47 protein-coding genes, 1 tRNA gene and 3 pseudogenes (2 of these 51 running past the window's edge) are annotated in these 56624 nt (G+C 72.9%); 24 read left to right on the plus strand and 27 right to left on the minus strand.

What is annotated here, in order from left to right:
* Positions 1 to 240, minus strand: partial view of an AMP-binding protein gene (locus ABZ934_RS01105; RefSeq protein ID WP_361307181.1) — the start only. The gene continues 1776 nt to the left of window position 1, outside the view; only the first 240 of its 2016 coding nucleotides appear in the window; it begins with the start codon at positions 238 to 240; the stop codon falls past the left edge of the window.
* 139 nt (positions 241 to 379) lie between these two features.
* On the opposite strand from ABZ934_RS01105, the gene ABZ934_RS01110 reads away from it, so the two are divergent.
* Positions 380 to 2290: an ABC transporter ATP-binding protein gene (locus tag ABZ934_RS01110; protein ID WP_361307183.1), complete on the plus strand. Its 1911-nt coding sequence runs from the start codon at positions 380 to 382 to the stop codon at positions 2288 to 2290.
* 103 nt (positions 2291 to 2393) lie between these two features.
* Here the strand turns inward: ABZ934_RS01110 and ABZ934_RS01115 are convergent, their stop codons facing one another.
* Positions 2394 to 3104, minus strand: coding sequence for a TetR/AcrR family transcriptional regulator (locus ABZ934_RS01115; RefSeq protein WP_361307185.1), 711 nt, complete (start codon positions 3102 to 3104; stop codon positions 2394 to 2396).
* Positions 3105 to 3212: 108 nt separating this feature from the next.
* Between ABZ934_RS01115 and ABZ934_RS01120 the strand changes: the two genes are divergently transcribed.
* Complete coding sequence (locus tag ABZ934_RS01120; RefSeq protein WP_361307187.1) at positions 3213 to 3905, plus strand: DUF4386 domain-containing protein; 693 nt, start codon at positions 3213 to 3215, stop codon at positions 3903 to 3905.
* A gap of 44 nt (positions 3906 to 3949) precedes the next feature.
* On the opposite strand, the gene ABZ934_RS01125 is transcribed toward ABZ934_RS01120, so the two are convergent.
* From ABZ934_RS01125 to ABZ934_RS01135, 3 genes are all read right to left on the minus strand, one after another.
* Positions 3950 to 4834 carry a geranyl diphosphate 2-C-methyltransferase gene (locus tag ABZ934_RS01125; RefSeq protein ID WP_361307189.1) on the minus strand — a complete coding sequence of 295 codons (885 nt, stop codon included), beginning with the start codon at positions 4832 to 4834 and terminating at the stop codon, positions 3950 to 3952.
* Positions 4835 to 4850: 16 nt separating this feature from the next.
* A complete protein-coding gene (locus ABZ934_RS01130; protein ID WP_361307191.1) occupies positions 4851 to 6233 on the minus strand; it encodes a family 2 encapsulin nanocompartment cargo protein terpene cyclase in 1383 nt (460 codons plus the stop codon).
* 109 nt (positions 6234 to 6342) lie between these two features.
* Positions 6343 to 7755, minus strand: a complete 1413-nt coding sequence (locus ABZ934_RS01135) for a family 2B encapsulin nanocompartment shell protein (protein ID WP_361307193.1) — start codon at positions 7753 to 7755, stop codon at positions 6343 to 6345.
* Positions 7756 to 8109: 354 nt separating this feature from the next.
* On the opposite strand from ABZ934_RS01135, the gene ABZ934_RS01140 reads away from it, so the two are divergent.
* Positions 8110 to 8730, plus strand: coding sequence for a gluconokinase (locus tag ABZ934_RS01140; RefSeq protein WP_361307195.1), 621 nt, complete (start codon positions 8110 to 8112; stop codon positions 8728 to 8730).
* On the opposite strand, the gene ABZ934_RS01145 is transcribed toward ABZ934_RS01140, so the two are convergent.
* The 4 genes from ABZ934_RS01145 to ABZ934_RS01160 form a co-directional block, all read right to left on the minus strand.
* Entirely contained in the window at positions 8727 to 9020 is a 294-nt protein-coding gene (locus tag ABZ934_RS01145; RefSeq protein ID WP_361307197.1) for a hypothetical protein, read from the minus strand. The two genes, ABZ934_RS01140 and ABZ934_RS01145, sit on opposite strands and share 4 nt — an antisense overlap.
* Positions 9021 to 9073: 53 nt before the next feature.
* Positions 9074 to 9799, minus strand: a complete 726-nt coding sequence (locus ABZ934_RS01150) for a hypothetical protein (protein WP_361307199.1) — start codon at positions 9797 to 9799, stop codon at positions 9074 to 9076.
* A 130-nt stretch (positions 9800 to 9929) separates the two neighbouring features.
* Positions 9930 to 11240 carry a cytochrome P450 gene (locus ABZ934_RS01155; protein ID WP_361307201.1) on the minus strand — a complete coding sequence of 437 codons (1311 nt, stop codon included), beginning with the start codon at positions 11238 to 11240 and terminating at the stop codon, positions 9930 to 9932.
* Positions 11241 to 11368: 128 nt separating this feature from the next.
* Positions 11369 to 12154, minus strand: coding sequence for a hypothetical protein (locus ABZ934_RS01160; protein WP_361307203.1), 786 nt, complete (start codon positions 12152 to 12154; stop codon positions 11369 to 11371).
* Positions 12155 to 12283: 129 nt separating this feature from the next.
* Between ABZ934_RS01160 and ABZ934_RS01165 the strand changes: the two genes are divergently transcribed.
* The 3 genes from ABZ934_RS01165 to ABZ934_RS01175 are packed head-to-tail and all read left to right on the plus strand — an operon-like array spanning position 12284 to position 15254.
* Positions 12284 to 13069, plus strand: coding sequence for an ATP-grasp domain-containing protein (locus tag ABZ934_RS01165; protein WP_361307205.1), 786 nt, complete (start codon positions 12284 to 12286; stop codon positions 13067 to 13069).
* A 10-nt stretch (positions 13070 to 13079) separates the two neighbouring features.
* The gene (locus tag ABZ934_RS01170; protein WP_361307207.1) at positions 13080 to 14630 is read left to right on the plus strand and encodes an MFS transporter; all 1551 of its coding nucleotides are present in this window, start codon (positions 13080 to 13082) and stop codon (positions 14628 to 14630) included.
* A gap of 15 nt (positions 14631 to 14645) precedes the next feature.
* Positions 14646 to 15254, plus strand: a complete 609-nt coding sequence (locus tag ABZ934_RS01175; RefSeq protein ID WP_361307209.1) for a DUF6629 family protein — start codon at positions 14646 to 14648, stop codon at positions 15252 to 15254.
* A gap of 48 nt (positions 15255 to 15302) precedes the next feature.
* Here the strand turns inward: ABZ934_RS01175 and ABZ934_RS01180 are convergent, their stop codons facing one another.
* From ABZ934_RS01180 to ABZ934_RS01190, 3 genes are all read right to left on the minus strand, one after another.
* Positions 15303 to 15464 carry a DUF6126 family protein gene (locus ABZ934_RS01180; protein ID WP_361307211.1) on the minus strand — a complete coding sequence of 54 codons (162 nt, stop codon included), beginning with the start codon at positions 15462 to 15464 and terminating at the stop codon, positions 15303 to 15305.
* A gap of 15 nt (positions 15465 to 15479) precedes the next feature.
* Positions 15480 to 16112, minus strand: coding sequence for an XRE family transcriptional regulator (locus tag ABZ934_RS01185; RefSeq protein ID WP_361307213.1), 633 nt, complete (start codon positions 16110 to 16112; stop codon positions 15480 to 15482).
* Between the two features lie 62 nt (positions 16113 to 16174).
* A complete protein-coding gene (locus tag ABZ934_RS01190; RefSeq protein WP_361307216.1) occupies positions 16175 to 17713 on the minus strand; it encodes an ATP-dependent DNA ligase in 1539 nt (512 codons plus the stop codon).
* Between the two features lie 232 nt (positions 17714 to 17945).
* Here ABZ934_RS01190 and ABZ934_RS01195 point away from each other — a divergent pair, with 232 nt between their 5' ends.
* Together ABZ934_RS01195 and ABZ934_RS01200 are read left to right on the plus strand one after the other, a co-directional pair.
* Complete coding sequence (locus tag ABZ934_RS01195) at positions 17946 to 20678, plus strand: alpha/beta fold hydrolase (RefSeq protein WP_361307218.1); 2733 nt, start codon at positions 17946 to 17948, stop codon at positions 20676 to 20678.
* Positions 20675 to 21541, plus strand: coding sequence for an ABC transporter permease (locus tag ABZ934_RS01200; RefSeq protein ID WP_361307220.1), 867 nt, complete (start codon positions 20675 to 20677; stop codon positions 21539 to 21541). The genes ABZ934_RS01195 and ABZ934_RS01200 overlap by 4 nt, the downstream gene beginning before the upstream one ends.
* A gap of 76 nt (positions 21542 to 21617) precedes the next feature.
* Here ABZ934_RS01200 and ABZ934_RS01205 read toward each other — a convergent pair whose 3' ends face one another.
* On the minus strand, positions 21618 to 22553 hold the full coding sequence (locus ABZ934_RS01205; RefSeq protein WP_361307222.1) for an aldo/keto reductase: 936 nt from the start codon (positions 22551 to 22553) through the stop codon (positions 21618 to 21620).
* A gap of 141 nt (positions 22554 to 22694) precedes the next feature.
* Here ABZ934_RS01205 and ABZ934_RS01210 point away from each other — a divergent pair, with 141 nt between their 5' ends.
* Positions 22695 to 23195 carry a hypothetical protein gene (locus ABZ934_RS01210; protein ID WP_361307224.1) on the plus strand — a complete coding sequence of 167 codons (501 nt, stop codon included), beginning with the start codon at positions 22695 to 22697 and terminating at the stop codon, positions 23193 to 23195.
* A 38-nt stretch (positions 23196 to 23233) separates the two neighbouring features.
* Here ABZ934_RS01210 and galK read toward each other — a convergent pair whose 3' ends face one another.
* From galK to ABZ934_RS01225, 3 genes are read right to left on the minus strand one after another with little or no spacing between them, the layout of a single operon-like run.
* A complete protein-coding gene (gene galK / locus ABZ934_RS01215) occupies positions 23234 to 24439 on the minus strand; it encodes a galactokinase (RefSeq protein ID WP_361307226.1) in 1206 nt (401 codons plus the stop codon).
* On the minus strand, positions 24436 to 25485 hold the full coding sequence (gene galT / locus ABZ934_RS01220) for a galactose-1-phosphate uridylyltransferase (protein ID WP_361307228.1): 1050 nt from the start codon (positions 25483 to 25485) through the stop codon (positions 24436 to 24438). Before galT ends, galK begins: the two co-directional genes overlap by 4 nt.
* Positions 25486 to 25499: 14 nt before the next feature.
* Positions 25500 to 27287, minus strand: coding sequence for a beta-galactosidase family protein (locus ABZ934_RS01225; RefSeq protein WP_361307230.1), 1788 nt, complete (start codon positions 27285 to 27287; stop codon positions 25500 to 25502).
* Positions 27288 to 27582: 295 nt separating this feature from the next.
* Here ABZ934_RS01225 and ABZ934_RS01230 point away from each other — a divergent pair, with 295 nt between their 5' ends.
* From ABZ934_RS01230 to ABZ934_RS01250, 5 genes are all read left to right on the plus strand, one after another.
* The gene (locus ABZ934_RS01230; protein WP_361307232.1) at positions 27583 to 28683 is read left to right on the plus strand and encodes a substrate-binding domain-containing protein; all 1101 of its coding nucleotides are present in this window, start codon (positions 27583 to 27585) and stop codon (positions 28681 to 28683) included.
* Positions 28684 to 28880: 197 nt separating this feature from the next.
* The gene (locus tag ABZ934_RS01235) at positions 28881 to 30203 is read left to right on the plus strand and encodes a sugar ABC transporter substrate-binding protein (protein WP_361308651.1); all 1323 of its coding nucleotides are present in this window, start codon (positions 28881 to 28883) and stop codon (positions 30201 to 30203) included.
* A gap of 440 nt (positions 30204 to 30643) precedes the next feature.
* Positions 30644 to 31492, plus strand: coding sequence for a sugar ABC transporter permease (locus ABZ934_RS01240; RefSeq protein ID WP_361308653.1), 849 nt, complete (start codon positions 30644 to 30646; stop codon positions 31490 to 31492).
* A complete protein-coding gene (locus tag ABZ934_RS01245) occupies positions 31489 to 32391 on the plus strand; it encodes a carbohydrate ABC transporter permease (RefSeq protein WP_361307234.1) in 903 nt (300 codons plus the stop codon). Before ABZ934_RS01240 ends, ABZ934_RS01245 begins: the two co-directional genes overlap by 4 nt.
* Positions 32392 to 32438: 47 nt before the next feature.
* On the plus strand, positions 32439 to 33425 hold the full coding sequence (locus ABZ934_RS01250) for a hydroxyacid dehydrogenase (RefSeq protein ID WP_361307236.1): 987 nt from the start codon (positions 32439 to 32441) through the stop codon (positions 33423 to 33425).
* Positions 33426 to 33489: 64 nt separating this feature from the next.
* Here ABZ934_RS01250 and ABZ934_RS01255 read toward each other — a convergent pair.
* A pseudogene (locus tag ABZ934_RS01255) lies at positions 33490 to 34256 on the minus strand (amidase family protein); the annotation flags it as partial.
* Positions 34257 to 34261: 5 nt separating this feature from the next.
* Here ABZ934_RS01255 and ABZ934_RS01260 point away from each other — a divergent pair.
* A pseudogene (locus ABZ934_RS01260) lies at positions 34262 to 34674 on the plus strand (TetR family transcriptional regulator C-terminal domain-containing protein); the annotation flags it as partial.
* Positions 34675 to 34724: 50 nt separating this feature from the next.
* On the opposite strand, the gene ABZ934_RS01265 reads toward ABZ934_RS01260, so the two are convergent.
* Complete coding sequence (locus ABZ934_RS01265; protein ID WP_361307238.1) at positions 34725 to 35603, minus strand: sugar phosphate isomerase/epimerase family protein; 879 nt, start codon at positions 35601 to 35603, stop codon at positions 34725 to 34727.
* Positions 35600 to 36676, minus strand: a complete 1077-nt coding sequence (locus ABZ934_RS01270) for a LacI family DNA-binding transcriptional regulator (RefSeq protein WP_361307240.1) — start codon at positions 36674 to 36676, stop codon at positions 35600 to 35602. The genes ABZ934_RS01265 and ABZ934_RS01270 overlap by 4 nt, the downstream gene beginning before the upstream one ends.
* A gap of 198 nt (positions 36677 to 36874) precedes the next feature.
* Here ABZ934_RS01270 and ABZ934_RS01275 point away from each other — a divergent pair, with 198 nt between their 5' ends.
* From ABZ934_RS01275 to ABZ934_RS01295, 5 genes are all read left to right on the plus strand, one after another.
* Entirely contained in the window at positions 36875 to 38056 is a 1182-nt protein-coding gene (locus tag ABZ934_RS01275) for a Gfo/Idh/MocA family oxidoreductase (RefSeq protein ID WP_361307242.1), read from the plus strand.
* Complete coding sequence (locus tag ABZ934_RS01280; protein WP_361307244.1) at positions 38053 to 39213, plus strand: dihydrodipicolinate synthase family protein; 1161 nt, start codon at positions 38053 to 38055, stop codon at positions 39211 to 39213. Before ABZ934_RS01275 ends, ABZ934_RS01280 begins: the two co-directional genes overlap by 4 nt.
* Complete coding sequence (locus ABZ934_RS01285; protein WP_361307246.1) at positions 39210 to 40049, plus strand: sugar phosphate isomerase/epimerase family protein; 840 nt, start codon at positions 39210 to 39212, stop codon at positions 40047 to 40049. The genes ABZ934_RS01280 and ABZ934_RS01285 overlap by 4 nt, the downstream gene beginning before the upstream one ends.
* Positions 40050 to 40177: 128 nt before the next feature.
* Positions 40178 to 42619 carry a polysaccharide lyase 8 family protein gene (locus tag ABZ934_RS01290; RefSeq protein WP_361307248.1) on the plus strand — a complete coding sequence of 814 codons (2442 nt, stop codon included), beginning with the start codon at positions 40178 to 40180 and terminating at the stop codon, positions 42617 to 42619.
* A gap of 270 nt (positions 42620 to 42889) precedes the next feature.
* The gene (locus tag ABZ934_RS01295) at positions 42890 to 44491 is read left to right on the plus strand and encodes a N,N-dimethylformamidase beta subunit family domain-containing protein (protein ID WP_361307250.1); all 1602 of its coding nucleotides are present in this window, start codon (positions 42890 to 42892) and stop codon (positions 44489 to 44491) included.
* Between the two features lie 124 nt (positions 44492 to 44615).
* Here the strand turns inward: ABZ934_RS01295 and ABZ934_RS01300 are convergent.
* A tRNA-Trp gene (locus ABZ934_RS01300) sits at positions 44616 to 44689 on the minus strand.
* Positions 44690 to 44910: 221 nt separating this feature from the next.
* Between ABZ934_RS01300 and ABZ934_RS01305 the strand changes: the two genes are divergently transcribed.
* Positions 44911 to 46557, plus strand: coding sequence for a GMC oxidoreductase (locus tag ABZ934_RS01305; RefSeq protein ID WP_361307252.1), 1647 nt, complete (start codon positions 44911 to 44913; stop codon positions 46555 to 46557).
* Positions 46558 to 46693: 136 nt separating this feature from the next.
* Here the strand turns inward: ABZ934_RS01305 and ABZ934_RS01310 are convergent, their stop codons facing one another.
* From ABZ934_RS01310 to ABZ934_RS01325, 4 genes and pseudogenes are all read right to left on the minus strand, one after another.
* A complete protein-coding gene (locus ABZ934_RS01310; protein WP_361307254.1) occupies positions 46694 to 47173 on the minus strand; it encodes a carboxymuconolactone decarboxylase family protein in 480 nt (159 codons plus the stop codon).
* A complete protein-coding gene (locus ABZ934_RS01315; protein ID WP_361307256.1) occupies positions 47173 to 48249 on the minus strand; it encodes a dihydrodipicolinate reductase in 1077 nt (358 codons plus the stop codon). The genes ABZ934_RS01310 and ABZ934_RS01315 overlap by 1 nt, the downstream gene beginning before the upstream one ends.
* A gap of 38 nt (positions 48250 to 48287) precedes the next feature.
* A complete protein-coding gene (locus ABZ934_RS01320) occupies positions 48288 to 48641 on the minus strand; it encodes a hypothetical protein (protein WP_361307258.1) in 354 nt (117 codons plus the stop codon).
* A gap of 358 nt (positions 48642 to 48999) precedes the next feature.
* Positions 49000 to 49302, minus strand: a pseudogene (locus ABZ934_RS01325) (hypothetical protein); the annotation flags it as partial.
* Between the two features lie 379 nt (positions 49303 to 49681).
* On the opposite strand from ABZ934_RS01325, the gene ABZ934_RS01330 reads away from it, so the two are divergent.
* Positions 49682 to 51445 carry a sigma-70 family RNA polymerase sigma factor gene (locus ABZ934_RS01330; protein ID WP_361307260.1) on the plus strand — a complete coding sequence of 588 codons (1764 nt, stop codon included), beginning with the start codon at positions 49682 to 49684 and terminating at the stop codon, positions 51443 to 51445.
* A gap of 91 nt (positions 51446 to 51536) precedes the next feature.
* On the opposite strand, the gene ABZ934_RS01335 is transcribed toward ABZ934_RS01330, so the two are convergent.
* On the minus strand, positions 51537 to 52928 hold the full coding sequence (locus ABZ934_RS01335; protein WP_361307262.1) for a glutamate decarboxylase: 1392 nt from the start codon (positions 52926 to 52928) through the stop codon (positions 51537 to 51539).
* Between the two features lie 266 nt (positions 52929 to 53194).
* Here ABZ934_RS01335 and ABZ934_RS01340 point away from each other — a divergent pair, with 266 nt between their 5' ends.
* Positions 53195 to 53575, plus strand: coding sequence for a tyrosinase cofactor (locus ABZ934_RS01340; protein ID WP_361307264.1), 381 nt, complete (start codon positions 53195 to 53197; stop codon positions 53573 to 53575).
* A complete protein-coding gene (locus tag ABZ934_RS01345; RefSeq protein ID WP_361307266.1) occupies positions 53575 to 54420 on the plus strand; it encodes a tyrosinase family protein in 846 nt (281 codons plus the stop codon). The genes ABZ934_RS01340 and ABZ934_RS01345 overlap by 1 nt, the downstream gene beginning before the upstream one ends.
* Here the strand turns inward: ABZ934_RS01345 and ABZ934_RS01350 are convergent.
* Both ABZ934_RS01350 and ABZ934_RS01355 read right to left on the minus strand, forming a co-directional pair.
* Positions 54378 to 55082 (minus strand): response regulator, encoded by a 705-nt coding sequence (locus tag ABZ934_RS01350; protein ID WP_361307268.1) that lies wholly within the window; start codon positions 55080 to 55082, stop codon positions 54378 to 54380. The two genes, ABZ934_RS01345 and ABZ934_RS01350, sit on opposite strands and share 43 nt — an antisense overlap.
* Positions 55079 to 56624, minus strand: partial view of a sensor histidine kinase gene (locus ABZ934_RS01355; protein WP_361307270.1) — the 3' portion only. It continues 161 nt past the right edge of the window; only the last 1546 of its 1707 coding nucleotides appear in the window; its start codon lies off the right edge, out of view — the gene reads right to left on this strand; it ends in the stop codon at positions 55079 to 55081. Before ABZ934_RS01355 ends, ABZ934_RS01350 begins: the two co-directional genes overlap by 4 nt.

A 56624-nucleotide genomic window follows, 5' to 3' on the forward strand; every position in this document is an offset into this window, starting at 1 on the left:
GACGAATTCCGGCCGGCGGGCGGTGGCCACCGCGACGAGGCTCTGGTCGGGCAGCCCGGCGGCGAGGAGGTGGTGGGCCAGTTGGTTGGCGCGGGCATCGAGCTGCCCGTAGGTGAGACCGTCCTGTCCGGCGATGAGCGCGCGGGCCTCGGGGGTTTCGTCCGCCCACTGCTCGAAACGCCCCAGGACACTGCCGAGGGCCTGCCGTCCGGAACGGGTGGTCTCTGATCCGTGCGTCATGGACCGATGATGCCACCGCGTACGGACATCGGTGAGGGGGTGAACAACCCTGCTGTGTAACGGAGTTGCGAGGCTCCGGAAGGCCGGCCCGGCGCCGGGCATTGACCTCAAGTTTAGTTGAGGTCCTACGCTTCGGTGCATGGATATGGAAGTCACCGCTTGGACATCGCTGCACAGCGCCATGAACGCCCGGCAGGACCGCCGGCCCCTCTCCCGGGCGAGCCTGCGCCGGGTCGCCGCTTTCGCCCGCCCGCACCGGCGGGGCCTGACCGCCTTCCTGTTCCTCAGTGTGGTGACCGCGCTGCTGGCCGTGGCGACGCCGCTGCTCGCGAGCCGGGTCGTGGACACGATCGTCGCCGGCGGGAGCAGCGCCACCATCACCCGCCTCGCCCTGCTCATCGCGGTGATCGCGGTGGCCGAAGCCGGCCTCGGCCTGTTGACCCGCAAATTGTCCGCGACCCTCGGTGAGGGGCTGATCCTGGATCTGCGGACCGCGGTCTTCGACCACGTCCAGCGGATGCCGGTCGCCTTCTTCACCCGCACCCGTACCGGCGCACTCGTCAGCCGGCTCAACAACGACGTGATCGGCGCCCAGCGCGCGTTCAGCAACACCCTGTCCGGGGTGGTCTCCAACATCGTCACCCTGCTGCTGACCCTCGCCGTGATGCTGAGCATCTCCTGGCAGATCACCTTGCTGGCGCTGGTCCTGCTGCCGGTCTTCGTGTTGCCGGCGCGACGGATGGGGGCGCGAATGGCCGGCATGCAGCGCGAGGCCGCCGCGCTCAACGCCGCAATGGGCACCCAGATGACGGAACGGTTCTCCGCGCCGGGCGCCACCCTGGTCAAGCTGTTCGGACGCCCGTCGGAGGAGTCCGCCGAGTTCGCGGCGCGGGCTGCCCGGGTCCGCGACATCGGCATCCGCACCGCCATGGCCCAGTCGGCGTTCATCACCGCCCTCACCCTGGTCTCCGCCCTCGCCCTCGCACTGGTCTACGGTCTCGGCGGGTACTACGCCGTGCACGAGAGCCTGGAGGCGGGCTCCGTCGTGGCCCTCGCCCTGCTGCTCACCCGGCTCTACTCGCCGCTGACCGCCCTGGCCGGGGCCCGCGTGGAGGTGATGAGCGCGATGGTGAGCTTCGAACGGGTCTTCGAGATCCTCGACCTCGAACCGCTGATCGCCGAGAAGCCCGACGCGCGCCGGGTGCCGGACGGTCCGGTGACCGTGGAGTTCGACCGGGTCTCCTTCGGCTACCCCTCCCCCGACAAGGTCTCGCTCGCCTCGCTGGAGGAGGTCGCGACCCTCGACGCGCGGGGCGGCACCCGGGTGCTGCACGACGTGTCGTTCCGCGCCGAGCCCGGCCAGATGATCGCGCTGGTGGGTTCCTCCGGCGCGGGCAAGTCGACCATCGCGCAACTCCTGCCGCGCCTGTACGACGCCGACGAGGGCGCGGTCCGGCTCGGCGGCATCGACGTACGGGACCTCACCGCCGACTCGGTCCGCGAGACCCTCGGCATGGTGACCCAGGACGGCCACCTGTTCCACGAGTCGGTACGGGCCAACCTGCTGCTGGCCCGGCCGGAGGCGAGCGAGGAGGACCTCTGGGGGGCCCTGCGCCGCTCGCGCCTGGACGGGGTCATCGCCTCGCTGCCGGACGGACTGGACACCGTCGTCGGTGAACGCGGCTACCGGCTGTCGGGCGGCGAGCGCCAACGGCTGACCATCGCCCGGCTGCTGCTGGCCCGCCAGCGGGTGATGATCCTCGACGAGGCCACCGCCCACCTCGACTCCACCTCCGAGGCGGCCGTTCAGGAGGCTCTCGCGGAGGCCCTGTCGGGCCGAACGGCAGTGGTGATCGCGCACCGGCTGTCGACCGTCCAGGCGGCCGATCTGATCCTGGTGGTGGAGGAGGGTCGGATCGTGGAACGCGGGACGCACTCGGAGCTGTTGGCGGCGGCCGGCCGCTACGAGGAGCTGTACCGGACCCAGTTCGCCCCGGCCGAGACCGGCGGAGCGGCCCCGGACGAGGCGGTGCCGGTCTCGGGCGGATGACCCCGAGGTCGGCGGGGCGGGACCGGTCGACCCGGTCCCGCCCCGCCGACGTATCGGACCCCCGCCGAGGCCGCCCCGGGGCCCGGGTCGTCCCGCTGACGTCCTACGCGCGGCGCGCGCCGCCGGCCGCGTCCGAGGACTTCCATTTCCGGCGGTGCAGCGTCTCGAAACCGTCCAGGAGCAGGTCCAGCGCGAACTCGAACTCGAACTGGTCGTCACAGCCCCCGCCCACCACCGACTCCCGGTCGTGGGCCACCGCCCCGGCCAGCTCCGCGACGTGGGGATACCGCTGCGCGACCACGGCGAGCGCCTCGGCCGACGGACCGGGCTCCGGGGGCGCGGTGTCGAACAGCTCCTGCGTGAAGCCCAGCACCCGGCTGCCCAAGGCGTGCATCACATGGTGCGTGAGGTCGGCGGAGAGGCCGCCGGCGCGGAACGCCCCGATGACCGAGTCGAGGTGCGCGAGCACGGCGGGCGTCGGTCGGGGGCGGGACCGGAGCACCTGCGCCGCCCAGGTGTGCCGGCGGAGCGTGCCGCGCGCCGCGAGGATCAGGCCGCGGACCGCGCCCTTCCAGTCGGTTCCCGCGTGCCGGTGGTCGATGCCGTCGACGACCACGTCCAGCATGCCGTCCAGCAGCTCTTCCTTGTTGGCGACGTGCTTGTAGAGCGCCATCGGCACCACGCCCAGTTCCTGCGCGAGCCTGCGCATGCTCAGGCCCTCGATCCCGGTGTCGTCGGCCAGGGCGACGGCCGTGCGCAGCACCCGGTCGCGGTTCAGCGGGGACCGGCGTGCGGCCCCGGTCGGTTCGGCCATCCCGGTCGCTCCCCTCGAAGTCGGCGCCGGAGACCCGGCTTGACGAGTGTACGCCGTACACCTACTGTGCTCGCCAGGTGTACGCCGTACACCTCCAAGGAGGTCCAGATGAGCTCAACCAGGAGAACGGCCGTCGTCGCGGGCGTCTTGTTCCTCGTCACCGAGGTCGCGGCGATCGGCGGGCTCACGCTCTACGGCCCCGTGCTGGACGGCGCCGCGTACGTCGCCGGTTCCGGCGCGGACAGCCGGGTCTTGCTCGGCGCGCTGTCCGAGCTCGTGCTCGCCCTCGCGGTCATAGGGACGGGCGTCGTCCTGTACCCGGTCGTCAAGAGGCACGGCGAAGGGGCCGCCCTGGGTTATGTCTGCGGGCGCCTGTTGGAGGCGGCCGTCATCGTCGGCGGCATCATCAGCGTGCTGTCGGTCGTCACCCTGCGGAGGGACTCGGCGGGCGTCGGCGCCGGTGATCCCGGCGCTCTCGCCACGGCTGCCGACACCCTGATCGCGGTCCACGACTGGACGTTCCTCTTGGGCCCCGACTTCGTCCTCGGAGCGAACACGCTGGTGCTGGCCTCCCTGATGTACGGCTCGCGCCTGGTGCCGCGCTCCGTCGCCCTTCTGGGGCTGGTCGGCGGGACGATGATCTGCGCGTCGGCCGTCGCGGTGCTGTTCGGCCTCTACCCGCAGGTTTCGGCGCCGGGCTCGCTCGCGGCACTCCCGGTGTTCGCGTGGGAGGTGACACTGGCCGTCCGGCTCATCGCCAAGGGCTTCGATCCGGCGCCGGGGGCCGGGCCCGTCGCGTGACGGACCCGACACCCTCCGGTCGGCGGTCGGCGGCTGGGGGACGATCAGACGCGGTCGGCCGCGATCAGGACGTACTGGAACGAGCCGTCCTTGTAAGAGTTGATGAACGCCTCCTCGATGCCGGTGACCAGGGAAGACGTGGCCCGCAGCTCCCAGTAGGGCAGCGTCTGGGGGGTCAGGTCGATGACCGCCTGCGGGACGAGCCGGTTGTCGGCCATGGCGCGCAGGTACTCCCGGCGGGAGTGGATGTTGCACTCGAAGTGCGCGTTGATCTGGGAGACCCACTTCGAGGGCTGGCCGTAGCGCGGGTTCCAGCAGCCGGTGATGGTCACGTAACGGCCACCGACCGCCAGGACGCGGGAGTGCTCGGCGAAGAGGTCGTCCAGGTCGACGTACATGCTGGACTCGTTGTTCCACGAGGCCGCGGCCCGACCGGTCTCGAAGGGCATGCCCAGCATGTTGCAGACGCGGGCGCGGACGTGGTCGTCGATACCGAGTTCGCGGGCGCGCTGGTTGGCGAATTCGGCCTGCTTCGCCGACAGGGTGACGCCCTCGACCTTGCATCCGAACCGCTGGTGGGCCATGACCATCGAGCCGCCGCGGCCGCAGCCGGCGTCCACGAGCGTGTCGTCGCGCCCGATCCGGCCCACGTGAGCGAGGAGCAGCTCGGCCTGCGCCGACTCCAGGCGGTGGAGCTCGGCGATGAGCTTCTTCTCGTACGCGCTGTCCCCGGGGTCGCCGAGGGCGGCGTGGTCGACGTCGCCGATTCCGTAGTGGTGGTGGTACAGGCCGTCGATGTCGCCGAGACGGAGGTTCACCGGCCTGGCCTCGACATCCCAGTAGCGGGCGATGTCCCCCTGGTAGGGCGTCGCCGGACCGGGGATGAACACGGAGGCGTTGGTGGTCGCGGTGAAATCGGTGCTGGTCACAGAAGGGTCCTATTCCTTACCAGAAGTCGGGCAGGCTGTAGCGGTAGGTGTTGCTCTGGTGCCAGTAGTGGTTGCCGTCGACCCACACGGCCACTCCCCGCAGGAAGCGCGGCACGCTCGGGACGGGGCAGGCGGCGGCCAGGGCGGCGGCTTCGGCTTCGAAGGCGCGCATCAGGTCGTTGTGGACCTCGACCGCCCTCAGGTAGCCCTCGCGGTCCGACACGCCCTCGCGCTCGGCGATCACCACGGGCAGGTTCAGGTGCTTGCCGGGGGCGGCGAGTTCCTTGGTGTACGAGTACAGGTCGTTGACGATGGTGGTGGCGTTCCCGGCGAGCGCGATGACCCGCTGCATGGCGGGCTGTGCGTGCAGGTCGGCCGGCAGCTCGTAGCCGCCGACGGTGTCCGTGATGGTGGGGCAGGGGCGGAAGTTGTTGAACTGCCGCATCGCCAGGTACTCCCACACCTCGGGGACGTGGTCGGTCTGGGTCCACGCGGCTTCGGCGAGGTAACCCAGGTGCAGCCGGGCCATGTCGTGCCGGAACCGGTCGGCCTGGGAGGGCGTGGACTGCCGGTCGAAGTACTCCATGGCGGACCGGTAGGCGCGTCGCGGTGCGTCGGAGTGGAGGGACCGCGCCCACTGCGGCTGGTAATCCTCCGTCGTGTGCAGGGGGTCCAGGGCGGTGTGCGCCAGCAGGAGGCGCCCGCCGAGCCCGATGGGTGAGCCGCCGTGGTCCTCGCAGTAGCAGTCGTCCACCGCGTTCTCCGCGACCATCAGCCGTGTGGCGATCATCAGGTGGTCGATGGTCGGGGCGTCCGGATGGCAGGCGACCATGTAGCGCCCGACGGAGAAGCCGTCGAACTGGTCCTCCCAGTCCTCGGGGTACAGCTCGACCTCGTCCAGGGCCCAGGCCTTGATCCTGCGGCTGACCTCCTCCACCCGCGCGGGATCGGGCTCCGCCACCGGGTGGTGATAGAGGCCGGGGATGGGGCGGCCCGACACCGGTGGCCCGGTGGTCGCGGCAGCGGCCGGCTCCGCACGCCGGGCGGGGTACAGGCTCGCCGTGCCCAGCCCGCTGGGCCCGCGCAGGAGCCGTTCCGCGGCCGGGGCTTGCGGCACGGGCACGTCCGCGGGCACGCCTACGGGCAGGTCCACGGCCACGGCCGCGCCTACGGGCGCGTCCACCGGTACGGTCCCCGGGTCGACCGTGGGAGCGGTGGTGGGGGCCGCGACGCGGGCAGCGGGCAGGAAGGACAGCGGCGGCCCTGACGGCAGCGCGGGTTTGACGGCCGCGGTGACCTCCGGGGCGTTGGCGACGGCGTTGGTGAGGAGATCGGCCCCGAAGCGGGCGGCAGCCGCGGGCAGGCTCGATTGCAGGGGGGAAGGCCCGGGATCGGGCATCCGTGACTCCTTGGTGACGGGGGCGGGCTGTCCCGGATCCCGGGCATGCTCGGTCGGCCCTGGAAGGTCCGGGCTGTCCTGACGGTCGGTGCCCATCGGGCGGGCTCCGCTACGCGGGCTTGCGCGCGATCTGTACGTTCTCCAGCACGCCGAGCGCGTCGGGCACCAGGATGGCCGCGGAGTAGTAGGTGGTGACCAGGTAGGAGATGATCGACCGCTCGTCGATGCCCATGAACCGCACCGACAGGCCGGGCTCGTACTCCTCCGCCAGACCGGTCTGACGCAGACCGATGACGCCCTGGTTGTCCTCGCCGGTACGCATGGCGAGGATGGAGCTGGTGTTCTCCTTGGTGATCGGGATCTTGTTGCAGGGCAGGATCGGGACCCCGCGCCAGGCCGGGACCTGCTGGCCGCCGACGTCGACGTGGTCCGGGTAGAGCCCGCGCGCGTTGAACTCGCGCCCGATCGCGGCGATGGTCCGTGGGTGGGCGAGGAAGAGCTTGGTGCCGCGGCGACGGCAGAGCAGCTCGTCGAGGTCGTCCGGGGTGGGCGGGCCGGAGTGCGTCTGGATGCGCTGTTTGAAGGAGGCGTTGTGGAGCAGTCCGAACTCCCGGTTGTTGACCAGTTCGTGCTCCTGGCGCTCGCGCAGCGCCTCGATGGTGAGCCTGAGTTGCTCCTCGGTCTGGTTCATGGGCTCGTTGTAGAGGTCGGCGACCCTCGTGTGGACGCGCAACACGGTCTGGGCGATGGAGAGTTCGTACTCACGCGGCTTGAGCTCGTAGTCGACGAAGGTGCCGGGCAGGTCCGCCTCACCGGTGTGTCCGGCCGACAGCGCGATCTCGGCCTCGCCGTGCTTGTTCTGCCGCTGGCGGGGCAGCGAGGTGAACTCCCGTACGTGGTCCTGAAGGTGCGGGGCCGTGGACATCACGGCGGTGAAGTCGAGGCGGGACAGGGTGAGCAGGGTGCCGCCGGTCTCGGCGGTGGCCGTGTAGTCCCACAGGGCGTCACCGTCCAGCAAGGCGTGTTCGCCGAACTGCTCCCCGTCGGCGAGCACGGCGACGGCGACCTCGTCACCGTATTTGCCGAGGGTGGTCTTCCTGATCCGGCCATGGGCGATCAGGTGGATCTGCTCGGCTCGGTTGCCCCGTTCGACCAGCACCTCACCGGCCCGGAAGTCGCGCTGGACGCAGCGACCGGCGAGCGTGGTGAGTACCTCCACGTCGTCGAAGCCGCGCAGCACCCCCAGTTCGCCGAGTTCCCGGGGGATCACCTGGACGCGGGCACCGTCCTGGAGGAATTCGACGCGTCCGTCGCCGACGGTGTAACTGAGCCTGCGGTTCACCCGGTAGGCGCCGCCCTTGGTCTCCACCCAGGGAAGCATCCGCAGCAGCCACCGGGAGGTGATCTCCTGCATCTGCGGGGCGGACTTGGTCGTGGTGGCAAGGTTACGGGCGGCCGCCGTGCCCAGGCTGGACCGCCGAGGCGGCTCCAGTCCGGCTTCCTGGCTGGTGTCAACGGTCATCGGTCGAGCTCTCCTTCGCAAGGGCGGTGATCGGCGGTCCCGCGCGTCACCGTTGAAAGAGGAAATAAGAGGGCGAACATTCTGGAATCCGTCCAGATCCTTGGGAACGGTAACGGCCGGTACGCCCGATCGGTCCTGAGGAGCCATGGGTTTACCCCGAAGCGGTGATCTTGCGGTGTGGGGTGTTTGCCCGGGACTTCGACGGTATTCGGCCGGCGGCCGGGCGTGCGCACGGCTGACGGACTCGCCTTGACGGCCTCGCCCCGCCGGGCCCGGGGCTCGGCTTGAATACGTGGTGTCCGACCGGCTTCGGCGGGAAGTGGCGGAGGCGACGAAGGCGGGGAGGTACGCGGCATGGCACAGGGGGACCGTGTCGGGCGGGTCATCGTGGTGATGGGCGTGTCGGGCACGGGAAAGACGTCGGTGGGCCGGTTGCTCGCGGACGCGCTCGGCGTTCCCTACGCGGAGGGCGACACGTTCCATTCGGCGGCCAACGTCGCCAAGATGCGCGGGGGCACTCCGCTGGACGACGTCGACCGCCGGCCGTGGCTGGACGCCGTCGGCGCGTGGATCGCCGCCCGGCCGGCGGGGCGCGGTGGCGGGGTGGTCTCGGCCTCCGCCCTCAAGCGTGCCTACCGCGACCGGTTGCGCGCGGCGGCGCCGGACGTGGTCTTCGTCCACCTCACCGGGGACCGCGCGCTGACCGAACAGCGGTTGGAGGTGCGCACGGGCCATTTCATGCCGGCCGCGTTGCTGGATTCCCAACTCGATGCGCTGGAGCCGCTGGAGGACGACGAGGTCGGTGTGGTCGTCGATGTCGCCGGGACGCCCGAGCAGACCGCGCGACGGGCCCTGACCGCGCTGAAGGGTCTGACCTCGCCGGGGGACGCGGGCGCTCTCGGCGATCCCGACGCGCCGGCGGCCCCGGAGACGCCTCGGAAGCCGGAGACGCCGGGGAAGCCGGACACCCCCTAGTAGGACTTCGCGCGGGGAAGGGCCGGTCCGGCGGTACGTCGCGGCCGCCGCCGGGCGGCGAGTTGGGCGGCGGCGAGGGTGAGGCCGCCGGCCGCGACGGCGCAGCGGTCCGCGAGTGCGGCGACCTCGACGCCGAGGGGGTCGGCGTGCGGGCCGCGGCCTCCGAGGTCCGCGGCGACCGAGCGCAGCCGTTCGGCGTGCGAGCGCAGGGCGGCGGAGTGGGCGCGAAGGGCTTCGACGGGACCGGGCGGGCGCGGGCGGACCCTCGGGGTGGCCGGCCGGTGGTTCACGGGGTCTCCAGCTGGGGTGGGGGTGCGCTCACAGGGTGGCGAGCCGGTGGTGGTCACTCGCGGTACGCGGGAGGGTCGGCCCCGCGAGCCGGACGGCGTATCGCCGGGGCGCTGTCGCCGGCGATACGCGGTCCGCGCCCGAGAAAGGCCCGGAAGGCCGCGCCGAGGGCGATCAGCGGTGGGGTGTGCCTGCCCCGGCCGGTGGCGATCCGCCAGCCGACGTGGTCGTTGAAGGGGTTGTCGTCGGTCAGCGCGTCCCAGGCCAGGATGTCGGCGAAGGACGGCGCGAGCAGGCCGAACGCGCGCTCGGCTCCCCGGTCGCGCAGGATCGCGCGGAACAACCGGACCGCCTCGCCCTGTCGGTTGTCCTCGGCCGCCCGGAACACGGCGGCGGAGTCCGGGTCCGCCATCAGCTCGGGGTGGGTCTCGCGCGCGGCCCGGATCCTGGTCTTGAGGCCGCAGACCGCGAGGCTGACGGCGAGGCTCTCCCGGCCGGTCAGGATCCCGGCGAGCCACCCGGCCCGGGCGGCGCCCCGGCCGCGCGCGCCCCAGCCGAGGCCCTGAGGGTCGGTGAGGGTGTGGAGCAGGGTGCGCCATGCCTGCCGGGGTCCGCCGGCGCGGCCGAGCGCGGTGACCGGCAGGCGAGCGCCGAGGGCGAGTGCGGAGGCGTACCGGGCGGCCTCGTCCACGGCGTCGGCGGCCTCGGCCAGCTCCCGGCACAGGGTGTACAGCAGTTCGGCGTCCTCGGTCGTGGACGCGTGGCTCGGGGCGTCGGACATGGGCACCTCGGTGGGGGTCGACGGCGGTCCCCGCCAGGCGTTCGAGAACGCGGGGGCGACGGCGGAGGCGGCAGGGTGGGGGGTGGGACGGTGGCGGGGCCGGGGGTGGCAGGGTCGGGTGGCGGCGGGCTCATCGGTGGGCGAGCCGCAGCCGGATCCCCCTCGGGTCGAGCGTCGTGGGCAGCGGTCCCATGGGGTCCAGCGCGGGCCGCCCGTCCCGTACCCGGTGCGTCCGCAGCAGCCGCGCGCAGAAGGCCGCCACGACGAGCAGGCCCAACTGGTCGCCGGGGCAGCGTCCGGCGCCGTGGCTGAACGGGGCCATCCGAACGTCCTGGTGGGCCCCGTGGGAGGACCACCGCCCGGGGACGAAGACGTGCGCGGCCGGCACGTGGTCGGGGTCGCGCTGGTGGAACAGGGCGGGCAGCAGTACGGCGGTACCGGCGGGGTGGCGCACGCCGCGCCACTCGGTCTCGGCGTGGGTGACCCGGATCAGGTCGGCCACTACCGGGTACAGCCGCAGGGATTCCCGTACGCAGGCGCGCAGCCGGGGCAGTTCGCCCGAGGCGGCGTCGGCCGCCCGGGCCTCGGCGGCGGCCAGGTCCTGCTCGGCGGGGTGGGCGGCGAGCAGCAGCAGCGTACGCAGCAAGGTCGCGGGGACGGTGTCCATGGCGTGGAGCCAGTGCCGCGCCTGGCCGGTGGGGTCTAGGGCACCGGTGGGGTCGGCGTGTCGGCGGGCCCGCCCGACGAGGGTGTACGGCTCGGCGTGGCGGGCGTACTCCCCGATGCGGGCGGCGACCTTGTCGGAGAGTTCCCGGGCGGCGCGGGTCCGGCCCGTGCGCAGGCCGGTCCAGGCGCCCGCGCTCCGCGACCGGCTGAGCCAGCCGGTCAGTTCCTCGTCGCCCGCGGCCGCCTCGCCGAGCACCATGCGGCGGCCGGCCCGGGCCGCGGCGTGCCGGGCGCCGGTGAGCCGGAGGGTGCCGGGGGCGGTGAGGCGCCGGGCCTCTTCGGCGATGACGGCGAGGAAGGGCCCGTAGGAGGGGTGGACGGCGCTGCCGGACGCGAGGACGGCGTCGTCGATCTCCCGCCGGTCCTCGCGGGTGCGGGGCGTTTTGGGGGCGGGGGCGGTGCCGGATCCGGCGTAGAACTGGTGCAGCTCCTGCGGGTCGAGGAGGACGAGCAGGGTTCCGGACAGGCCGCGTACGAGGACGGGCGCTCCGCCGTGTCGGGCGCGCATGGCCCGCAGGGTGGCGGCGGACCAGTGGGGCCGGGTGAGGGCCGCCCAGGGCGGTGTCGCGTGCGTGCGGCGGCTCGCGCATCCGCGCAGGAGCTCCGGCAGGGCGTGGGTGGCGGCGAAGCGGACCGTCTCGGCCCGCCCCGCTCTGGCGGGCTGCCCGGTTCCGGCCTCGGCCGGGCGGCCGGCCGTCGTGGTCGACTGGGTCATTGCCGGGACCACCTTGCCTGGTCGGGCGGGCTCCCGATGGGTCGTGGAGCGCCGCGGCCGTGGGTCAACGGTCGGTGACTTTCGGGATCACCGTACGTCGGAGGTGGTGGGTACGCGCTCCGGGTGCGCTACGGGAGTGGACCGGCCCCCGGGAGCCACGGGCCGGCGAAGGCCGTATCGCGGAAGGCGGTGGGCGGCGGCCCGCCCGGGGAGGCACGGAGGAGCACCGCCCAGCGGAGCCGGCGCGGGCAGACCCACACGGCCGGACCGTCACCGTGCGACCAGACGCCGGAGGGGGTGGGGCGCCAGAGGAGGCCGCGGGCCGGGGTGAGTTCGCCGGTGCGGATGCGCAGTGACTCGGCGGTCCAGGTGTGGGGAAAGGGGTGGTCGGCGGGGGATAGCAAGTGGCGCAGGAAGCGGGAGAGGTCGGTCGCGGTGGTGTGGAGGGCGGGGCCGGTGAGGCGGGTCCGGGTCATGCCGAGGGGGCGCCAGATCCGGGCGGGGGCGTGCTCGGCGAGCGGACCGCCGCAGAGGTGTTCCGCGAGCCGGGTCAGGACGGGGACGCCGCCGGGGCGGGTGAGGAGGTGGTGGGCGGTGCTGCCGTCGGCCGCCTCGGTCCCGCGGGGGTCGAGCGGCCCGTACGAGGTGAGAGGCCCGTAAGAGGTGAGGGGTGCGTGGAGCGCCAGCTCGCCCTGGGCCACCAGGCTGCCGATGACGGGCCAGAGCGCCAGTACGGCGGCGAGGCCGCCGGCGTCGAGGACGTCGTCCTGGTCACCCGCCGAGGCGTGGACGCCGTCGGCGCCACCGACGGCCCATACGGCGCCGGGCCCGGCGGCTCGGGTGAGGGCCCGCTCCCGGGCGCGCGGCTCCTCGTCCTGCCCGGCCGGGTCCGCCTGCTCGCTCCGCAGCGTCATGGTCCGCCACGCTAACGCCGCGCCCGCCCGCCGCACACCGCGCCGCCCGGGGTCCCCGCGCCACTCCACCCGTATGCCGGTAGGACAATCCGCGTGCGATCCGGTGCGGGGGTCTGGCAAGGTGCCCGGATGATCGTTCTTCCTCCCCGGCTCACGGTCTCGGCCGCCCGGCTCCGCGACGCGGCCCACGCGCGCGGGCTGCCGACCGTGCAGTTGGACTCCTTCCTGGTGCCCGCGGGTCTGCGCGCGGGACACGTGCACGCGGGTCCGGCGTTCGCGGATGCCGTGGCGCCCCGCCTGGGCATCGGGTTGTTGGAGGCGCCCGCGGATTGGGCGGCGCGGCTGCCGGACGGGTTCACGGGCCGGGAGGTCCGGCTGATGTCCTTGCGCGAGGCGTACCGGCTGCGTCGACCCGCCTTCGTGAAGTCGCCCAACGACAAGGTGATCCCGGCGCTGGTGTATACCGACGGCTCCCGGCTGCCCGGGCCGGACGCGGTCGATCCGGAGACGAGGGTGCTGGTCAGCGACGTGGTCCGGTTCACCGCCGAGTACCGGATGTACCTACTGGACGGCGCGGTCCACACGGCGAGCCGGTACGCGGAGGACGGCCGCCTGAGCCTCGGTCCCGCCCCGGCCGACGCCCTGGCCTTCGCCTCGGGGCTCCCCCGGGAGACGCTCCCGTCCGCGATCGTGGTCGATGTAGGCCTCGCCGACGGCCGCTGGTCGGTGATCGAGGCGAACGCCGCGTGGGCGAGCGGCATGTACGCCTGCGATCCGCAGCGCGCCTTGGACGTGGTCCTGCGGGCTGCCGCCCCGGTCGGCTCCGTGGCCGTCCGGGACCGGGAGTTCCTACGGTGCGGGCCGGCCGTCGGCGCGGTTGCCGGGCCGGGTGGCCTTTCCGGGGCGGGAGGGTGAGCCTGGGGGCATGAGCGCACCCGCCGAGCCGCCGCCCGAGTCGTCCGCCGACGCGTCGGGGGAACCGGGGCGGCCGGTTCCGGTGCCGGTCGGGGCCGGGGTTCCGGACGTGCCGCTCGCCTCCGCCCGGGGGCGGTGGATCCTGCTCACCACGGTCCTCGGGTCGAGTATGGCCCTGCTGGACTCGACAGTGGTCAATGTGGCGCTGCCCCGGATCGGCCGGGATCTGGGCGCCGACCTCGCGGTGCTCCAGTGGACGGTGAACGCGTACCTGCTGACGCTGGCCGCGCTGATCCTGGTCGGCGGGGCCCTCGGCGACCGCTTCGGGCGGCGGCGGATGTTCGTGCTCGGTGTGGTGTGGTTCGCCGTCGGTTCCCTGCTGTGCGGCATCGCCCCGAACGAAGGCGTGCTGATCGCCGCCCGGGCCCTCCAAGGCGTGGGCGGGGCGTTGCTGACGCCCGGATCGCTCGCGCTGATCCAGGGTTCGATCCGGGCCGATGACCGGGGCCGGGCGGTCGGTCTGTGGTCCGGGCTGGGCGGGGTGGGCGCGGCGGTGGGGCCGTTCCTCGGCGGGTGGCTGGTCGACGGACCCGGCTGGCGGTGGGTGTTCCTGCTGAACGTGCCGCTGGCCGCGCTGTGTGTGCCGGTGGCGCTGAGACACGTACCGGAGTCGCGTGATCCGCGGGCGCACGGGCGGTTCGACGTGGCGGGCGCCTTGATCGGGGCGGGCTCGCTGGGCCTGCTCACCTACGCCTTGATCGAGGCGCGGAACGGCACGGCGCCGGTCGTCGCCGCGGCGGTGGGCGGGCTGCTGCTGGGGGCCCTGTTCGTCTACGTCGAGCGGCACCGCCGGTATCCGATGGTGCCGCCGTCGATCTTCGCGTCCCGCCAGTTCACGGCCGTCAACCTGGTCACGCTGTGCGTGTACGCGGCGTTCGGCGGTTTCTTCTTCCTCGTGGTGCTCCAACTCCAGGTGGTCGTCGGGTACTCGGCGCTGGGCGCCGGGGCCGCGCTGCTGCCGACCACGTTGCTGATGCTGCTGCTGTCGGCGCGGGCGGGGGCGCTCGGGGAGCGGATCGGGCCGCGCGTCCCGCTGACGGTGGGCCCGTTGCTGTGCGCGGGCGGAATGCTGCTGATGTCGCGGGTCGGGCCGGGCGCCTCGTACCCGGCGGACGTGCTGCCGGGGCTGATCGTGATGGGGATGGGAATGGTCGCCCTGGTGGCCCCGCTGACGGCCACGGTGCTGGCTTCGGTGGACCCCGGCCGGGCGGGCCTGGCCAGCGGCGTCAACAACGCCGCCGCGCGGGCGGCGGGGCTGCTCGCGGTGGCCGCGCTGCCGCTGCTGGCGGGCATGGGCGCCGACTCGTACCTCTCCGCGCCGGCCTTCGACGCGGCCTTCGGGCGGGCCATGCTGTGGTGCGCGGGGATGCTCGTGGTGGGATCGGTCCTGGCGTGGGCGACCGTACGCAACCCGGCGCACGCGGCCTGCCACCCGTTGTGCCGTACGTGCTGCGGGGTGACCTCGCCGCCGCTGGAACCGCCGCGTGCGGCGCAGCGGTGAGGCCCCGGCCCCGCGATGTGCTGGAGCGCGACGGCCGACCTGACGGCGGGCACCGTCATCGCCGCCGTGGGAGCCGTGTGCCTGCTCCGTGTCCGGCGGGCCCGCGATCTGCCGGTGGCCGCGCTGCCGCTGCTGCTCGGGGCGCACCAGTTGGTGGAGGCCGCCGTCTGGGATGCCGGCGGGGGTTGTGGCCCGGCGGCCACCGCGTGGGCGGTGATCGCCTTGCCGGTGCTGCCGCTGTGGGTGTCGTCGGGCGTGCTGATGGCCGCCGGGCCGGGGGCTCCTCGGCGGCTGTGGGGGCCGGTGGCCGTCGCTCTCGCCACGGCCGGGGTCCTGGCGTACCGCCTCGCCGCCGGGCCGGTTTCGGCGCGGGTCCGGGGCCATACCGTCGGCTACGGCGTCGACGTGCCGTACCCGGTGCCGGTCATCGCCGGCTACCTGTTCGCCACGCTGGGGGCCCTGCTGCTCACCGGTGACCACCGGTTGCGGCTGCTGGGGGCGGTGTTGGCCGGCGGCGCGGTGGTGTGCGCGGGGCTGTGGCGGCTGGAGTTCGCCTCCACCTGGTGCGCGTTCGCGGCGGTGGCCGCCGTGTTGGTGCTGGGTTGGGTCCGCCGCGGGCCTTGATCCTCGGTGAGCCTTGATCCTCGGTGAGCCTTGACTCTTGGTGAGCCGTTACTGGTTTCGGGCGCCGAGGACGAAGAGCATGTAGACGAAGCCGGCGAAGAGGTGGCCCACGAAGAGGTAGGCCACCAGCCGGATGACCAGGCCGCGCGGGAACTTTGACTCGATCCGCTTGAGCACGCTGAGGGGCTGGTCGGGCGGGGTGTGGGACACGGTGCGGCTCCTCGGTCAGCGGCGGTCGGTGGGCGCCCCGCCGAGGCACAGCCCGGCGAGGCTGCTCTGCAGCAGGGTGTGGACGAACAGGAGGTCGGCCCCGGCGGCGGTGGCCGCGCCGATCCGGTGCGGGGTGAGCGAGTCGAAGTGCGCGCTGTCGCCGGACTCCAGCAGGTGTTCGGTCTCCCCGAGGTGGAGCCGGAGCGTGCCGGTGAGCACGTACAGCCATTCCTCGCCGGGGTGGACGCGGACCAGCTCGCCCTGGCCGCGGCCGGCGGGGACGTGGACGCGCAACGCCTGCATGCCGCGTCCGGAACCGCCGGCCCGCCAGTACGTCCAGCCGTCCGCCTCGCGGGCCCCCGGTCCGCCCGCCCGTACGATGGGATCGACCACGGCCGGGGTTTCGCCGAGCAGCTCGGAGACGGTGGTGCCGTAGGTGCGGGCGAGGCCGAGGAGCAGCGGGAGCGACGGCTGTCGCCGGCCGGTCTCCAGCCGGGACAGGTGCGCGGGTGAGAGCCGGGCCCGGGCGGCCGCGGCCTCCAGGGTGAGTCCGGCGCGACGGCGCAGCTCCCGCAGTCGCGGGGCCACGACGGGCAGCGTTTCGCCTTCGACCGGTTGGCCGGCGCCGGGGGCAGGACCGGTTGTCATGCCTTGATTGAGCCAGACCGTTGCCGCATTGGCAATTTTCTTTGCCTCTGAGGCAAAGCGCCTCAGTCCGGGTCCGTCCGGTCGCCGAGCACCGTCTCCACCGTGTCCGCCTCCTGCGCGTTCTTGTCCGGGCGGTGCCGGAGCACCCGGGCGAAGCGCAGCGCGACCCCGGCCGGGTAGCGCGGGGAACGCTGCAGGCCGTCGTAGGCGATCTCCACCACCAGCTCGGGCCGTACCCACACCGTGTAACCGTCCTCGCGTACCGCGAGTTCCCGCAGCCGCTCGGTCTGCCAGCGGAGCATCTCGTCGGTGAGGCCTTTGAAGGTCTTGCCGAGCATCGCGAAGCCGCCGTCGGCGGCCCGCGCGCCGAGGTGCAGGTTGGACAGCAGGCCGGTGCGCCGTCCGTGGCCCCATTCGGCGGCGAGCACCACGAGGTCGAGGGTGTGCACCGGTTTGACCTTGAGCCACTGTTTGCCGCGCCGACCCGCCGCGTAGGGCGAACCGAGGGCCTTGACCATCACGCCCTCGTGCCCCCGGCGCAGTGCCTCGGCGGCGAACGCCTCGGCGGCGGCCGACTGGGTTGCCGGGTCGTCGACGACCAGTCGACGGACTCGGGAGGTCTCGGGCACCAGCTCGGCGAGCACCGCGTACCGCTCGCGGACCGGCAGGTCGAGCAGGACGTCGTCCCCGGCCGCCAGGACGTCGAAGAAGTAGGCGCTGACAGGGAGGGTCTGGCGCGCGGTGGCCACGTCCAGCCGGGAGCCGACCCGGCTCGCGATCTCCTGGAAGGGGACCGGGCGGCCGTCGGCGCCCTCCCCGATGACCTCGCCGTCGAGGATGAACCGGTCGCCGGGCAGGTCCCGGGCCAGGGCCGCCACCTCGGGGAGCCGGTCGGTGATCTCGTCGAGGGAGCGGGTGTAGATGCGTACGTCGTCCCCCGTGCGGTGGACTTGGACGCGGATCCCGTCCAGCTTCTCCTCGACTGCGCAGGGCCCGAGCGCCGCCACCGCTTCGGCCACGGAGGGGCCGGTGCCCGCCAACATCGGCTGGACCGGCTGCCCGACGCGCAGGGTGACCGCGCGCAGGGCCTCGGCGCCCTCGGTCAGGACCGCGGCCCCCACCCGGGGCAGCGAGCCGTCCAGCATCACGGCCCGGCGCAGCGCGGCGGCGGGCACCCCGGCGGCGGCGGCCACCCCTTCCAGCGCGACGGCGTCCAAGGCGCCCTGGCGGACCTCACCGGACAGCAGGCTGCGCAGGAACCGCTGTTCGGGCTCGGTGGCGGCGCCGAGCAGGGCGTCCAGGAGGCGGCGCCGCTCGGCTTGCGAGCCCGTGCCGGAGACGGCGGCGAGGCGGGTCACGGCCTCGTCGACGGCGCCTACGGTGAGGGTGGGCCGGTCGGCGGGTGGGATCTCGCGGCCGAGGGTGCTCCAGCCGATGCCGGGGCGGCCCCGGGGGAGCCGTCCGGCGAGGTACGCGATGACCAGCGCGGCCTCCTCGGGCGGGGCGGCGGCGAACAACTCCGCGAGCAGGGCGGTCTTGCGGGAGCGGGCGGAGGTCTCGGCGACCTCCCGGGACACGCGAGCGACCTCGACCAGCAGCATGCGGACCATAGTGCCGCCGCCCGGCGTCCCGCGCAGGTCGAGGGCGCGGGGCCGAGAAGAGCGGGGGCGGTTCGGGAGGCGGGCCACGCGGAAGGGGCGGCGCGGGGAGCGGCGAGGGGCGGCCGTGTACCGCGAGTGCGGTATCCAGGGCCGCCGGTGTACGCCTTGAGGACGTCCCGGGCTCAGCCTGAGGGCGCTCCGGCGCGCGGCAGAGGACCCGTAGGGTTCCCGTATGAAGCTCCGACTCCCCCGGCGCCGCCGGGACCGCCTCCTCGCCGGCGCCGCCGCGGTCGCCGTCCTGGCGGGGACCGGCACGGTGACGGCCGTGGCCTCCGCCGACGGGCCTGCGGTGCACCGCTCGGACCAAGTGGTGCGGATGCCCGATGCCGGGATCGACATCTCGTACTTCACCGCCGGCGGGGGAGAGCCGGGCACGGGCAGGCGTCCGGCCGTCCTGCTCGGTCACGGCTTCGGCGGCAGCAAGGACGACGTCCGCGCGCAGGCGGAGCGGCTGGCCCGCGACGGGTACGCCGTGCTGACCTGGTCGGCGCGCGGGTTCGGCCGCTCGGGCGGGCGGATCGGCCTGAACGACCCCGACTACGAGGTCAAGGACGTCTCCCGGCTCATCGACTGGCTCGCCCTGCGCCCGGAGGTGCGACTCGACGCGCCCGGCGACCCGCGCGTGGGGGTGGCCGGGGCCTCCTACGGCGGGGCGGCGGCTCTCCTAGCCGCCGGGTACGACCACCGCGTGGACGCCATCGCCCCGCAGATCACCTACTGGAACCTCGCCGACTCCCTTTTCCCGAACGGCGTGTTCAAGAAGTTGTGGGCCGGTGTCTTCTTCACCACCGGCTCGGCGTCGGGCCTGACGCCGAACCAGCCGCCCGCCGGCCCGGCGGGCGCCGCCACCGGCACCGGCACCGGCTGCGGGCGGTTCCAGCCGGAGCTGTGCGCCATGTACGAGCGGGTCGCGGTGTCCGGGAAGCCCGACGCCGAGGCCCGTGCGCTGCTGGAGCGGCGCAGCCCGTCCGCCGTGGGCGACCGGATCAAGGTGCCGGCCCTGATCGTGCAGGGGCAGGACGACTCCCTCTTCCCACTGGACCAGGCCGACGCCATGGCCAGGGCCATCGCCGCCAACGGGGCGCCGGTGGCGGTGGACTGGGCCGCCGGCGGCCACGACGGCGGCATGCGCGAGGCGGGCCGGATCGAGAGCCGGGTGACCGCCTGGTTCGACCGGTACCTCAAGGGCGACGAGGGCGCGGCCACCGGTCCCGCGTTCCGGGTCTCGCGTTCGGGCGGCCTGGACTCCACCGACGGGGCCGTGCGGCTGCGGGGTGCGAGCGGCGACCGCTACCCCGGCCTGACCTCCGACCCCCGCGGGTTCGCCCTCACCGGCCGGGAGCAGAGCTTCGCCAACCCGGCCGGCGGGAGCCCGCCGGCGCTGTCCTCGATGCCCGGGATCGGCGGACAGCTCGCCGCCTTGGGAGCCGGGTTGGGAGCCGGCCTGGCGCTGGACCTCCCCGGACAGAACGCCCGGTTCGAGTCGGAGCCGCTCGGTGCGGGGACACGGATCACCGGAACCCCGACCGTCCGCCTGAGGGTGGAGTCGACGGCGGCGGACGGTTCGGCGGTGCTGTTCGGCAAGGTCTACGACGTCGGGCCCGACGGACGGCAGGCGGTGCTGCCGAGTCAGCTGGTGGCGCCGGTACGGGTGACGGACGCGGGGCAGGGGCGCAGCGTGGAGCTGCGGCTCCCGGCCGTCGACCACGCCGTCGAGGCCGGACACCGGCTGCGCCTGGTGGTGGCGGCCACGGACCTGGGCTACGCGTCGCCCGTCGAGCCCGCCACGTACACCGTGGCGGTGGAGGGGCCGCTGGCGGTACCCGTCGCCGCCGGGGTCCGGACCGCCTCGGGCGGGCTGCCCGCCTGGACCTGGGGGCTGCCGCTCGCGGCGGTGGCGTTGGCCGCGGGGCTCTCGGTGGTCCGGCGGACCGGCGGGGGTAGCGGCGGGACCCGGCCGGGCGCACCGCAGCCCGACCCGGCACTGGCCGACGTACCACTGGAGATCACCGGGCTGACGAAGCGCTACGCGAAGGCGCGTGACCGCTACGCGGTGCGGGACCTGTCGTTCCGGGTGGAGAGGGGGCAGGTGCTCGGTCTGCTCGGGCCCAACGGCGCCGGGAAGACGACTACCTTGCGGATGCTGATGGGACTGATCGGCCCGGACGCCGGGGAGATCCGGGTGTTCGGGCACCCGGTGCGGGCCGGTTCCCCGGTGTTGTCGCGGGTCGGGGCCTTCGTGGAGGGCGCGGGTTTCCTGCCGCATCTGACGGGCCGCGCCAACCTGGAGCTGTACTGGCGGGCCACTGGCCGCCCGGCCGAGGACGCCCAGCTGGCGGAGGCCCTGGAGATCGCCGGACTCGGCGACGCCCTGGAACGCGCGGTGCGCACGTACTCCCAGGGCATGCGGCAGCGGCTCGCGATCGCCCAGGCCATGTTGGGGATGCCGGACCTGCTGATCCTGGACGAGCCGACGAACGGTCTGGACCCGCCGCAGATCCGGGAGATGCGCGACGTGCTGATCCGGTACGCGGCCGGTGGGCGGACGGTCATCGTCTCCAGCCACCTGCTGTCGGAGGTCGAGCAGTCGTGCACGCACCTGGTGGTCATGGACCGTGGCCGGCTCGTGCGGGCGGGCGAGGTCGCCGAGATCACGGGCGGCGGGGACACGCTGCTGGTGACCCTGGCCGGGCCGGTGGACGAGGCCGCGGTGGAGAAGGTGGCGGCGCTGGAGGGAGTGGGTTCCGTGGTGGCCGCCGAGGCGGGGCTGCTCGTACGGCTCGACGGTGCGAGCGCCGCCGGGCTGATCGCCGAACTGGTCCGGCTGGAGGTGCCGGTGTCGGGAGTGGGGCCGCACCGGCGGCTGGAGGACGCGTTCTTGACCCTGATCGGAGGTGCGGCGTGACGGCTGCCGCAGACACGGCCCCGGGCTACCGACCCGGGCGGACGCTCCCGCTGCGCGTGGAGGCGCTGCGGCAGTGGCGCAGGCGCCGGACGCTGGTGATGGGCGGGGTGCTGGCCGCGCTGCCCTTCGTCATGATCATCGCGTTCGCGGTGGGAGGGGGCCAAGACGGCGGCCGGGGCGGCGGCGACGGGCGGGTCACGTTCATCGACACCGCCACCGCCTCCGGCGCGAACTTCGCCGCGACCTGCCTGTTCGTGTCGGCGGGGTTCCTGCTGGTGGTGCCGGTGGCCCTGTTCTGCGGGGACACGGTGGCATCGGAGGCGAGCTGGTCCTCGCTGCGCTACCTGCTGGCCTCTCCCGTACCGAGGGCGCGACTGCTGTGGAGCAAGCTCGTGGTCGCGCTGGGGTTCAGCCTCGCGGCGATGGTGCTGCTGCCGGTGGTGGCGTTGGCGGCGGGTACGGCCGCTTACGGGTGGGGGCCGTTGAAACTCCCGACGGGCGGGGCGCTGGCCGCCGGGGACGCGGTGCCGCGGCTGGCGCTGGTGGTCGCCTTCGTCTTCGTGTCGCAGTTGGTGACGGCCGGCCTGGCGTTCTGGCTGTCGACGCGGACGGACGCGCCGCTGGGCGCGGTCGGAGGGGCGGTCGGATTGACGATCGTCGGGAACGTGCTGGACGCGGTGACGGCGCTCGGCTCCTGGCGGGATTTCCTGCCCGCGCACTGGCAGTTCGCGTGGGCGGACGCCCTCCAACCGCAGTTGGAGTGGGGCGGAATGATCAAGGGTGCGGCGGTGTCGGTGTCGTACGCGGTGGTGCTGTTCGCCCTCGCGTTCCGGGGCTTCGCCCGCAAGGACGTCGTGTCCTGAGCTCCCGCCACAGCCGTGTGTACGGGGAGCCGTCGAGGACCGGGGTCTTCGGCGGCTCCCCCCGTACGCGGCGGGCTCAGGCGACGGCGTCGATCTCCGCGAGCAGCTCCGCTTCCAGCGGGCGGTCGGCCACGGCCGCGTTGGCGCGGACCTGCTCGGGCGACGTGGCGCCGGCGATGACGGAGGCGCAGCCGGGCTGGGCGGACAACCAACCGATGGCGAGTTCCAGGACCGTGCGGTCGTACTTCTCGGCGATCGCGACGAGGGCCTCGACGGTGTCGAGCCGCTCCTCGGTGAGGTAGGCGTCCCGGCCTTCGAGGCGGGAGCCGGGCGGGACGGGCGTGCCCCGGCGGATCTTGCCGGTGAGCAGGCCGTTGGCGAGGGGGAAGTAGGGCAGGACGCCGACCCCGTAGTGGAGGGCGGCCGGGACGAGTTCCCCTTCGGCCGAGCGCTGGAGCAGCGACCACTCGTTCTGCGCGGATACGAAGGGGGTGGCGCCGACCTCGCGGGCGACGTGGGCGGCTTCGGCGAGTTGCCAGCCGCTGAAGTTGGAGTGGCCGATGTAGCGGACCTTGCCCTCGGTGACGAGTTCGCCGAGGGCGGCGAGCGTCTCGGCGACGGGGACGGTCGGGTCGGGGCTGTGCAGTTGATAGAGGTCGATGTGGTCGGTCTCCAGGCGGCGCAGGGACTCCTCGACGGCGCGCCGGATGTAGGCGCGGCCGCCCCGGGACCCGGCGGCGGACCCGTAGCCCATGTCGACGCCGCGGAAACCGAATTTGGTGGCCAGTACGACCTGGTCGCGGCGGCCCTTGAGGGCCTGCCCGAGGTGGCGTTCGGAGCCGCCGACCCCGCCGTAGATGTCGGCGGTGTCGAGCAGCGTGACGCCCGCGTCGAGCGCGGCGTCCACGACGGCGCGGGTGGCCCGCGCGTCGAGGCGACCGCCGAAGTTGTTGCAGCCGAGGCCCACGGCGGAGACCAGGAGCCCTGAATTGCCCAGGGGGAGATAGCGCATACGGGTTCTTCCTCCACACTCGTCCGGCAGGTGAGGGACCGAGCAGGCAGTCTACGCAACGATCTTTGGGGGTCGGCGGCTCCGGAGGCCGAGGGAGGTGCGCCGTGGGGCGCGGTGACGACGGTGCGGCAACCTGGTGACGTGTCGAACTTCTTCCGCGGGGGCGCCGGCCGCGTCCTGAACCTGAGCAACAGCGCGACGGCCGTCCTCGTCGACGTACTGGTCCTGGCCGTCTCCACCCTCGCCCGGGCGCCCTGGCACTTCCGCTTCGCCGCCCTGCTGACGCTCCAGGACCAGGGCGTGATGGGCCGGGGCGCGGTCGGCTTCGACCTCGCTGACCTGGACTGGGGTGCCACGGCCGAGGAGCGGGCCGCCGCGAAGGGGTTCGTGCTCGATGTCGTCGATCTCGCGCTCGGCCGCCACCGGTGGGAGGAGCTGTCCTACGAGCCCGCGCGGGCGGAGGGGTACCTGCGGGAGTTCCGTTCCCTGGTCGAGGGGTTCGCCCCCGACGCCGCGCGGTCCCCGGAGTGGAAGGTGATGCCCGACGCGCACGAGGCGGCGTGTGCCTCGTGCGCGCGCCACCGGGTGCTGGACGCACTGCCCTGGTGGGAGGGGTGCGTCTTCTGTACGGCGGGGTGTTGAGCGATGGCCCTGTCCGAACCCGACCCGTCAGAAACTGCCTACACGAGGCGGCTCGCGCCGGGCGACGGGATGACCGGGGTGATGTGGGGCCGGGTGTGGCCGGCGCGGGCGAAGGCGTCCGTCACGGCCCGCGCCACCGCCGGTTCGGCGTCCGCGTCGATCAGGGCCAGGGCGGAGCCGCCGAAGCCGCCTCCCGTCATCCGGGCACCGTACGCGCCGACCGCGTTCGCGGTGGCGACGGCGAGGTCCAGCTCCGGGCAGGACACCGCGTAGTCGTCGCGCAGGGACGTGTGGCCCTCGGTGAGCAGGGGGCCCGTCTCACGCAGCCGTCCGGCGCCGAGCAGCTCGCCGACCCGCCGGACGCGTTCGTTCTCGGTGACGACGTGCCGGACCCGCCGGCGCACGACCGGATCGTCGAGCCGGCCCAGCGCCTGGTCCAACTCCTCGTACGGGAGGTCACGCAGCGCCGGCAGGCCGAGGCGGGCGGCCGCCCCGTGGCAGGACGCCCGGCGCTCGGCGTAGGCACCGTCGGCGAGGTCGTGCTTGACGCGGGTGTCGATGACCAGGAGGCGCAGGCCGGCCACCGCGCAGTCGAAGGGGATGTGCCGGTGCTCGGGGCCGCGGGTGTCCAGGCGCAGGACGTGGCCTTCGGTGGCGCAGGCGGAGGCCGTCTGGTCCATGATCCCGCAGGGCACGCCGACGTACGCGTTCTCGGCGCGGCGGGCGAGCGCGGCCAGTTCGGGGCGGGTGGGTGTGAGCCCGTGGAGCTCGGTGAGGGCCAGGGCGGTGGCCACTTCCAGGGCGGCGGAGGAGGACAGTCCGGCTCCGGTCGGCACGTCGGACCGTACGTGCAGGTCGGCGCCCGCGACGGGGAGCCCCGCCTCCCGGAGCGCCCACGCCACCCCCGCGGGGTAAGCGGCCCAGGCGTCGGCGCCGCGCGGCCGGTGGGCCGGGTCGAGGGTGGCGAGGTCGAGGGTGACCACGCCGGAGGCGGTGGCGGCGGAGTGCAGCCGCAGCAGGCCGTCGGAGCGCGGGGCGGCGGCGACCTCGGTGCGGTGCGGGAGGGCGAAGGGCAGGGCGAAACCGTCGTTGTAGTCGGTGTGTTCACCGATCAGGTTGACCCTGCCGGGGGCGGCCCAGACCCCGTGGGGCTGCTGCCCGTACAGCTCGCGGAACCCGTGCGCCGTCGCGTGTGCCGTCGCGTGTGCCGTCGCGTGTGCCGTCGCGTGTGCCGTCGGGTTCACCGGCTCGCCACCTCGCGTAGGCGCGCGGCCGCGTCTTCGGGCCGGACGTCGTTCATGAATGCCTCCATGCCGGATTCGGTGCCGGCGAGGTACTTGAGCTTGTCCGCCGCGCGGCGCACGGTGAAGAGCTCCAGGTGCAGGGCGAAGTCGTCGCGGTCGCGGCCCTCGCCCGTGGGGGCCTGGTGCCAGGCGGAGATGTACGGGGTCGGTTCGGGGCGGTCGAAGAGCCGGTCGAAGCGGCGCAGCAGTTCCAGGTAGACGCGGGGGAACTCGGCGCGCGCCTCGTCGCCCAGGGCGGGCAGGTCCGGGACGCGCAGGCGCGGGTAGAGGTGCACTTCGTAGGGCCAGCGCGCCGCGTACGGGACGAAGGCGGCCCAGTGTTCCCCTTCGAGGACCACCCGGCCGCCGGCCGCCAGCTCGCGCGCCAGTACCTCGTCGAAGAGGTTGCCGCCGGTGCGGTCGCGGTGGGCGGCGACGCCGGCCGACATGCGGGTGGTGCGCGGGGTGATGTAGGGGAAGGCGTAGATCTGGCCGTGGGGGTGGGCCAGGGTCACGCCCGTCTCGGTGCCCCGGTTCTCGAAGCAGTAGACCTGCCGGATGCCCTCGCGGGCGGAGAGTTCGGCGGTGCGGTCCGTCCAGGCGGCCAGGACCAACGCGGCGCGCTCCTCGTCCAGTCCGGCGAAGGAGGTGCCGTGGTCGGGGGTGAAGCAGATGACCTCGCAGCGCCCGGTGCCCCCGGCGAGGGAGGGGTACCGGTTCTCGAAGACGGCCACCTCGTAGTCCGGTGCGGGGATCTCGCTCGCCCGGCCGGGGGCGGAGGGGCAGAGCGGGCAGGCGTCGGCGGGCGGCAGGTGGGTGCGGCCCTGGCGGTGCGAGGCGATGACGACGGCGTCGCCGAGCAGCGGGTCGCGGCGTACCTCGGAGGTGGTGGTGATCGCCGACGAGTCGAGCGCGCGGGTGTCGGGGAAGGCGCGCGCGGCCCCGTCGTCGGTGTCGTAGTAGAGGATCTCGCGGCCGTCGGCGAGCCGGGCGGCGGTGCGCTTCACGTGGGGGCCTTCTCTCACTGGAGGGTGACGACCGTGGGGCGGCCCAGGTCGGGCTGGTCGCGCAGGGGCAGTTCGGCGCCGGGACGTTCCAGTTCGAGGACGACGAGTTCGTTCTCGCCGGTCCGCCACAGGGGCGCGGGGGCGTAGAGGGTGCGCTGCGGGCCGCGCGGGGTGTCGTAGTGGCCGAGGAGGAAACCGTTGAGCCACAGCAGGCCGGTCCCCCAGTCGGAGACGTCGACGAAGGCGTCGGCGGGGGCGGCGGGGAGGGTGTGGGTGTAGCGGTGGAAGGCGGGCCGGCCGTGTTCGGGGGTCTCGGGCGACCAGCGCAGGTCGGTGAGGTCGGTGAGCGGCAGAGGGCGTATCTCCCACTCGAAGAGGTGCTGGTGGCCGTGGCGGACGCCGCGCCATATGCCTTTGCGGTCGTCGAGGAGCGGCCCGTAGTTGACGCGGCCCTGGGCGCGGACGAGGACGTCGAGGACGACGCCGCCTTCGCCGACCGGGAGGTCGATGCCGTCGTCGGGCGTGTTGCGGTCCAGGATGCCGAGGAAGCGGTCGTCGGCGAAGAGGTAGGCCCGGTCGCCGAGCCCGTCGATACGTACGGGCATGGCGGGGCGGGGGCCGGTGACGGTGGTGCGGTAGTGGATCAGGCCGTGGTCCTGGCCGAGTTTCTCCATGGGCTCGGGCGCGGGGCGGGTGACGGGGGCGCCGCCGAGGGCGGTGAGGTGGTCGAGGAGCTGCGCGGCGCCGGCGGGAGTGGCGAACGCGGGTGCGATGCGGGGCGGGGGTGCGGGCAGGGGGCCTTCCGGGAGGGGCAGGTACTTTCCGATGACGTCGCGGAAGGCGTGGAACTTGGGGGTGAGTTCGCCCGCTTCGCCGATCGGCGCGTCGTAGTCGTAGCTGGTGGTGGTGGGTTGGTAGCCGGGGTCGCCGGGACGCGAGCCGGTGTGGTTCGCGCCGGCCCAGAAGCCGAAGTTGGTGCCGCCGTGGGCCATGTAGAGGTTGACGGACGCGCCGGTGGCGAGGAGTTCGTCGAGCGAGCGCGCCGCTTCCGAGGCGGAGCGGACGTGGTGCTGCTCGCCCCAGTGGTCGAACCAGCCGATCCAGAACTCCATGGCGGCGAGCGGGCCGGTCGGCTGGTAGCGGCGCAGGTGGGCGAGGCGCTCGGCCGGTGCGGCCCCGAAGGTGGCCGTGGCGAGTCGGCCGGGGAGCATGCCGCCTTGGAGCATGGCGTCCTCGGGTCCGTCCGCCGTGAACAGCAGGCAGTCGACGCCGCGTTCGGTCAGCGCGCGCTCGACGTGCGCGCGGTAGCGGGCGTCGTTGCCGTACGAGCCGTACTCGTTCTCGATCTGTACGGCGACGACCGGGCCGCCGCGCCCGGCGAGGAGCGGCAGCAGTTCGGGGACGACGGCGTCGAACCAGCCGTCCACCTCGGCCTGGAAGCGAGGGTCGGAGCAGCGCAGGTGCAGGCCGTCGAGGGCGAGGAGGCGGGCGGGCAGGCCGCCGAAGTCCCATTCGGCGCAGATGTAGGGGCCGGGGCGGACGATGGCGTCGAGGCCGAGATCCTGGGCGAGGGTCAGGAAGCGGGCGAGGTCGCGGGGGCCGGTGAAGTCGGCCTTGCCGGGGGCGGTCTCGTGGAAGTTCCAGGGGACGTAGGTGTCCACGGTATTGACGCCCAGGGCGCGGAGCCGGGTGAGCCGGTCCTCCCAGAGGTCGGGGTGGACCCGGAAGTAGTGAAGGGCGCCCGACACGATGCGGTGGGGGCGGCCTGCGCGCCGGAATCCGTCCTGGTCGTACGTGAGCATGCGCGGGCTCCCGGGAGAGGGTCGTGATGCCGGTGGGGAAGACGGGCGTAAGGGGTGGTGTGAGGGCGGGCGGGACGGGCGGGCGGGACGGGCGGGCGGGAAGATGACGCGGCGGATGGGTGGGGCGGATGCGCGGGACTGATGGGCCGCTGCCGAATATATGAATGGGCCGCCCGCGGCGTCAATGACCGGTTGAACGTCTTCGATCGAATCGATCGTTTCGATTGCCTATGATGGGCGGGGACCGGCCGCGGGAGGACCGCGGACGACGACCCGCGACCGCAGGGGGAAGACCTTGAGACCACATGTCGACCAGCGCCAGGCGCAGGTGCTCGCGCTCGTCCGGGAACGGGGCAGCGTGCGCGTCGCGGACCTGGCCCGGGAGCTCGGCATCTCGCCGGTCACGCTGCGGCGGGACATCGAGGCGATGGCGGCCCGGGGCGAGATCCACCGGATGCACGGGGTGATCAGCCGGGTCGAGCGGCGGCCCGCCGAGGCGACGCCCGGGAGGACCACCGAGCGGCCCGGTGGGCGACCCGGCGACCGGGCGGGGCTGGTGATCGGGATGGTGGTACCGACCACGGAGTACTACTACGCCGATGTGGTGCGGGGCGCCCGGGAGGTGGTCGAGGCGCGGGGCGCGCGGCTGACGGTCGGACTGACCCGGTACCTGCCGGGCGAGGACCGCACCCAGGCGGACCGGCTGCTGTCGACGGGGGCCGACGGGCTGCTGCTGACGCCGAACTGGGAGGCGGGTTCGCCCGGTCCCGGGGAGGGTGCGTGGACGGCCGGGCTCGCGGTGCCGACGGTGCTGGTCGAGCGGTGGGCTCCGGCCGGGCATCCCGCCGCCGCGCTGGACCGGGTCGGGTCGGACCACGCGCACGGGGCGGCGCTGGCGGTGCAACACCTGGTGGAACGGGGCCACCGGCGGATCGCGTTGGCCAGCCAGGAGACGCCGACGACCGCGCGGCTGCGGTCCGGGTACGAGGCGGCTGTGGCGGCGCTCGGGCTGGAGTCGGCCCCACCGTGGCCGGCCACCGGCTCCGCGGGGCCGCTGTCGGTGGCTGACCGGTTCGCCCGGACGCTGGACTACCTGTGCGAGGCGGTCACGGCGGGTGGGGTGAGCGCCGCCCTCATCCACAGCGACACGGACGCCATCATGCTGATCCCGCGGCTCCAGGCGCGAGGGGTGCGGGTACCGGAAAACCTGGAGGTGATCACGTACGACGACGAGGTCGCGGGCCTGGCCGACGTCCCGCTGTCGGCGGTGGCGCCGGCGAAGCGGGAGGTCGGCGCGCGGGCGGCCGAACTGCTGTGGGATCGGCTGGCGGGCTCGGGGCAGGACGGGCCGGGTCAACACCTGGAGCTCCTGCCTCGGTTGACCATTCGTTCGTGAGGGTGGCCTCCTCGCCTGAACTGATTGTTTTGATCGAGTTGCGCATTCGCTCTTGACGATGTGTGTGTTCGCGCAAAAGATGGGCCGCGTTCTCCCATCCGCCGCGTCCAGCGGTCGTCCGTAGGAGCCGAACCATGCCGCGCACCCTTCGTCCCTCTTCCTCCGCCCGCTCGCCGCAGACCCGGCGTCCGTTCCGCCTGTCCCGTCCGTCCCGCTTGTCCCGACTGGTCCTGACGGCCTCGGCCGTGTCGGTGGTCCTCCTCTCCACGGGGTGCGGTGGTGGGCGGGCCGCTGAAAAATCCGGACCCGTAGGAGCGGCCGGAGCCTCGGGGGACCCGGTGACGGTGACGTACTGGTCGTCCTCGGCCGGGGCGCAGCAGACCGTCGACGCCTTCAACACAACGCACCCGGGCATCCAGGTGAAGTTCTCGTCGGTGCCGGGCGGTCCCGACGGGGCGGCGAAGCTGGCGAACGCGGTCAAGGGCGGGAACGCGCCCGATGTCGCGACCATGGACTACTCGGCGCTCCCGGAGTTCGCGAGCGGTGGCAACCTGGAGGATCTGAGCGGCACGTCCGGCGCGCTCGTCGCCGAAAAGTTCCCGGCGGCCGTCCAGTCGCTGGTGAAGCTCGGCGGCAAGACGTGGGCCGTCCCGTTCGACGTCACCCCGTTGGAACTCTTCTACCGCAAGGACATCTTCGAGAAGTACGCGGTGCCCGTGCCGAAGACGTGGGACGAGTACAAGGCGGCGGCGGAGAAGATCCACCAGGCCGACCCCTCCGTGCGGATCACCAACATGGGCGGCGGCGATCCGGCGGTGCTGGCGGGACTGTCGTGGCAGGCGGGTGCCAAGTGGTACGGGACGCAGGGCGACAAGTGGAAGGTCGCCATCGACGATCCGGCCTCGAAGAGGGTGGCCGAGTTCTGGAACGGGCTGATGGCCTCGGGGGTCGCCTCGAAGACTCCGCTGTGGGGCGAGGGGGAGGCAAAGGAACGTTCCTCCGGACAGGTCGCGACCGTCATCGGCGCCGCGTGGACGGCCGGTACCTTCCTGGCGAACTACCCGGACCTGAAGGGCAAGTGGGGCATCGCCCCGCTGCCGACCTGGGACGGCAGAGCGGCGACCGGGATGTACGGCGGCACCTCGTACATCGTGCCCAAGGGCAGCAAGCAGACCAAGGCGGCCACCGAGTTCATCCGTTGGGTGACCACCGAGCCGGACGCGATCCGGGCTCGGCTCAGCTCGCTCAAGTCCCCGAGCAGCGCCCTGCCGGCCAATCCGGCGATGCGTGCGGAGGCGGCGAAGCTGTTCGATGCCTCGTACTTCGAGGGGCAGGACCCCTACGCCGTGGCGGGTGAGGCGGCGGCCACGATCGTGCCCGGCTGGACTTGGGGGCCGGCGCAGCTGCAGGTGAACGCGGCGCAGAACGCGGCCGGGGCGGATCTGGTCAAGGCTCTGTCCGAGGGCCGGTCGGCGGCCGAGAAGGCCATCAAGGACCGCGGGCTCGGGCTGGCCGGCTGATGGCGGCCACCCCACCGAGGAACGGCGCCGACCGCGTGGCGGCTCCCGCCCTGCCCGGAGGCCGGCGGCGCGCGCCGACTGACGGCACGGCAGCCGAAGCGGGTGACGTCGCCGGAACGGGCACGGGAACGGACACGGGCGCGGGAACGGACGCCGGCGCGGGAACGGACGCGGGCGCGGGAACGGACGCGGGCGCGGGAACGGACGCGGGCGAATACGGGTACCTGCTTCCGTACGGGCACCGGCTTCCGCTGGAGGCAGGCGACGGGACCCTGGCCGGCGGCGCGGTGGCCGCCGTCGCGCGGGCCGCCTGGCGGGCAGACGTCGTCGATCGCCGCCTGGCGGTCGCGGCCGAGCCCCGCCCCCTCCCCCGCCGCGGCGCGCGTGCCGCCCGGACCCCCCGGCGCCCAGGCGCCGGCGCCGGCGCCGCGACCCTCTTCATGGCGCCGTTCTTCCTCCTCTTCGCGCTCGTCACCGTCGCCCCCGTCGGCTACGCCGGCCTGCTGAGCCTCTTCCACGACGAACAGTCCGGGCTCGGCTTCGGCGGCACCGAACGGGTTTTCAGCGGTATCGGGAACTACACCAAGGCACTGACCGATCCGCTCTTCCTGGCCTCGTTCCGCCACATCACCCTCTACTGCCTCCTCTACATCCCCGTCATGGTCGGCGGCGCGCTCGTCCTCGCCCTGCTGCTCGACTCCGCCCTCGCCCGCGCGAGGCGCTTCTTCCAGATCGCCTACTACCTGCCGCATGCCGTGCCCGGCCTCATCTCGGCGGTCATCTGGCTCTATCTCTACACACCAGGCCTGAGCCCCGTCTTCGACGTCCTCGATACGGCCGACCTGTCCTGGAACTTCTTCGGTCGTGACGAAGCCCTGCTGTCCGTGGTCAACATCTCGGCCTGGCAGTGGATGGGATACAACATGATCATCTTCGTTGCCGGGCTGCAGGCCATCCCCCGGGAGACCCTGGAGGCCGCCACCATGGACGGCGCGGGCGCGCTGCGCACCGCCTTCCAGGTGAAGGTGCCCGGCATCAAGCCGACGGTAGTGCTGACGGTCCTGTTCACCTGCGTGGGCGCCGTCCAACTCTTCGACGCCCCTCAGCTGCTCCAGCTCCGCGCCACCGAGATGGGCGAGTCATGGTCGCCGACCATGTACATATTCAGCGCCGCCTTCAAGCGCCACGACTACGGGCTGGCGGCCGCGAGCGCCCTGCTCCTCGCCCTGATCGCCGGCGCCGCCTCCTACGTCGTCACCAAGCTCGGCAACCGCTGGAGGACCGCATGACCACCGCCCCGGCCCCCGTCCGCCCGCTCCCCCGGCCACGCCCTCGTCCCCGTCCTCGTTCCCGGCCCGGTCTCCTCTCAAAGGCCGGCGTCAACGCTGCCCTCCTCCTCGTCGCGGCCTACACCCTGATGCCCCTCGCCTGGCTGGTGTTGGCCGCCACCAAGGACCACCGGGACCTCTTCGCCACCGCGCCCTACTCCCCTGGCCGCTTCAACCTCCTCACCAACCTCGGTGACCTCTTCAGGTACGACGACGGCATCTTCGGGCGCTGGCTCGGCAACAGCATCCTCTACACCGTGGTCGGCTCGACGCTCTCCGCTCTGATCAGCGTCGCCTGCGGCTACGCCTTCCACGCCTACGAGTTCCGCCACAAGGAAAGGCTTTTCGGCGTGGTCCTCGCGGGAGTGCTCGTACCGACCACCGTCCTCCAGTTGCCGCTCTACCTGATGGCCTCCGCCGTCGGGGCCGTCAACACGTACTGGGCCTATCTGGTGCCCGCCCTCGTCAACCCCTTCGGGGTCTACCTGGCGCGCGTCTTCGCCGAGGGCTACGTCCCGGACGAGGTGCTGGCCGCCGCCCGCGTCGACGGGGCGGGTGAACTGCGGCTCTTCGCCCACGTGTCGCTGCCGATGCTGTGGCCGGGCTTTGTGACGATCTTCCTGTTCACCTTCACGGCCGTCTGGAACAACTTCTACGGGGCCCTGACCATGCTGAACGACGAGCGGCTCTACCCCGTCAGTCTGGGCTTGTTCATGTGGAACCGCAGCGTCTACCAGCAGCCGGAGCTGTACCCCCTCGTCATCACCGGATCCCTCGTCTCCGTCGTCCCGCTCGTGCTCGCCTTCCTCGGCCTCCAGCGCTTCTGGCGCTCGGGTCTCACCGCAGGAGCCGTCAAGTGACCCCTCCCCCTTCGTATCCGGTGCGGCGCCCGGCCACGGTCCTCGCCATGAGTGCCGGCACCCGCGCGGCCGTGCTCAGCGGCCGGGTGCTGCCGAAGCTCGTACGCGTCGCCGACGTGGATCCCGAACTGCTGCTCACCGACTTCGGTGACGACGACCCGGGACTGAGCCGGCGCCTCGCAGAGGCGGAGGTGCTGTTCACCGGGTGGGGCTGCCCGCCGCTCGACGCCCGCGCCTTGGACCGGATGCCCCGACTGCGCGCCGTCGTCCACGCCGCCGGCAGCGTCAAGCACCATGTGACAACCGCCTGCTGGGACCGTGGTCTGTTGGTCTCCTCCGCCGCCGCGGCCAACGCCGTGCCGGTCGCCGAGTACACGCTCGCCGCGATCCTGTTCGCCAACAAGCGGGTACTGGAGTCCGCACACGCCTACCGCTCGGCGCGCGCCCCCCTGGACCTCTTGGGCCGCTATCCGGCCGTCGGCAACTATCGGCGCACCGTCGGGCTCGTCGGCGCCTCGCTCATCGGGCGGCGGGTCATGGAGTTGCTGCGCCCCTTCGACCTGCGGGTGCTGGTCCACGACCCGTACGCCGATCCGGGCGAGATCGCGGCGCTCGGCGGCGAGGTCTGCGTCCTCGACCAACTGCTGTGCGGCAGTGACGTGGTGAGTCTGCACGCGCCCGCGCTACCTCAGACCCGTCATCTCCTGGACGCCGCCACCCTGGCCCTGATGCGGGACGGTGCCACGCTGATCAACACCGCCCGGGGTTCCCTGGTGGACACCGAGGCGCTGATCGAGGAGCTGGTCACCGGGCGCCTGCACGCCGTGCTCGACCACACCGAACCCGAGGTGCTGCCCGCCGGTTCACCGCTGTTCAACCTGCCGAACGTGCTCCTCACCCCTCATGTGGCCGGCTCTCTCGGCGGTGAGCTGGACCGGCTGGCCGCGACGGCCGTCGCCGAGCTGGAGCGCTACGCCCACGGCCTGGCCTTCCGCCACCCCGTCGACCCCGCACGGCTGGCCTATTCGGCCTGAGCCCCGTCGCCCGCTCGGTGGGCCGCCTCGCGCAGGCCCGCGGATCAACCGCCGGGGCTGCCAGACGCGGGTCGACCGGTGTGAGGACTCCGAGCCGGCCCTCGATCGCCTGGGCCGCGCCCAGGCACAGGTCTTCCCGGAACGCGCGCCCGACGATCTGCACTCCGCAGGGGAGCCCGTCGACCAACCCGGTCGGGACGGCCACCCCGGGAACGCCGACCAAGCTGGTCACGGTGCACAGGCGCATTCCCGACCCGACCCGGTCCCTACCCGCCGTGTGCTGCGACTCCAGCCCCGGTTCGACCGGTGGTTCAGTGAAGACGGGGCGAGCAACAGCGGGTAGGCGTCGAGGAATACGGCCCGTGAGCGGCGGATGTTCATCCAGGTGGCCATCAGCTTCACGAACTCGTCCGCGCTTGCCGGCGGGGTCCGCTCCATCATCATCTCGATGTAGCGGTCGCCGCCCCGGCCGAGCAGCTTGCGCACCGCCGGCCAGATCGGGGCGAACTCGGTCACGGCGGTCCGGCCGTACACCTCCAGGGCCTCGTCCAGCCGCGGCACGTCCTCTACCTCGCGCACGTCGTATCCGGCGTCGCGGAGCGCGTCGGCCGCCGTCGCGATGGCACCGCGGACCGCGGGGTGGACGCCGTGGCCGCCGGGGTCGGCCACGACCGCGACCTTCGGTGGCCCGGCGAGCGGTTCGCCGTAGGCGGGCACCGGGACCGCGCGCGGGTCTCGCAGATCGGTCCCGACCAGCACTTCCTAGGCAAGCCGAAGATCGCCCACGCTCCGGGCCGGCGGACCGTCGGTGACCAGGATCTGGGACGCGGGTCGTTCTCGGGCACATCGGTGAGCGGATCATGGAGCGCGTGCAAGCCCGCCTCGTCGGGAGCCGGGCCCAGTCGGCCGGAACCGCCCTGGGGAACGCGGTCACCGAGATCTCACTGCTCCGGGAAGAGCACCGTGCCGAGGCCAGGGTCTGGCTCGCCTTCGTGGCGCAAGCGACGGTCAGCGAGGTGCTCGCGAAGACGCTGAAGGCGAACTACGCATCCCTCCAGGAGGCGTTCACCCGTCTCATCTCGGAAGCCGGCGAGGGCGCCGACCGCGCCGTGCCCCTCGACGCGCCACGCGAGGCCCGCACCCTCCTCGCCTCGCGGACGGTCTGACCGCGCACGTCCTCATCGGCCACCTCACTTCGCGCGAGGCACGCGATGTCCTCCATGCACACCTGGCCGGCCTCTGGGGGTAACCGGTGGCGTTCCGGTTCCGTACGGTGGGGCGGGTGTCCGGCTCGGCGCGTCAATCGCCTGATACGCCGTCCTGGCCACCATGGTCATGGCGGGGCTGCTCCCCCCGGCCCCCCGGACTCCCGGCCGGCTCGGCTTCCGCGGCCCGCCGCTCTCGCAGGAGTCGCAGCAGGTATTCCCGACCTCGCGTCAGCTGTCCCGGGAGCTCCGCGGCGGCGGGGTACCAGCGCTTCTCGTACTCCCAGCACAGCCAACCCCCCGGTGGTAGGCGGGACGTGACATCGGCGAGCGGCACGGCTCCGGCGCCGAGGGCGAGGGGCGTGAGCTCCTCGGCCGAGGCCACGTCCTTGACCTGTACGTAGCCCAGGTGCGGGGCGAGGTGATGCCACGACTCGCTCGGCTCCTCGCCGCCCAGCCAGGTGTGGAGTACGTCCCACAACGCGCCGGCGCCCGGATGTCCGACCCGCTCCAGCACCCGGGCGGCGGCGGCCCCGGTGGCGTGCGAGTCGTGGGTTTCCAGCAGGAGCCGCACGCCGTGCCGCTCGGCATAGGACGCCGCCGCGCCCAGTCTTCGCACGGCGTGGGCGTCCGCGTCCGCTTGGGGAAGGCTTCCTCCGCCGGGGAAGACGCGTACATAGGGGGCCTCGAGGTCGGCGGCGAACCGGACCAGGGAGCGCAGTTCCGTCAGGACAGGACCGTCCTCCCCGGCGGCGGCGACCTCGGCGTATCCCGCGACTCCCAGGACGGCGACCCCGGCGGCGGCGAGGGTGCGCCGGGCCGCGACTCGATCGGCACCCGGGCTGTCCGGATGCAGGGGTTCCTCCGGGTGCCCCCGCAGTTCCAGGCCGTCGTATCCGTGCTCGGCGGCGAGGGCGGCGCTGCGCGCGAGCGGAGTGCCCGGCAGGCCGAGCGTGGAGAAGGCGTACTTCACGGCCTGCTCCCTTCGCGGGGCGGTGGCGCGGTGGACGCCCGCACCATCAGCTCGGTGGGCAAGGTGGTGATGCGGCCCGGCGGCGCGGTTCTGCGCCCGGTGACCAACTGCGCCGCGAGCACGCCCGCCTCGCGCAGCGGGACTCTGACGGTGGTGAGGGCCGGCGCGGTGTCCACGCTGAACGGCAGGTCGTCGAAGCCGGCGACCGAGACGTCCTCGGGAATGCGTATCCCGGCTTCGCCCAAGGCCGCGGTCACACCGGCGGCGACGGTGTCGTTGGCCGCCGCGACGGCGGTGAAGGGTCTGCCCCGGCGGAGCAGTTCGCGGGTGGCGTCATAGCCCGCGGCACGTTCGAAGCCGGCGTGGACCGTGAGCGCGGCGCAGGCGTCGGGCAGGGCGGGGTCGTGCCTTCGCAGGGCGGCAGTGTGTCCGGCGAGCCGCTCCCGGGTGGTGCTGAGTCCCGGCGGGCCGGCGACGTAGGCGATGTGCCGGTGACCGAGGGTCAGGAGGTGTTCGGTCAGGCGGAAGGCTCCCCCGTGGTCGTCGAACATGACGGTGGCGACGGGCAGTCCGGCAGGGACCGACAGTGGGGGTCTCCCACACAGGACCACCGGGGTTCCGGCGAGCGCCATCCGGGTGACGCGGGCGGCGAGCGCGCTGCTGTGGTCCGGTTCTTCGACCGCTCCGCCCGTCAGGACGACTCCGCCTGCCCGCTGCCCTTCCAGCAGGGCGAGGTAGTCGAGTTCGGCCGAGGGGACGCCCTCGGTGTTGCAGACGACGGCGAGCCTGCGGCCGTCTCCTCCACCGGCCGGCGCGAGCGCCTTCTGGAAGGATCCGGCGAGGATGCCGAAGAAGCTGTCCGCGACGTCGTGGACCAGTACGCCCACGAGGTCCGAGGTGGCGGCCGCGAGGGCCCGGGCCGGGCCGTTGGCGATGTATCCGAGTTCTTCGACGGCCCGTTCGACCCGAGTACGGGTGCCTCCCGCCACCGGATGTCCGCCGTTCAATACACGCGAGACCGTGGCGGGCGAAACACCCGCGTGCGCCGCGACCTCCGCGAGAGTCACCGCCATTTCGCACCCCTCCTTCTGCCCCGCTCCGGGTGGCCGGGCCGTCGTCTCATCCGTCGTGATCCCAGTCTGCCCCATTCGGAAAGCGCTTTCCATCACTCGTACGGGTGTTGTGCACGAGCGGCTCCTCGTTCTAGCCTGAATCGGATGAAAGCGCTTTCCATCACTGCGCGTTGGACGCGACATGAAGGAGGGGGACCCATGGAAGACAAGGCAGTCGACAAGACCGACCGCTCGGTGCGTTCGATCAAGATCGCCATGAACGGTGTGACGGGACGAATGGGATACCGCCAGCACCTGGTGCGATCCATCCTCGCGTTGCGGGAGCAGGGAGGGCTCGATCTGGGCGACGGGACCACCCTCTGGCCCGAGCCCGTGTTGGTCGGACGGCGGGAGGCGGCATTGCGGGCCATCGCCGACCGGCACGGCCTGGAACACATCAGCACCGACCTGGCGGCGGTGCTGGCCGATCCGGAGGTGGAGGTCTACTTCGACGCGCAGGTCACCGGCGCCCGCGAGGCCGCCGTACGGCAGGCCATCTCGGCGGGCAAGCACGTCTACTGCGAAAAGCCCACCGCCCTCTCCTTCTCGTCTTCCCTGGAGCTGGCGCGGTTGGCCGAGGCGGCGGGGGTCAGGCACGGGGTGGTCCAGGACAAGCTGTTCCTGCCGGGACTGCTGAAGCTGAGGCGGCTGATCGAGGGCGGCTTCTTCGGCGAGATCCTGTCCGTGCGCGGGGAGTTCGGATACTGGGTGTTCGAGGGGGACTGGCAGCCTGCCCAGCGGCCCTCCTGGAACTACCGCGCCCGGGAAGGCGGCGGCATCACCGCCGACATGTTCCCTCACTGGGAGTACCTGCTGCACGAACTGTTCGGACGCGTGCGGTCGGTGCAGGCCCTCACCCGAACCCACATCGGCCGGCGTTGGGACGAGGAGGGCAAACCCTACGAGGCCACCGCGGACGACGCCGCCTACGGGCTCTTCGAACTGGGGGGCGGCGCGGTCGCGCAGATCAATTCCTCTTGGGCCGTCCGCGTCCACCGCGACGAACTGCTGGAGTTCCAGGTGGACGGGACGCTCGGTTCGGCTGTGGCGGGGCTGCGCGGTTGCCGGATCCAGCACCGGGCGGCCACGCCCAAACCCGTCTGGAATCCGGATCTTCCGCAGACCGATTCCTTTCGCGCCCAATGGCAGGAGGTGCCCGACAACGCACCAGCCGGCAATGGCTTCAAGACCCAGTGGGAACTGTTCCTGCGCCACGTCGTCCGGGATGAGCCGTGGCGGTGGGACCTCTTGGCCGGGGCCCGCGGGGTGCAACTGGCCGAGCTGGGGTCGCGGTCCTCGGCGGAAGGCCGTCGACTGCCGGTGCCGGAGGTGGTCCTGTGAACGCCATCCTCCTGCCCACCGCGGCGGGCGGGTACCGCGCGTACCGACCGAACCGTGACCCGCTCCCGTCGCTGACCTGCGGGCCGGCCCGGAGTAGGATGTTCTACGCGGCGGCGCACGTCGTCGCCGACCCGCTGAGCGCCTCGGCCGAAGCGGGGTCGCAGGTCGACTGGGAGGCCACGCTCGCCTTCCGGCGCCGGCTGTGGGCGCAGGGGCTCGGGGTCGCGGAGGCCATGGACACCGCACAGCGCGGGACAGGCCTGGACTGGCCCGGGGCGGCCGAGTTGATCCGCCGCTCGGCGGCCGAGGCACGCGCGGTGGGAGGCCGGATCGTCTGCGGCGTCGGGACCGATCAACTTTCGGCGGCCGGGCCCCACTTGCTCTCCGACATCACCGCCGCGTACGAGGAGCAGCTCGCGCACAGCGAGGCGTGCGGGGCGCCGGCCGTACTGATGGCGTCGCGGGCGCTCGCGAGAGCGGCCAGGGGCCCGGAAGAGTACCTGGAGGTGTACGGGGAGTTGCTCCGGCAGAGCTCCGGGCCGATCGTACTGCACTGGCTGGGCCCGATGTTCGATCCGGAGTTGACCGGCTATTGGGGGCACGAGGATCCGGACGAAGCCACCGGAGTCTTCTTGAAGATCATCGCGGAGTACCCAGGCAAGGTGGACGGCATCAAGATCTCGTTGCTCGACGCGGAACGGGAGGTGGACATCCGACGCCGACTCCCGGCCGGCGTGCGCTGCTACACGGGCGACGACTACCACTATCCGGAGCTGATCGGCGGGGACGGCGAACTTGCGAGCGACGCCCTGTTGGGCATCTTCGATCCGATCGCCCCGGTCGCGGCGCGGGCGGCGGGGGCGCTCGACCGTGGCGATCCGGTGGCCTTCCGCGAGCTGCTGGACCCCACGGTGGCGCTCGCGCGACACCTGTTCGCCCCACCGACCCGCTACTACAAGACCGGAGTGGTTCTGCTGGCCTGGTTGGCGGGTTTTCAGGCGCACTTCACGATGCTGGGCGGCCTGCAGTCGGCACGCTCGCTGCCCCACCTGGCCACGGCGTACGAACTGGCCGACCGGCTCGGCCTCTTCCCCGATCCGGATCTCGCCGAGGCCCGGTTGCGGCAACTGTTCGCGGTGTACGGGGTGGCGTCGTGAACCGGGAGCCGGCTCCCGCCCGGTTCAGCCTCAACCAGGAGACGATCCGGCAGTGGTCGCTCCCCGACCTGGTGCGCGGTTGCACGGAAGCCGGGGTGGGGACGGTGGGCCTGTGGCGGGAGCCGGTGCGGCGGTTCGGTCTCAGGCGGACGGCGAAGCTGGTCGCTGGCGCGGGGTTGCGCGTCAGTTCGCTCTGCCGGGGCGGGTTCTTCACCGCCGCCGATCCTGTGGGGCGGGCGGCGGCCTTGGAGGACAACCGGCGGGCCGTCGAGGAGGCCGCCGAACTCGGGGCGGACACCCTGGTCCTGGTGTCGGGTGGACTACCCGAGGGGGACCGCGACCTGGTCGGTGCGCGCGGGCGGATCGTCGATGTCTTGGGCGAGTTGACGCCTTGGGCCGCCGCCCACGGGGTGCGGTTGGGCATCGAAGCCCTCCATCCCATGTTCGCGGCGGACCGCTGTGTGGTCTCCACTCTGGGTCAGGCACTGGACCTGGCCGAACGGTTCCCCGCGGAGCGGGTGGGGGTGGTGGTGGATGCCTATCACCTGTGGTGGGACGAGCGGCTCACGGCGGAGGTGCGCCGTGCCGGAGCGGGCGGCCGCATCGTCTCCGTCCAGGTGGCCGACTGGGTGACCCCGCTCCCCGAAGGGGCGCTGCTGGGGCGGGGGCAACTGGGGGACGGGTGTATCGATCTCCGGGGCTTTCGCGAGCTGACCGAAGAGGCGGGATATCACGGGCCTGTCGAGGTGGAGATCTTCCATCCGGGGCTGTGGGCCCGGGAGGGATCGGAGGTGCTGCGAGAGCTCATCGAGCGTTATCGCCGGCATGTCGCATGAGGTGAGGACGGTGAGAGACGCGGGCGCCACCAAGTGCGGTGAGGTGCGGCGGTAGAGGACGGACCGGGGGCGGTGGCAGGCAGCCCTGAGGGTGGACCAGACGGTGTGTGCGGGACAAGGAGAATGCGATGACAGACCCATGGAGTCGGCGCGCCTTCCTCTCTACTGCGGGCGGAGGGGCGCTGTGGCTCGGCGTCCCGCCGGCAGGTGCCGGGGCCGGGCCGGCCACGGACACCAACGCGAACACGGCACGAGCCGCGGACACGTACACGGACACGGACACGTACGAGACGATGCGCTCGGTCTGGCGCGGACTGTATCTGGGCAGTGGCTTCCCCGCGACGAGCGAGCCGTTCCGATCGCGGCTCACCGAGCTCGGCGACCAGGCCGACGGCTGGCGCACCACCATGGCTCCGGCGCCCAGAGCACTCTGGCCCGACCTGGGGTTCGCCACAGACCCCGAGAAGATGATGCAGAGCTACTACCGGCTGCGCACGATGGCGGAGGCATACGTCCGGCCCGGTACCGGGCACACCGGAGAGGCCGCGCTGCGTACGGCGCTGCTGACCGGTCTCGACCATCTGCACGCGGAGGTCTACCACGCGGGGCAAACGCCCTACGGCAACTGGTACTGCTGGCAGATCGGCGCCCCGCAAGCGCTGCTCGACCTGTGCGTCCTGCTCGAAGCGGACCTGTCCCCGGCCCGGCTCGCCGATTCCTGTGCGGCGGTCGACCATTTCGTGCCCGACTCCGCCGTCGGCTCCTACAGCGGAACGAGTACGGGGTCGAACCGGGTGGACCTCTGCCGCGTCCTGGCCCTGCGCGGGGTGGTCGGCGCCGACGCCGCGAAGATCGCTCTGGCCCGGGACGCGCTCGCGCCGGTCTTCCCGTACGTCTCCTCGGGTGACGGGCTCTACCGGGACGGTTCCTTCGTCCAGCACACCTGGGTTCCCTATACCGGGACCTACGGCGCTGTGCTGCTCGGCGGGCTCGGCATGCTGTTCGCCTTGTTGCGGCAGACCCCCTGGGAGGTGACCGATCCGGGCACGGGGATCGTGTTCGACGCCGTCGAGCGGGCCTGGGCGCCGTTCCTGTTCAACGGGTTGGTCATGGACGCGGTGTCCGGGCGGGCGGTCAGCAGGGGCGTGTCCGCGATGGACGCCCGACAAATCCAGCAGGACGACCACGGACGGGGCCACGCGGTGCTGGCCGCGATCCTGCTGTTGGCGGAGGGAGCGGACGGTACCGAGCTGACCCGCTGGCGGGGACTGGTCAAGGGGTGGATGGCCCGGGACTACTACAGCCCGCCCATGGCGGATCAGGGCCTGGGGCTGTCCGCCCTGGCCCGATTGGCGCAGGTGCAGGCCGATACGACCGTGGTCGCACTGCCCGAGCCGGTGGGTCACCGCCTGTTCGCGTCGATGGACCGGGCCACGCACCGGCGGCCGGGCTGGGTCGCCTCGCTCTCCATGGCGTCACGGCGGATCGCGCACTACGAGACGGGCAACGGCGAGAACCTGCGCGGCTGGCACACCGGCAGCGGGATGCTCGCCTGGTGGGGGTCCACCTACGGCAACGGTCAGTACGCTGACGCCTTCTGGCCCACGGTGGACCCCTACCGCCTGCCGGGTATCACCGTCTCGCGGCGGGTGCTGGCCGACGGCGCGGGAGGCGATTGGGGTTCCTCGCGGCCGGACGCCGTGTGGGTGGGTGGCTCGACGGACGGGGAGTTCGCGTCGATCGGCCAGCACCTGCGGGGCCTGGGCAGCACACTGACGGCACGCAAATCGTGGTTCTTCCTCGCGGACACGATCGTCTGCCTGGGCGCCGGGATCGGGGCGACGGACGGAGTACCGGTCGAGTCCGTCATCGACAACCGCAACCTGGGGGCGGCCGGCACACACGCCCTCACCGTCGGCGGCACGGTACAGCCGGCCGTCTCGGGCTGGTCGGCGACCTTCCCTTCCCCCGGTTGGGCGCACCTGGCGGGCTTCGGCGGGTACGTGATGTCGGGCTCGGGAGCGTTCAAGGCACTGCGGGAGGCGCGCACCGGCCGGTGGAGCGACATCAATCGGGGCAGCGCCACGACCGCGCTGACGCGGCGATACCTCACCCTCTGGTACGACCACGGTACGGATCCGGTCTCCGCCGGATACGTCCACCAGATGCTGCCGGGGGCCACGGCGGCGCAGACGGCCGCGCGGGCCGCCGCCGCGGGCTGGTTGGAGGTGCTCGCCAACGCCGAGTCGGCCCAGGGTGTCCGCGTGGGGTCGTTGGGGTTCACCGGTGTCAACTTCTGGCGGGCGGCGACGGTCGGCGCGCTGGAGGCGGGCGGCGCGTGCTCGGTCACGGTGCGGGAGAGACCCGACGGCACGGCCGTCCTGTCCGTCGCGGACCCGGCCAGGGCGCTGACGGCGCTGACCGTGGTGTGGAACCGGCCCGTGTCGGCGCTGGTGTCCCGGTCGCCGAGCGTGCTGTCGGCGGAGACGGGCACCCGACTGCGACTCACGTTCGCGGACCTGACGGGTGCGGCGGGAGCCGGTCAGGAGGTGGTGGTCCGCATGGGCTGACATGCCGTAGCACCTCGCCCAGCCGTGGGTTTCGGGGCGCGTGAAAACGGGCGAGCGGCGCGCCGCGGTGAAGTTGCGGGGCACGTCGTACCAAGTGTGCGGCCGGTCGTCGGGGTCGGCGAGGAAGCTGACCTGTTCGCGGGGTGACCGTCCGCGCGGGTGACTCCGCGACGGTGGGGGCCGGCCCCCGCCATCGAGTTCGCCCCGCTGCGGCCGTGGTGGTGCGGGGCGGTACGGCGGATGCCGGGCGGGTGGCATAGCGTTTCCCGCATGGAACAGGAGCAGACGGCCGCGCCGGCCGAGGGTGCGGGGAGGCGGAGGTTCCTGGTGATCGCCGCGACGGGGGCGGCCACCGCGGGGCTGGGAACGCTGGCCGGCTGCGGAAGCAGTGGCGGCACCACGCCCGAGGGTCCCGCTCCCAGTGGCCCGGCGGCGGCTTCGCCCGGCGCCGCGCGGGGGTTCGACGTCAAGAGCGAGAACGGCCGGCCCGGTAACGCCGACTGGCACGTGACGAAGGCCGGACCCGCCCGCGCGATCGAAGGCTTCGCCGACAAGGTGAGCGTGCTGCCGGGGGAGACGTTCGGCCTCCACGTGTCCACCACCGCGCCCCGCTTCACCGTCTCCGCGTACCGCATCGGCTGGTACGGCGGGGCGCGGGCCCGGCTGGTGTGGCGTTCACAGGCCCTGCCCGGCGTCCGGCAGCCCGAGCACACCGTCGACTCCGCGACCCGGATGGTCCGCACCCACTGGGCCCGCACCGCCACGGTCGACACGAAGGACTGGCCCGAGGGCTGCTACCTCCTGCGGCTCGACGCGCAGGGCGGCGAGGGCCAACGCTTCGTACCGCTGACCGTCCGCTCGGCGGCCACGACCGGACGCACGGTCGTCGTGAACGCGGTGGCGACCTGGCAGGCGTACAACCGCTGGGGCGGCTACGGCAGCTACGACGGCCCCAATGGGGGCTACGCCACCCGCTCGCTGGCCGTGACCTTCGACCGGCCCTACGAGTACGACGACGGCGCGGGCCTCTTCCTCGTGTACGAGGCGCCGCTGATCGCGCTCGCCGAACGGCTCGGCATCCCCCTCGCCTACGCGACGACCACCGATGTCGCGCGCGACAAGCGGCTGTTGGAAGGGGCCACCGCCGTGCTGTCGCTCGGCCACGACGAGTACTGGTCTCCGGAGCAGCGGACGCACATCACCGCCGCCCGCGACGCCGGGACGAACCTGGCCGTGCTCGGAGCCAACTGTTGCTTCCGCCGGATCCGGCTGGAGGCGTCCGACCTGGGTCCGGACCGCACGGTGGTCTGCTACAAGTCCTCCTACGAGCAGGACCCGGGGTTCCGGCGCGGCCATCCGGCCACCGTGGACTTCCGCTCGCCCCCCGCCGCGGACCCGGAGAGCTCCCTGCTCGGCGTGATCTACGACGGCTACCCGGTGGACGCTCCCTACGTCGTGACCAATCCCTCCCACTGGCTGTTCGAGGGCACGGGGGTGAAGGCGGGCGACGGCTTCCCGCACCTGGTCGGTGTCGAGTACGACAAGGTCGACACCGGGTTCCCGACGCCCCGACCGATCGAGATCCTCGCCCACTCCCCCGTCGTGTGCGAGGGTCGGCCCAGCCACCAGGACACGGCGTATTACACGGTTCCCAGCGGCGCCGGCGTCTTCGCCACGGGGACAATGCGCTGGGTCGAGGCGCTCGACGCGACCGGTGACGGGCACGGCAGGGCGAACCACGGCCTGGACGCCCGCGCGGGCGCGCTGACGACGCGGGTGACGGAGAACCTGCTGCGGGTCTTCGCGGCGGGTCCCGCCGGGCGTGCGCACCCCGCCCGGGACAACGTCGAGGCGGTCTACGGGCGTTCCTGAACCGTCCGTTCGGCGCGGCCTCGCCGCGAACACCGAACACCGAACACAGAACGCCGAACGCCGAACGCCGAACGCCCGGTCGGGAGAAGGTCCCGACCGGGCGTCCGGCGTGTGCGCGTTCTTGCAGGGGCGGCAGGAGTCGAACCTGCGACCTACGGTTTTGGAGACCGTTGCTCTGGCCGGCTGAGCTACACCCCTTCGGCGAGACCAACAATGACACGGGGTGGCCCGAAGATCCAACGAAATCCGCAGGGTGTCCGCTGCATGAGACGGCGTACGGCCAACTCGCCCCGCACGGCGGGCAAGCGGCCGCCGACACCCTCCGGAACCAGCCACAAATTATCCCGACGCGTGTAGTGACTTACCACGCCGCCGCCAGTAGAACTTGTTCTCACTCCATCGAGAGTGAGGAACGTCACATGAGTGACAAATCCCTGAACAGCAAGGTGTCTAAAGACATTTCACGCCGCGGCTTCATCGCTGGAACCGGTTCCATTCTTGGAGCCATGGCCCTGGCGGTCAACCCCACCCCCGCCCTGGCGAGAACCGCCACCACCTCGTCCGCGCCCATCGACACGGGGGCGCACGTCCCGGCCCTCGTCATCGGCACCGGCTACGGCGGGTCCGTCGCCGCCCTGCGCCTCGCCCAGGCGGGTGTCGACGTCCATATGATCGAAATGGGCATGGCCTGGGACACCCCAGGCCCGGACGGCAAGATCTTCTGCAACACCCTCAGTCCCGACCAGCGCTCGTACTGGCTCCGCACCCGGACGAAGGCCCCGCTGAACTACTTCCTCGGCTTCCCCATCGACCGGGACATCCCCAAGTACACGGGCATCCTGGACGCCGAGGAGATGGGCGGAATCATCGTCTACCAGGGCCGCGGCGTGGGCGGCGGTTCCCTGGTCAACGGCGGTATGGCCGTCACCCCCAAGCGGGAGAACTTCGGCGCCGTCCTCCCCTCGGTGAACGCGGACGAGATGTACGACGTCTACTACCCGCGCGCCAACGCCGGGCTCGGCGTCGGTCTCGTCGACCCGGACTGGTTCAACACCGTCGACTGCTACCAGTTCGCCCGGGTCGGCCGTAAGCACGCCCAGCGCTCCAACTTCCCCTTCGTCTTCGTGCCCGACGTCTACGACTGGGACTACATGAAGCAGGAGGCGGCCGGCACGGCCACCAAGTCGGCGCTGGACGGGGAGATCCTGTACGGCAACAACCACGGCAAGAAGTCGCTCCAGAAGACCTACCTCGCGGCCGCCAAGGCGACCGGCAAGGTCTCCATCTCGCCCCTGCACAAGGTCACCACGGTCACCCCCACGACCGGAGGCGGCTACACCGTCGTCATCGAACAGCTCGACACCACCGGAACCACCATCGCGACCAAGGCCGTCACCGCCGACCGGGTGTTCTTCGCCGCAGGCAGCGTCGGCACCAGCAAGTTGCTGGTCAAACTGAAGGCCACCGGCGCCCTCCCGAACCTCAACGGCGAGATCGGGAAGGGCTGGGGCGACAACGGCAACGTCATGTGCGGCCGGGCGAACCACCTCTGGGACCCGACCGGCAAGCTCCAGGCGACGATCCCGTGCGGCGGCATCGACAACTGGGCGGCGGGCGGCGCGTTCGCCGAGGTGGCACCGCTGCCGACGGGCATCGAGACCTACGCCTCCTTCTACCTGTCGATCACCAAGAACCCCAACCGCGCCGAATTCACCTGGAACGCGGCGGCGGGCAAGGTCGAGCTGAACTGGCAGACGGCCTGGAAGCAGCCGGCCATCGACATGGCCAAGAGCATCTTCGACAAGATCAATTCGAAGGAGGGGACGATCTACCGGAGCGACCTCTTCGGCACCAACAAGATCTGGGGCGACCACCTCACCTACCACCCCCTCGGTGGCGCGGTCCTGAACAAGGCCACCGACAACTACGGGCGGCTGCACGGTCACCCGGGCCTGTACGTGATCGACGGAGCGCTGATCCCCGGCAACACCAGCGTCAATCCGTTCGTCACGATAACGGCGCTCGCCGAACGGAACATCGACAAGATCATCGCCACGGACCTGTAAGGGCACGGGCCCGAACCGGGGCCGGCCGGACTCCGCCCGCGCGGCGCGGGCCCGGCCGGCCCCGGACGTGTCGGCTCCCGGACCGTGTCGGCTCCCGGACCGGGGCAACTCACTGGCCACTGCAGCCCGGACCGTGTCAACTTCCGGGCAGCACGCAGACGCTGTCGAGGCCCAGGACGTGGTTGAGGCGTCCGAAGGCGAGCCAAGAGCCGATGCTCATGCTCAGCTCCACGATCTCGACCTGGCTGTAGTGCGCCGTCATCCGCTCCCAGAACTCCTCGTCCAGGCCGTGGTGGTCCAGCGCGTAGCGCTCCGCGTACTCGGCGGCCAGTCGGGTGCGGTCGTCGAACGCCGTGGTGGTGCGCCACTCGGTCACCGCGTCGGCGAAGTCCTCCTCGACCTTCTCCCCGTCCCGGTCGGTGCGCCAGTCGAGGCAGAAGACGCACCCGTTGATCTGCGCGATCCGCAGCCTGGCGGCCTCGAACTCGCGCAGGCCCAAGGTGGTGTGGGCGTAGACCGACAGGGAGAAGTTGGCCGCGGCCGTCCCGATGCCGGGGACCAGGTCGCCCCAGACGTACTCAATGGGATGGCTACCTTCCGGAACGTCGATTCTCATCACTGCTTCCTTCCGAGTTTGCCGACTGCGGGCCGCAGCGGGACGTCGAGCGCGTCGTAGATTCCGGGAGGCGCGTCCACGAGCCAGTCGATCGCCCCCACCAGCCGGCCGACGGCGGTGGCGTTCCCGCCGGCGGAACGGTTCTCCCCCTCGTCGGTGGCCTCGATCGTCACCTCGATGCGCGGGCGGCCCTCGATGATCACACGGTGGGCGCCGGCCCCGTCGGGCGGCCGGGGCCAGTCGGGGGCGCACGAGGGATGGATGCGGGTGACGTGTTCGATGACGAGCCGGGCCTCGCCCTCGACGATGCCCTGTACCTCGAAGCGGATCGCGCCCTGGGTGCCGGCCTCGAACTCGCCCATCGTGCGGGTGGTCACCGTCGTGTCGAGGGCGCGCCGGGCGGACGTCTCACGGATCTCGTCGAGTTCGACGCCGAGGGCCCGGGCCATCATCCGTATCTGTCCGCCCCACACCATGGTCGGGACGGACGGCATGAGCATCATCGGCTCGACGTCCATGGGTTGGCCCATGCCGACCAGGTAACGGACGGAGTCGGGCTGGTCGTACGTGGAGTAGTCGAAGATCTCCTGGCAGCGGATCACGTCCACCGTGCTGCCGAGTCCGCTGATCAGCAACGGCAGGACGTCGTTGCCCCAACCCGGGTCGACGCCGGAGGCGAACAGCGAACCCCCGCCCGCCGCGACGGCGGCCAGCACCGGATCACGGAACTCCGGCGGCGCGCCGCGGTGGTCGTAGAGGGGGTAGAGGGCCGGGCTGACGACGACCGCCCCGGCCGCGATGGCCCGGGTGATGTCTGTGAGAGCGTCGTCGGGGCGGGTGTCGCCGGAGGCCGCGTAGACAACGGCGGCCGGCCGGGCGGCGAGCACCGCCCGGATGTCGTCGCTCGCCGCGACGCCCAGCGTGCGCCGCACGCCCGCGAGTTCGCCCGCGTCGCGGCCGACCTTCGCGGCGTTGTGGACGATGACTGCCGTCAGTTCGAGCTCCGGATGCGCGTCGACGGCGCGGATCGCCGCGCGGCCGACGTTGCCGGTGCCCCAGACCACCGTGGGAATCATGCGCGGAGGGTAACGAGGGGCCGCGGAGGTGCCCAGTGTCATGAAGGAGGTTTTTCACCCGGGCCCCGGTCCGGGCCCGGCCGCAGTCCGGCCAGGGCCGCCGTCTCGGTGAATGTCGGTACGCGGCCGGTGCCGCCGCGGCCGGACACGGAGAGGGAGGCGGCGGCCGCGCCGTAGGCCGCCGCGCGCGAGAGGGTCGCCGAGGGCCGGCCGGGGCGGTGGTGGTGCCGGTGAAGCAGTCGCCGGCGCCCGTCGCGTCGACGGGGGTCTGGGTTGACGGGAACCGGGCGGTAGCGGGTGTGCACCCCGTCGTGCAGCAGCAGCCGGTCGGGCCCCGCCGTGACGGCGACGGCCCGGGCTCCGAGCTCGTGGTAGCGGGTGGCCGCGAGCACGGGGTCGCCCGTGTCTACGAGGGCCAGGGCGTCGGCGGGACAGGAGGTCTTGAGCAGCCCGGTCAGCGGGGCGAGGCGCGCCGGCAGGGCCCGGCCTCTTCCCTACCGGTGAGCCGGGAGCGGAAGTTGGCGTCGTACGAGAGGTGCCCACCTGCGGCGTACACGGTTTCGGCGACGGCCAGTACGGCGTCACGGGCGCTCGGTGCGAGGGCGCCGGTGATGCCGCTGGTGACGAGCGCCGTGGAGCCGGTGAGCAGTTCCCGCCAGGAGTCGACGTGTCGGGTGGAAAGGCGGCCGGGCCGCCGACGTGCGCCGGGAAGACCTTCGCCGCGCCCCCGAACCGTACGGCGGAGGCGACCTCCCCGGGCGTGAAGGCGCCTTCGATGAACACCGCCCCGCGCTCCGCGGCTACCGCGCGGTCCTCCGGCGCGGGGTACGGGGAGACCAGGAAGCCGGCGCCGGCGTCGAGGGCCCGCTCCGCCTGCGCGGCGGTCGTGACGGTACCGACGTCGATCAGCGCGGGTCTGCCCTGCTCGTCGGCGAGCGGGGCGACGCGGTCAGAGCTGCGGCCCAGTCGGGGTCGTGGTGGTGAGTTCCACGGCCCGGCAACCGGCCGCCAGCAGGGCGGTGGTCCGGCCGACGGCCTCGGCGGCGTCGGCATCGGCGTCCCGCCAGGACGGGAAGCAGGCGTTGGGCGGTCAGGACCGCATGGGGATGACAGGAGAAGGGACGACAGGACAAGGAACCCCCACCCGTTGTGCGTACCGCGGCTGCCCGTGCGGATATGGTCTGAACCACTGAAGCGCCGTGGAGCCGGGCCGGGCAGCCTCCCTGTCAACGCCGCGGGACCCCCGCCCGGCCCACCGACCGGTCCGAGAACCGGTCCGCGACCCTCGTGACGTCCCCCGGAAGCGGCCCCGAGGTCGCGGCCGGTCCGACTTCCGGATAAGAGTTACCGGATAAGTGTTATCCGGGCCCCCCTCGACGGTCTCCGAGTTATTGGGCATCATCGACCGCCGGCACGGACAGGGAAACTTCACATGAGTACACAGCACACGGCAGCTCTGGTGGCAGCGGCCCGCGCGGGCGATCCCCGCGCGCAGGACGAGCTCGTCGGCGCCTGCCTCCCCCTCGTCTACAACATCGTCGGACGGGCCCTGAACGGGTCCTGCGACGTGGACGACGTGGTGCAGGACACCATGCTGAGGGCTCTCGACGGACTGCCCGGCCTGCGCTCGGACGAGAGCTTCCGATCCTGGCTGGTCGCGATCACGATGAACCGGATACGGGCCCACTGGCAGGACCGCAGCACCGGTGCGACCGGTCTGGAGGAGATCGCGGAGGTGGCCGACCCGGGCGCCGACTTCGCCGACCTGACGGTCGTCCGCCTCCAACTGGCTGGCCAGCGCCGCGAGACCGCCCGCGCCACGCGTTGGCTGGAGCCCGACGACCGGGCGCTGCTGTCGCTGTGGTGGCTGGAGTGCGCCGGGGAGCTGACCCGCCCGGAGGTCGCGACGGCCCTGGAACTCTCGCCGCAGCACACGGCGGTCCGGGTGCAGCGGATGAAGGCCCAGTTGGAAGCGGCGCGGGTGGTGGAGCGGGCACTGGAGGCACAGCCGCCGTGCGAAACGCTGCGGACCGTGGCTGCGAGCTGGGACGGGCGGCCGTCGGCGCTGTGGCGCAAGCGGATAGCCCGGCACGCCCGGGAGTGCGTGCGGTGTTCCGGCCTGTGGAACGGGCTGGTCCCGGCCGAGGGGCTGCTGGCCGGGTTGGCGCTGGTGCCGGTCGGGGCGGCGCTGCTGGCGGGCGTACGGTCGGCCGTCGCGGGCGGCGGTTTCGCGCCGGCGGGCGCGGCGTTCGCGGCCCCCGGGGTCGGCGCCGGCGCCGACCCCGGCGCCGGGGCGGCGGCCTCCGACGCCGCGACGCAGCTCGCGCCCGTGGTGGCGGGTCCGGGCCGGGCGGCCCGCCGCACGTCGGGCCACGCGGGAGACACGGGCGACCCGGGTGACGTGGGCGCTTCGGGCGCTTCCGGCACCGACCCGGCGGCCGGCCGCGGGGCGCAGCGCAGACGGCGTCGGCACCGCCGCCGGGTGATCGCCGGCGCGGTGATCGCCGCCTGTGTCGCGGGCGGGGGGCTCGCCTACCTCGGCATGCTGCCCGGTTCGGGCTCGAAGCAGGCGGCCGGCACGGCGACCGGCTCTCCGCTCTCCGCCCTGTCGGCCACCGGTGCGGGGACCGCGTCCCCTTCGACCGCCGGCTCCGCCTCCCCCTCGGGTTCCCCGTCCGCGTCGGCCTCCCCCTCGGCGTCCGCCTCCCCGTCCCAGTCGACGAGTTCGAGCCCGGCCGCGACGCCGTCGCGGACCAAGAGCGACCCGCCCACGACGCGTTCGGCCGCCCCCGCGCCTGCACCCGCCGCGGCCGGCGGGACCGCCGCCCAGGTGATCGCCCTGGTCAACAAGGAACGGGCCGCCGCCGGATGCGGCCCGCTCAAGGAGGACGCGCAGTTGCGCAACGCCGCCCAGGGGCACTCGGACGACATGGCCCGGCGGGACTACTTCTCGCACACCGACCCCGACGGCGGCGACCCGGGCACGCGGACGACCGCCGCCGGGTACCGCTGGTCGACGTACGGGGAGAACATCGCGATGGGTCAGCAGACCCCCGACTCGGTGATGAACTCCTGGATGAACAGCCCCGGCCACCGCGCCAACATCCTCAACTGTTCCTTCAAGGACATCGGGGTGGGCGTCCACCAGGGCCCGGGCGGCCCGTGGTGGACGCAGAACTTCGGCGCCCGTATGTGACGTGAGGAGATCGACCGCGGGCGGCCGGCTGCCGCTCGGCCCGGGACATGTGTGTTCGGTGTCCTCGTCGTGAACGCGTACGGCGCGCGCCTCAGTGGTGGAACCCCGAGCGGGCCTCCCCCGCGGGGACGGCGCGGGGGGCGGCCTTCAGCTGTGCCACGCACCGTTCCAGGTCCCGGACGAGCAGGGCGATCTGGTCCCGGGTCACCCCGTGGCGGATCAGGACGCGCTGGATGACCGTGTCGCCGCGGTCGGCCGGCAGCGGGTACGAGGGCACCTGCCACCCGCGGGTCCGCAGCCGGTCGGAGAGGTCGTAGAGGTTGAACCCGGCGTCCTCGGGGTCGGTGAGCGTGTACGAGACGGCGGGCAGCGCGCCCTGGCCGTCGTAGAGCAGGGTGAAGGGGCCGAGTGCCTCGATCTCCCGGGCGAGGTACCGGGCGGTGTCGGCGCATGCCTGGTGGACGCGCCGGTAGCCGCCGCGCCCCAGGCGCAGGAAGAGGTAGTACTGGGCGATGACCTCGCCGCCGGGGCGCGAGAAGTTGAGGGCGAAGGTCGGCATGTCACCGCCCAGGTAGTCCACGTCGAAGACGAGTTCGTCGGGGAGCAGGTCCGCGGTGCGCCACACGATCCATCCGACGCCGAGGGGCGCCAGCCCGTACTTGTGCCCGGAGGCGTTGACGGAGGCCACGCGCGGCAGGGTGAAGTCCCATACGACGTCGGGGTGGAGGAACGGCGCGACGAAGCCGCCGCTGGCGGCGTCCACGTGGATCGGAACGTCCCAGCCCCGCTCGGCCTGGATGCGGTCGAGTGCGGCGGCGATCTCGGCGACGGGCTCGTAGACGCAGGTGTAGGTGACGCCGAGGATGGCGACGACGCCGATCGTGTTCTCGTCGACGTAGGCGGCGAGCTGGTGGGGGCGCAGCCCCGTCGCCCCTGGTTCCAGGGGGACCTGACGGAGTTCCACGTCGAAGTAGCGGGCGAACTTCTCCCAGCAGACCTGGACCGGCCCGCAGACGAGGTTGGGCCGGTCGGCGGGCAGACCCGCGGCTTGCCGTCGGGTGCGCCAGCGCCATTTAAGGGCGAGGCCGCCGAGCATGGCGGCCTCGCTGGAACCGGTGGTGGAGCAGCCGGTGGCGGCGCCGCCGGGTGGCGCGTTCCACAGGTCGGCGAGGATGCTGATGCAGCGGGCCTCGATCTCGGCGGTCTGCGGGTACTCGTCCTTGTCGATCATGTTCTTGTCGAGGCACTGGTTCATCAGGCGGTGGACGCCGTCGTCGGACCAGGTGGTGCAGAACGTCGCCAGGTTCTGGGCGGCGTTGCCGTCGAGGAGGAGTTCGTTGCGCAGCAGTTCGTAGACCACCTCGGTGGGCGAGTGGTCGTCGGGCATCCGGTGCTTGGGGAGGACCTGGCCGCTGAGGGCGGACGCGAACACGTCCGTTTCGGCGTCGTCGGCGTGTGCGTCCTTCATCTCATGAAGAGCCATATCGGGACTATAAGTGACAGAAGAGGCCGATTCGGGCTGGGTGGGTGTCATATCTTCCGGCCGAGTCGCCGCTGTGACCCCGTTCATGCCTAGGCGACATCGCCGCAATAATTACCGGCGAGTAGGCTTTTCGGAGCGGATCTTCCTGTGCAGGCCCCTCCCGCCGGTCGCCACGGGAGAATCGCCCCATTCGTTTTATGTGCAACTTGTCGGCCGATGTCCGGATAGCGGTCAACTGGTCCCGCCGCGCTGGTAGTTCTTCGTCCATGAACAGAATCACCCGCAGGCAGGCTCTGGGCACCACCGCCGGCGCACTCACCGTCCTCGGCCTCGCCGGCGCCACCGCGTACGCCGCCGGTACCGACTCCCGCGCCGCGATATCCGCCGGCGCCGCCGACGAGGTCTACCAGGGCCGTCGTATCCAGATCACCCCGGCGACCGGAGGCGCCCACCACGGCGGCCACCACTCGGCCGGGCTGCCCGACGTCCGCATAGACGGCCGCGAACTGCACGTGATGCAGAACGCCGACGGCACCTGGATCAGCGTCGTCAACCACTACGAGACGTTTACCGACCCGCTCGCGCTCGCCCGCGCAGCCGTGCGCGATCTCCAGGGCGCCGCCCTCGTCCCGATGGGTGGCATGTGATGACCGTCCGCAAGAACCAGGCCGCGCTCACCGCCGAGGAGAAGCGCGCCTTCACCAACGCGCTGCTCGAACTCAAGCGCACCGGCCGCTACGACCACTTCGTCACCACCCACAACGGCTTCATCATGGGGGACACCGACGCGGGCGACCGCGTCGGCCACCGCTCGCCCTCCTTCCTCCCCTGGCACCGCCGGTTCCTGCTCGAATTCGAGGCGGCGCTGCAAGCGGTGGACAAAAGCGTTTCGCTCCCTTACTGGGACTGGACCGCGGACCGCACGCCCCGCGCCTCCCTCTGGGCCGCCGACTTCCTCGGCGGCACCGGCCGGGCCCGCGACGGGCAGGTCATGGACGGGCCGTTCGCGTACGCGGCGGGCAAGTGGGAGTTGAACGTGCGGGTGGACGGTCGCGCGTACCTGCGGCGGGCCCTCGGCGAGGGCGTCGCCCAGCTGCCGACCAAGGCCGAGGTCGAGGCCGTCCTCGCCATGCCGGTGTACGACGCCGCCCCCTGGAACAGCTCCTCGAACGGTTTCCGCAACAACCTGGAGGGCTGGCGCGGCGCCAACCTGCACAACCGGGTGCACGTGTGGGTCGGCGGCCAGATGGCCACCGGGGTGTCCCCCAACGACCCGGTGTTCTGGCTGCACCACGCCTACATCGACAAGCTGTGGGCCGAATGGCAGGCCCGCCACCCGCAGTCCCCGTATCTGCCGGCGGCCGGCACGCCGAACGTGGTGGACCTGCACGACACCATGCGGCCGTGGAACAACGTGACCCCGGCCGACATGCTCGACCACCGCGCGTTCTACACCTTCGACGTCGAACCGGCCGCCGCCAGCCAGCGGTAGTGCAGTTCGGGCCGGCCGACCTGTCCGTACCGGGGGGTGCGGTCCGCGCGGCCGGTGTCCACCAGGTGTTCGAGGTAGCGGCGGGCGGTGATCCGCGAGATCCCGGCCGCCTCGGCGGCACCGGCCGCGGTCAACCCGTCCGGGGCCGCCCTCAGCAGCGCTGCTACCCGGTCCAGGGTCGGGGCGCTCAGACCCTTCGGGAGTTCGGCGGGGGCGGGGGCCCGCAGGGCGGCGAGCGCCCGGTCGACGTCTCCCTGGCCGGCCGCCTCCCCCGCCGTCGCGCGGAAGGCCGCGTAGCGCAGCAGCCGTTCGCGCAGGGTCGGGAAGGCGAAGGGCTTCAAGACGTACTGGACCACGCCCAGCGAGACGCTCTCGCGGACGACGGCCAGGTCCCGCGCGGAGGTCACCACGATCACGTCGACGGGGTGCCCGGCGGCCCGCAGCCCGCGGGCGAAGCGCAACCCGTTGCCGTCGGGGAGGGCGAGGTCGAGCAGCAGCAGATCGACGGGGGTCCGCTCCAGGACGCGGGTGGCCTCGGCCAGCGAGCGGGCCACGCCGACGGCGGTGAAACCGGGCACCCGGCCGACGTACATCGCGTGCGCGTCGGCCACCACGGGGTCGTCCTCGACGACCAACACCCGCACGTCCTCGACGGCGCTCACGGCCGCTCCGCCACGACGGGGGACCCGGCCTCGGGCCGGCTCCCGGGAACGGGCGGGGTCTCGGCCCTGGGTCGGGTCCCTGCCGTGGTCACGGCACCGGCCCCGGGCGGGGGCACGGCCACGGGCAGCGTGACGGTGAAGACCGCCCCGCCCTCGGGTCCCGTCGCGGCCCGCGCCGTCCCGCCGTGGCGGTGCGCGACCTGGCGGACCAGGGCGAGGCCGAGCCCGCGCCCCTCGCCCTTGCCGGACCAGCCGCGCCGGAAGACGTCCGCCCCGGCGCCCTCCGGCAGGCCCGGCCCGTTGTCCGCGACGCGGATCAGCAGTTCCCCGCCGTCCGCGCGGACCGTGACCGCGACACGCCCGCCCGGGACCCCGGTCAGGGCGTCCACCGCGTTGTCGACCAGGTTGCCGAGCACGGTCACGAGGTCCCGGGCCGGCGGGGTCGCGAGCCCGCCGTCGACTCCACTGCTGTCCGGGGTGACGACCAGCTCGACGCCGCGCTCGTTGGCCTGCGCCACCTTGCCGAGCAACAGCGCCACCAACACCGGCTCCCCGACGGCTGTGACCACCTCGTCGGTGAGGGCCTGGGCCAGTTCCAGTTCGGCCGTGGCGAACTCCACCGCCTCGTCCACCCGGCCGAGCCCGATCAGGGAAACCACCGTGTGCAGGCGGTTGGCGGCCTCGTGGGCCTGGGAGCGCAGCGCCTGGGTGAACCCCCGCTCGTGGTCCAACTCGCCCGTCAGAGCCTGGAGTTCGGTGTGGTCCCGCAGGGTGACCACGGTGCCGCGACGGCCGCCGCCCGCGACCGGTGAACTGTTGACCACGAGCAGTCGGTCGGCGGTCAGGTGCACCTCGTCCACCCGGGGCCGGTCGGCGAGCAGGGCGCCGGTGAGCGGCGCGGGCAGTCCGAGGTCGGCGGCGCCGGTGCCCCGCACCTCCCCGGACAGGCCCAGCAGCTCGCGCCCGGCGTCGTTGATCAGGGTGATCCTGCGCCGGCCGTCCAGCATCAGCAACCCCTCGCGGACGCCGTGCAGGGCCGCCTGGTGGTAGTCGTACATCCGACTGAGTTCCGCGGCGTTCATGCCGTGGGTGTGCCGGCGCAGCCGGGCGTTGACGACGTACGTTCCGACGCCGCCGAGGGCGAGGGCGAGGGCCGCGACCCAGGCGAGGGCGGTGAGCTGCCGGCCGAGACGGGCGCTGATCGCCCGGACGGTGATGCCCGCGCTGACCATGCCGACGACCCGATCGTCGTCAAGCAGCGGGGTGACCACGCGGATGGACGGGCCGAGGGTGCCGGTGTAGGTCTCGCTGAACGTCTCCCCGCGAAGGGCGGGGGCGGTGTTGCCGAGGAAGGGCTCACCGATGCGCCGGGGGTCGGGGTGGGTCCAGCGCCGCCCATCCGGCGCCATGATCGTCACGAAGTCCACGCCCGAGTCGGCGCGGACCCGCTGCGCGTAGGGCTGGAGGGTGGCCGAGGGGTCGCTCCCGCGCCCGGCGCCCCGTACCGCCTCCCGGACGGAGGGCGAGTCGGCGACGGCCCTG

Origin of the sequence: Streptomyces sp. NPDC046557 (assembly GCF_040645975.1) — a bacterium.
In the GTDB taxonomy this organism is placed as follows: domain Bacteria; phylum Actinomycetota; class Actinomycetes; order Streptomycetales; family Streptomycetaceae; genus Streptomyces.

Bases quoted from the DNA above. Each gene is read 5' to 3' on its own strand.
- ABZ934_RS01110 (WP_361307183.1), top strand. From the start codon at position 380: ATGGATATGGAAGTCACCGCTTGGACATCGCTGCACAGCGCCATGAAC.
- ABZ934_RS01115 (WP_361307185.1), bottom strand. From the start codon at position 3,104: ATGGCCGAACCGACCGGGGCCGCACGCCGGTCCCCGCTGAACCGCGAC.
- ABZ934_RS01120 (WP_361307187.1), top strand. From the start codon at position 3,213: ATGAGCTCAACCAGGAGAACGGCCGTCGTCGCGGGCGTCTTGTTCCTC.
- ABZ934_RS01130 (WP_361307191.1), bottom strand. From the start codon at position 6,233: ATGCCCGATCCCGGGCCTTCCCCCCTGCAATCGAGCCTGCCCGCGGCT.
- ABZ934_RS01135 (WP_361307193.1), bottom strand. From the start codon at position 7,755: ATGACCGTTGACACCAGCCAGGAAGCCGGACTGGAGCCGCCTCGGCGG.
- ABZ934_RS01140 (WP_361307195.1), top strand. From the start codon at position 8,110: ATGGCACAGGGGGACCGTGTCGGGCGGGTCATCGTGGTGATGGGCGTG.
- ABZ934_RS01150 (WP_361307199.1), bottom strand. From the start codon at position 9,799: ATGTCCGACGCCCCGAGCCACGCGTCCACGACCGAGGACGCCGAACTG.
- ABZ934_RS01155 (WP_361307201.1), bottom strand. From the start codon at position 11,240: ATGACCCAGTCGACCACGACGGCCGGCCGCCCGGCCGAGGCCGGAACC.
- ABZ934_RS01160 (WP_361307203.1), bottom strand. From the start codon at position 12,154: ATGACGCTGCGGAGCGAGCAGGCGGACCCGGCCGGGCAGGACGAGGAG.
- ABZ934_RS01165 (WP_361307205.1), top strand. From the start codon at position 12,284: ATGATCGTTCTTCCTCCCCGGCTCACGGTCTCGGCCGCCCGGCTCCGC.
- ABZ934_RS01170 (WP_361307207.1), top strand. From the start codon at position 13,080: ATGAGCGCACCCGCCGAGCCGCCGCCCGAGTCGTCCGCCGACGCGTCG.
- ABZ934_RS01175 (WP_361307209.1), top strand. From the start codon at position 14,646: ATGTGCTGGAGCGCGACGGCCGACCTGACGGCGGGCACCGTCATCGCC.
- ABZ934_RS01185 (WP_361307213.1), bottom strand. From the start codon at position 16,112: ATGACAACCGGTCCTGCCCCCGGCGCCGGCCAACCGGTCGAAGGCGAA.
- ABZ934_RS01190 (WP_361307216.1), bottom strand. From the start codon at position 17,713: ATGCTGCTGGTCGAGGTCGCTCGCGTGTCCCGGGAGGTCGCCGAGACC.
- ABZ934_RS01195 (WP_361307218.1), top strand. From the start codon at position 17,946: ATGAAGCTCCGACTCCCCCGGCGCCGCCGGGACCGCCTCCTCGCCGGC.
- ABZ934_RS01205 (WP_361307222.1), bottom strand. From the start codon at position 22,553: ATGCGCTATCTCCCCCTGGGCAATTCAGGGCTCCTGGTCTCCGCCGTG.
- ABZ934_RS01225 (WP_361307230.1), bottom strand. From the start codon at position 27,287: ATGCTCACGTACGACCAGGACGGATTCCGGCGCGCAGGCCGCCCCCAC.
- ABZ934_RS01240 (WP_361308653.1), top strand. From the start codon at position 30,644: ATGGCGCCGTTCTTCCTCCTCTTCGCGCTCGTCACCGTCGCCCCCGTC.
- ABZ934_RS01245 (WP_361307234.1), top strand. From the start codon at position 31,489: ATGACCACCGCCCCGGCCCCCGTCCGCCCGCTCCCCCGGCCACGCCCT.
- ABZ934_RS01250 (WP_361307236.1), top strand. From the start codon at position 32,439: ATGAGTGCCGGCACCCGCGCGGCCGTGCTCAGCGGCCGGGTGCTGCCG.
- ABZ934_RS01270 (WP_361307240.1), bottom strand. From the start codon at position 36,676: ATGGCGGTGACTCTCGCGGAGGTCGCGGCGCACGCGGGTGTTTCGCCC.
- ABZ934_RS01275 (WP_361307242.1), top strand. From the start codon at position 36,875: ATGGAAGACAAGGCAGTCGACAAGACCGACCGCTCGGTGCGTTCGATC.
- ABZ934_RS01290 (WP_361307248.1), top strand. From the start codon at position 40,178: ATGACAGACCCATGGAGTCGGCGCGCCTTCCTCTCTACTGCGGGCGGA.
- ABZ934_RS01295 (WP_361307250.1), top strand. From the start codon at position 42,890: ATGGAACAGGAGCAGACGGCCGCGCCGGCCGAGGGTGCGGGGAGGCGG.
- ABZ934_RS01305 (WP_361307252.1), top strand. From the start codon at position 44,911: ATGAGTGACAAATCCCTGAACAGCAAGGTGTCTAAAGACATTTCACGC.
- ABZ934_RS01310 (WP_361307254.1), bottom strand. From the start codon at position 47,173: ATGAGAATCGACGTTCCGGAAGGTAGCCATCCCATTGAGTACGTCTGG.
- ABZ934_RS01315 (WP_361307256.1), bottom strand. From the start codon at position 48,249: ATGATTCCCACGGTGGTCTGGGGCACCGGCAACGTCGGCCGCGCGGCG.
- ABZ934_RS01330 (WP_361307260.1), top strand. From the start codon at position 49,682: ATGAGTACACAGCACACGGCAGCTCTGGTGGCAGCGGCCCGCGCGGGC.
- ABZ934_RS01335 (WP_361307262.1), bottom strand. From the start codon at position 52,928: ATGGCTCTTCATGAGATGAAGGACGCACACGCCGACGACGCCGAAACG.
- ABZ934_RS01340 (WP_361307264.1), top strand. From the start codon at position 53,195: ATGAACAGAATCACCCGCAGGCAGGCTCTGGGCACCACCGCCGGCGCA.
- ABZ934_RS01345 (WP_361307266.1), top strand. From the start codon at position 53,575: ATGACCGTCCGCAAGAACCAGGCCGCGCTCACCGCCGAGGAGAAGCGC.